Annotated in this window: 59 protein-coding genes, 1 pseudogene and 1 riboswitch (1 of these 61 running past the window's edge); of the genes and pseudogenes, 18 read left to right on the plus strand and 42 right to left on the minus strand. The window is 72.8% G+C overall.

From position 1 onward, the window contains the following. Positions 1-149 precede the first annotated feature (149 nt). Positions 150-992 (plus strand): helix-turn-helix transcriptional regulator, encoded by an 843-nt coding sequence (locus AB0L00_RS33775; protein ID WP_364441241.1) that lies wholly within the window; start codon positions 150-152, stop codon positions 990-992. A 372-nt stretch (positions 993-1,364) separates the two neighbouring features. On the opposite strand, the gene AB0L00_RS33780 is transcribed toward AB0L00_RS33775, so the two are convergent. From AB0L00_RS33780 to AB0L00_RS33790, 3 genes are all read right to left on the minus strand, one after another. After that, the gene (locus AB0L00_RS33780) at positions 1,365-1,535 is read right to left on the minus strand and encodes a DUF397 domain-containing protein (RefSeq protein WP_364441243.1); all 171 of its coding nucleotides are present in this window, start codon (positions 1,533-1,535) and stop codon (positions 1,365-1,367) included. Then, positions 1,523-2,320 (minus strand): helix-turn-helix transcriptional regulator, encoded by a 798-nt coding sequence (locus AB0L00_RS33785; protein ID WP_364441244.1) that lies wholly within the window; start codon positions 2,318-2,320, stop codon positions 1,523-1,525. The genes AB0L00_RS33780 and AB0L00_RS33785 overlap by 13 nt, the downstream gene beginning before the upstream one ends. Positions 2,321-2,586: 266 nt before the next feature. Continuing rightward, the gene (locus tag AB0L00_RS33790; RefSeq protein ID WP_364441245.1) at positions 2,587-2,967 is read right to left on the minus strand and encodes a nuclear transport factor 2 family protein; all 381 of its coding nucleotides are present in this window, start codon (positions 2,965-2,967) and stop codon (positions 2,587-2,589) included. 124 nt (positions 2,968-3,091) lie between these two features. Between AB0L00_RS33790 and AB0L00_RS33795 the strand changes: the two genes are divergently transcribed. Continuing rightward, the gene (locus AB0L00_RS33795) at positions 3,092-3,712 is read left to right on the plus strand and encodes a helix-turn-helix domain-containing protein (protein ID WP_364441247.1); all 621 of its coding nucleotides are present in this window, start codon (positions 3,092-3,094) and stop codon (positions 3,710-3,712) included. A gap of 85 nt (positions 3,713-3,797) precedes the next feature. On the opposite strand, the gene AB0L00_RS33800 is transcribed toward AB0L00_RS33795, so the two are convergent. Both AB0L00_RS33800 and AB0L00_RS33805 read right to left on the minus strand, forming a co-directional pair. Beyond that, positions 3,798-4,472, minus strand: coding sequence for an ABC transporter ATP-binding protein (locus tag AB0L00_RS33800; RefSeq protein WP_364441248.1), 675 nt, complete (start codon positions 4,470-4,472; stop codon positions 3,798-3,800). After that, positions 4,469-5,602, minus strand: a complete 1,134-nt coding sequence (locus AB0L00_RS33805; RefSeq protein WP_364441249.1) for an ABC transporter permease — start codon at positions 5,600-5,602, stop codon at positions 4,469-4,471. Before AB0L00_RS33805 ends, AB0L00_RS33800 begins: the two co-directional genes overlap by 4 nt. Positions 5,603-5,771: 169 nt before the next feature. Here AB0L00_RS33805 and AB0L00_RS33810 point away from each other — a divergent pair, with 169 nt between their 5' ends. Further along, positions 5,772-6,995, plus strand: a complete 1,224-nt coding sequence (locus AB0L00_RS33810) for a sensor histidine kinase (RefSeq protein WP_364441250.1) — start codon at positions 5,772-5,774, stop codon at positions 6,993-6,995. 46 nt (positions 6,996-7,041) lie between these two features. Next, positions 7,042-7,677 carry a response regulator transcription factor gene (locus AB0L00_RS33815; protein WP_364441252.1) on the plus strand — a complete coding sequence of 212 codons (636 nt, stop codon included), beginning with the start codon at positions 7,042-7,044 and terminating at the stop codon, positions 7,675-7,677. 351 nt (positions 7,678-8,028) lie between these two features. Here the strand turns inward: AB0L00_RS33815 and AB0L00_RS33820 are convergent, their stop codons facing one another. The 8 genes from AB0L00_RS33820 to ribD all read right to left on the minus strand — a co-directional run bounded on the left by AB0L00_RS33820 (position 8,029) and on the right by ribD (position 14,506). Further along, the gene (locus tag AB0L00_RS33820; protein ID WP_364441253.1) at positions 8,029-8,772 is read right to left on the minus strand and encodes a GNAT family N-acetyltransferase; all 744 of its coding nucleotides are present in this window, start codon (positions 8,770-8,772) and stop codon (positions 8,029-8,031) included. 182 nt (positions 8,773-8,954) lie between these two features. Next, on the minus strand, positions 8,955-9,383 hold the full coding sequence (locus AB0L00_RS33825) for a PH domain-containing protein (protein ID WP_364441254.1): 429 nt from the start codon (positions 9,381-9,383) through the stop codon (positions 8,955-8,957). A gap of 40 nt (positions 9,384-9,423) precedes the next feature. Then, positions 9,424-10,299 carry an ATP phosphoribosyltransferase gene (hisG, locus tag AB0L00_RS33830; protein ID WP_345358200.1) on the minus strand — a complete coding sequence of 292 codons (876 nt, stop codon included), beginning with the start codon at positions 10,297-10,299 and terminating at the stop codon, positions 9,424-9,426. Between the two features lie 47 nt (positions 10,300-10,346). Continuing rightward, positions 10,347-10,859: a 6,7-dimethyl-8-ribityllumazine synthase gene (ribH, locus tag AB0L00_RS33835; protein ID WP_345358197.1), complete on the minus strand. Its 513-nt coding sequence runs from the start codon at positions 10,857-10,859 to the stop codon at positions 10,347-10,349. Between the two features lie 55 nt (positions 10,860-10,914). Further along, positions 10,915-12,123 carry a bifunctional 3,4-dihydroxy-2-butanone-4-phosphate synthase/GTP cyclohydrolase II gene (locus tag AB0L00_RS33840; RefSeq protein WP_364441257.1) on the minus strand — a complete coding sequence of 403 codons (1,209 nt, stop codon included), beginning with the start codon at positions 12,121-12,123 and terminating at the stop codon, positions 10,915-10,917. Further along, the gene (gene pnuC, locus AB0L00_RS33845; protein ID WP_345358191.1) at positions 12,120-12,767 is read right to left on the minus strand and encodes a nicotinamide riboside transporter PnuC; all 648 of its coding nucleotides are present in this window, start codon (positions 12,765-12,767) and stop codon (positions 12,120-12,122) included. The genes AB0L00_RS33840 and pnuC overlap by 4 nt, the downstream gene beginning before the upstream one ends. Beyond that, a complete protein-coding gene (locus AB0L00_RS33850) occupies positions 12,764-13,363 on the minus strand; it encodes a riboflavin synthase (RefSeq protein ID WP_364441259.1) in 600 nt (199 codons plus the stop codon). The genes pnuC and AB0L00_RS33850 overlap by 4 nt, the downstream gene beginning before the upstream one ends. Further along, entirely contained in the window at positions 13,364-14,506 is a 1,143-nt protein-coding gene (gene ribD / locus AB0L00_RS33855; RefSeq protein ID WP_364441261.1) for a bifunctional diaminohydroxyphosphoribosylaminopyrimidine deaminase/5-amino-6-(5-phosphoribosylamino)uracil reductase RibD, read from the minus strand. A gap of 67 nt (positions 14,507-14,573) precedes the next feature. Beyond that, positions 14,574-14,704, minus strand: a riboswitch (FMN riboswitch). 188 nt (positions 14,705-14,892) lie between these two features. Between ribD and AB0L00_RS33860 the strand changes: the two genes are divergently transcribed. Next, the gene (locus AB0L00_RS33860; protein ID WP_345358182.1) at positions 14,893-15,918 is read left to right on the plus strand and encodes an MBL fold metallo-hydrolase; all 1,026 of its coding nucleotides are present in this window, start codon (positions 14,893-14,895) and stop codon (positions 15,916-15,918) included. 1 nt (position 15,919) lies between these two features. Here AB0L00_RS33860 and rpe read toward each other — a convergent pair whose 3' ends face one another. Beyond that, a complete protein-coding gene (rpe, locus tag AB0L00_RS33865; RefSeq protein WP_364441263.1) occupies positions 15,920-16,585 on the minus strand; it encodes a ribulose-phosphate 3-epimerase in 666 nt (221 codons plus the stop codon). Positions 16,586-16,658: 73 nt separating this feature from the next. Beyond that, positions 16,659-17,591, minus strand: a complete 933-nt coding sequence (locus tag AB0L00_RS33870; protein WP_364441264.1) for a LysR family transcriptional regulator — start codon at positions 17,589-17,591, stop codon at positions 16,659-16,661. Between the two features lie 128 nt (positions 17,592-17,719). Between AB0L00_RS33870 and AB0L00_RS33875 the strand changes: the two genes are divergently transcribed. Next, positions 17,720-19,003 carry a pyridoxal phosphate-dependent aminotransferase gene (locus AB0L00_RS33875; protein WP_364441265.1) on the plus strand — a complete coding sequence of 428 codons (1,284 nt, stop codon included), beginning with the start codon at positions 17,720-17,722 and terminating at the stop codon, positions 19,001-19,003. Between the two features lie 149 nt (positions 19,004-19,152). Here the strand turns inward: AB0L00_RS33875 and AB0L00_RS33880 are convergent, their stop codons facing one another. From AB0L00_RS33880 to AB0L00_RS33895, 4 genes are all read right to left on the minus strand, one after another. Then, entirely contained in the window at positions 19,153-20,538 is a 1,386-nt protein-coding gene (locus tag AB0L00_RS33880) for a transcription antitermination factor NusB (RefSeq protein ID WP_364441267.1), read from the minus strand. Continuing rightward, the gene (fmt, locus tag AB0L00_RS33885; RefSeq protein ID WP_345358167.1) at positions 20,538-21,464 is read right to left on the minus strand and encodes a methionyl-tRNA formyltransferase; all 927 of its coding nucleotides are present in this window, start codon (positions 21,462-21,464) and stop codon (positions 20,538-20,540) included. Before fmt ends, AB0L00_RS33880 begins: the two co-directional genes overlap by 1 nt. A 19-nt stretch (positions 21,465-21,483) precedes the next feature. After that, positions 21,484-22,029: a peptide deformylase gene (gene def, locus AB0L00_RS33890; protein WP_364441268.1), complete on the minus strand. Its 546-nt coding sequence runs from the start codon at positions 22,027-22,029 to the stop codon at positions 21,484-21,486. 67 nt (positions 22,030-22,096) lie between these two features. After that, a complete protein-coding gene (locus AB0L00_RS33895) occupies positions 22,097-24,607 on the minus strand; it encodes a primosomal protein N' (protein WP_364441401.1) in 2,511 nt (836 codons plus the stop codon). 291 nt (positions 24,608-24,898) lie between these two features. On the opposite strand from AB0L00_RS33895, the gene AB0L00_RS33900 reads away from it, so the two are divergent. After that, a complete protein-coding gene (locus AB0L00_RS33900; RefSeq protein WP_364441269.1) occupies positions 24,899-25,210 on the plus strand; it encodes a hypothetical protein in 312 nt (103 codons plus the stop codon). 9 nt (positions 25,211-25,219) lie between these two features. On the opposite strand, the gene AB0L00_RS33905 is transcribed toward AB0L00_RS33900, so the two are convergent. The 17 genes and pseudogenes from AB0L00_RS33905 to pyrR form a co-directional block, all read right to left on the minus strand. Further along, on the minus strand, positions 25,220-25,609 hold the full coding sequence (locus AB0L00_RS33905) for an MmcQ/YjbR family DNA-binding protein (RefSeq protein ID WP_364441271.1): 390 nt from the start codon (positions 25,607-25,609) through the stop codon (positions 25,220-25,222). A 12-nt stretch (positions 25,610-25,621) separates the two neighbouring features. Beyond that, positions 25,622-25,819, minus strand: a complete 198-nt coding sequence (locus AB0L00_RS33910; protein ID WP_364441272.1) for a hypothetical protein — start codon at positions 25,817-25,819, stop codon at positions 25,622-25,624. Between the two features lie 123 nt (positions 25,820-25,942). After that, positions 25,943-27,157: a cytochrome P450 gene (locus tag AB0L00_RS33915; protein ID WP_364441274.1), complete on the minus strand. Its 1,215-nt coding sequence runs from the start codon at positions 27,155-27,157 to the stop codon at positions 25,943-25,945. Positions 27,158-27,359: 202 nt separating this feature from the next. Continuing rightward, positions 27,360-28,553, minus strand: coding sequence for a methionine adenosyltransferase (gene metK, locus AB0L00_RS33920; RefSeq protein ID WP_364398071.1), 1,194 nt, complete (start codon positions 28,551-28,553; stop codon positions 27,360-27,362). 117 nt (positions 28,554-28,670) lie between these two features. Further along, the gene (gene coaBC, locus AB0L00_RS33925; RefSeq protein WP_364441403.1) at positions 28,671-29,855 is read right to left on the minus strand and encodes a bifunctional phosphopantothenoylcysteine decarboxylase/phosphopantothenate--cysteine ligase CoaBC; all 1,185 of its coding nucleotides are present in this window, start codon (positions 29,853-29,855) and stop codon (positions 28,671-28,673) included. Positions 29,856-29,990: 135 nt separating this feature from the next. Next, positions 29,991-30,257, minus strand: a complete 267-nt coding sequence (gene rpoZ / locus AB0L00_RS33930; RefSeq protein ID WP_252782944.1) for a DNA-directed RNA polymerase subunit omega — start codon at positions 30,255-30,257, stop codon at positions 29,991-29,993. A 14-nt stretch (positions 30,258-30,271) separates the two neighbouring features. Beyond that, entirely contained in the window at positions 30,272-30,856 is a 585-nt protein-coding gene (gene gmk / locus AB0L00_RS33935) for a guanylate kinase (RefSeq protein WP_364441405.1), read from the minus strand. Positions 30,857-30,911: 55 nt separating this feature from the next. Beyond that, entirely contained in the window at positions 30,912-31,238 is a 327-nt protein-coding gene (mihF, locus tag AB0L00_RS33940) for an integration host factor, actinobacterial type (RefSeq protein WP_252782942.1), read from the minus strand. Between the two features lie 908 nt (positions 31,239-32,146). Continuing rightward, on the minus strand, positions 32,147-32,845 hold the full coding sequence (gene pyrF / locus AB0L00_RS33945; RefSeq protein ID WP_345358138.1) for an orotidine-5'-phosphate decarboxylase: 699 nt from the start codon (positions 32,843-32,845) through the stop codon (positions 32,147-32,149). Beyond that, positions 32,842-33,870, minus strand: a complete 1,029-nt coding sequence (locus tag AB0L00_RS33950) for a dihydroorotate dehydrogenase (protein ID WP_364441275.1) — start codon at positions 33,868-33,870, stop codon at positions 32,842-32,844. The genes pyrF and AB0L00_RS33950 overlap by 4 nt, the downstream gene beginning before the upstream one ends. Positions 33,871-33,934: 64 nt before the next feature. Then, a complete protein-coding gene (locus tag AB0L00_RS33955) occupies positions 33,935-34,813 on the minus strand; it encodes a dihydroorotate dehydrogenase electron transfer subunit (RefSeq protein ID WP_364441277.1) in 879 nt (292 codons plus the stop codon). Next, positions 34,810-38,148, minus strand: coding sequence for a carbamoyl-phosphate synthase large subunit (gene carB / locus AB0L00_RS33960; RefSeq protein WP_364441278.1), 3,339 nt, complete (start codon positions 38,146-38,148; stop codon positions 34,810-34,812). Before carB ends, AB0L00_RS33955 begins: the two co-directional genes overlap by 4 nt. Then, entirely contained in the window at positions 38,148-38,345 is a 198-nt protein-coding gene (locus AB0L00_RS33965) for a hypothetical protein (RefSeq protein ID WP_252799881.1), read from the minus strand. The genes carB and AB0L00_RS33965 overlap by 1 nt, the downstream gene beginning before the upstream one ends. 64 nt (positions 38,346-38,409) lie before the next feature. Beyond that, positions 38,410-39,525, minus strand: a complete 1,116-nt coding sequence (gene carA / locus AB0L00_RS33970; protein WP_364441279.1) for a glutamine-hydrolyzing carbamoyl-phosphate synthase small subunit — start codon at positions 39,523-39,525, stop codon at positions 38,410-38,412. Continuing rightward, positions 39,522-40,802: a dihydroorotase gene (locus AB0L00_RS33975; protein WP_364441406.1), complete on the minus strand. Its 1,281-nt coding sequence runs from the start codon at positions 40,800-40,802 to the stop codon at positions 39,522-39,524. The genes carA and AB0L00_RS33975 overlap by 4 nt, the downstream gene beginning before the upstream one ends. A gap of 98 nt (positions 40,803-40,900) precedes the next feature. After that, positions 40,901-41,809: pseudogene (locus tag AB0L00_RS33980) on the minus strand (aspartate carbamoyltransferase catalytic subunit); the annotation flags it as partial. Then, a complete protein-coding gene (gene pyrR / locus AB0L00_RS33985) occupies positions 41,806-42,342 on the minus strand; it encodes a bifunctional pyr operon transcriptional regulator/uracil phosphoribosyltransferase PyrR (RefSeq protein ID WP_364441281.1) in 537 nt (178 codons plus the stop codon). The gene pyrR and the pseudogene AB0L00_RS33980, both read right to left, overlap by 4 nt. 555 nt (positions 42,343-42,897) lie before the next feature. Between pyrR and AB0L00_RS33990 the strand changes: the two genes are divergently transcribed. Beyond that, entirely contained in the window at positions 42,898-43,392 is a 495-nt protein-coding gene (locus tag AB0L00_RS33990; protein ID WP_252782932.1) for a transcriptional regulator, read from the plus strand. 1,143 nt (positions 43,393-44,535) lie between these two features. Here the strand turns inward: AB0L00_RS33990 and AB0L00_RS33995 are convergent. After that, complete coding sequence (locus AB0L00_RS33995; RefSeq protein ID WP_364398058.1) at positions 44,536-44,988, minus strand: SAV_6107 family HEPN domain-containing protein; 453 nt, start codon at positions 44,986-44,988, stop codon at positions 44,536-44,538. A gap of 282 nt (positions 44,989-45,270) precedes the next feature. Here AB0L00_RS33995 and AB0L00_RS34000 point away from each other — a divergent pair, with 282 nt between their 5' ends. The 4 genes from AB0L00_RS34000 to AB0L00_RS34015 all read left to right on the plus strand — a co-directional run bounded on the left by AB0L00_RS34000 (position 45,271) and on the right by AB0L00_RS34015 (position 48,062). Next, the gene (locus AB0L00_RS34000) at positions 45,271-45,735 is read left to right on the plus strand and encodes a YbaK/EbsC family protein (RefSeq protein WP_345358119.1); all 465 of its coding nucleotides are present in this window, start codon (positions 45,271-45,273) and stop codon (positions 45,733-45,735) included. 156 nt (positions 45,736-45,891) lie between these two features. Next, positions 45,892-47,022: a hypothetical protein gene (locus tag AB0L00_RS34005; RefSeq protein ID WP_364441282.1), complete on the plus strand. Its 1,131-nt coding sequence runs from the start codon at positions 45,892-45,894 to the stop codon at positions 47,020-47,022. Positions 47,023-47,145: 123 nt separating this feature from the next. Then, positions 47,146-47,469 (plus strand): hypothetical protein, encoded by a 324-nt coding sequence (locus tag AB0L00_RS34010; protein WP_364441283.1) that lies wholly within the window; start codon positions 47,146-47,148, stop codon positions 47,467-47,469. 5 nt (positions 47,470-47,474) lie between these two features. Beyond that, entirely contained in the window at positions 47,475-48,062 is a 588-nt protein-coding gene (locus tag AB0L00_RS34015; RefSeq protein WP_364441284.1) for a GNAT family N-acetyltransferase, read from the plus strand. Here the strand turns inward: AB0L00_RS34015 and metF are convergent. Further along, on the minus strand, positions 48,014-48,922 hold the full coding sequence (metF, locus tag AB0L00_RS34020) for a methylenetetrahydrofolate reductase [NAD(P)H] (RefSeq protein WP_364441285.1): 909 nt from the start codon (positions 48,920-48,922) through the stop codon (positions 48,014-48,016). The genes AB0L00_RS34015 and metF overlap by 49 nt on opposite strands. Positions 48,923-48,971: 49 nt before the next feature. Between metF and AB0L00_RS34025 the strand changes: the two genes are divergently transcribed. Both AB0L00_RS34025 and AB0L00_RS34030 read left to right on the plus strand, forming a co-directional pair. After that, positions 48,972-50,033, plus strand: a complete 1,062-nt coding sequence (locus AB0L00_RS34025) for a polyprenyl synthetase family protein (protein WP_364441286.1) — start codon at positions 48,972-48,974, stop codon at positions 50,031-50,033. A 266-nt stretch (positions 50,034-50,299) separates the two neighbouring features. Next, positions 50,300-50,470 (plus strand): hypothetical protein, encoded by a 171-nt coding sequence (locus tag AB0L00_RS34030; RefSeq protein WP_364441287.1) that lies wholly within the window; start codon positions 50,300-50,302, stop codon positions 50,468-50,470. 145 nt (positions 50,471-50,615) lie between these two features. Here AB0L00_RS34030 and AB0L00_RS34035 read toward each other — a convergent pair whose 3' ends face one another. The 4 genes from AB0L00_RS34035 to AB0L00_RS34050 are packed head-to-tail and all read right to left on the minus strand — an operon-like array spanning position 50,616 to position 53,149. Next, positions 50,616-50,780, minus strand: a complete 165-nt coding sequence (locus AB0L00_RS34035) for a hypothetical protein (RefSeq protein WP_345358450.1) — start codon at positions 50,778-50,780, stop codon at positions 50,616-50,618. A 46-nt stretch (positions 50,781-50,826) separates the two neighbouring features. Then, positions 50,827-51,510, minus strand: a complete 684-nt coding sequence (gene thiE / locus AB0L00_RS34040) for a thiamine phosphate synthase (RefSeq protein ID WP_364441288.1) — start codon at positions 51,508-51,510, stop codon at positions 50,827-50,829. A gap of 51 nt (positions 51,511-51,561) precedes the next feature. Next, a complete protein-coding gene (locus AB0L00_RS34045) occupies positions 51,562-51,939 on the minus strand; it encodes an Rv2175c family DNA-binding protein (RefSeq protein ID WP_364441289.1) in 378 nt (125 codons plus the stop codon). Between the two features lie 37 nt (positions 51,940-51,976). Continuing rightward, positions 51,977-53,149, minus strand: a complete 1,173-nt coding sequence (locus AB0L00_RS34050) for an FAD-dependent oxidoreductase (RefSeq protein ID WP_364441290.1) — start codon at positions 53,147-53,149, stop codon at positions 51,977-51,979. 163 nt (positions 53,150-53,312) lie between these two features. On the opposite strand from AB0L00_RS34050, the gene thiO reads away from it, so the two are divergent. The 4 genes from thiO to pknB form a co-directional block, all read left to right on the plus strand. Then, entirely contained in the window at positions 53,313-54,428 is a 1,116-nt protein-coding gene (gene thiO / locus AB0L00_RS34055; protein WP_364441291.1) for a glycine oxidase ThiO, read from the plus strand. Next, on the plus strand, positions 54,425-54,625 hold the full coding sequence (gene thiS / locus AB0L00_RS34060) for a sulfur carrier protein ThiS (protein ID WP_364441292.1): 201 nt from the start codon (positions 54,425-54,427) through the stop codon (positions 54,623-54,625). Before thiO ends, thiS begins: the two co-directional genes overlap by 4 nt. Positions 54,626-54,627: 2 nt before the next feature. Next, positions 54,628-55,440, plus strand: coding sequence for a thiazole synthase (locus AB0L00_RS34065; RefSeq protein ID WP_364441294.1), 813 nt, complete (start codon positions 54,628-54,630; stop codon positions 55,438-55,440). A 149-nt stretch (positions 55,441-55,589) separates the two neighbouring features. Next, positions 55,590-55,916, plus strand: the start of a protein-coding gene (gene pknB, locus AB0L00_RS34070) for a Stk1 family PASTA domain-containing Ser/Thr kinase (protein WP_364441295.1). It continues 1,692 nt past the right edge of the window; the window shows 327 of its 2,019 coding nt (coding positions 1-327); its start codon is at positions 55,590-55,592; its stop codon lies beyond the right edge, outside the window.

Below are 55,916 nucleotides of genomic sequence, written 5' to 3' on the forward strand. Positions count from 1 at the left end.
GCTACGAACGCAAAGCCGACCACTTCCTGGCGTTCGTCGGCATCGCTGCCGCCCTCATCTGCTACCGCCGACTCGCCAAATAAAACGACGTCTTATCCGGGGACGGGCCGTCCCTGGCTGCGTCCGGTGTCGCAGGGCATGGTGGAGGCGTGGACAGAAGCGAACTCGCCGACTTCCTCCGCCACTGCCGCGCCCGGCTCGCCCCGGCCGACGTGGGGCTGTCGCAGGGCGCACGGCGCCGCACCCCGGGACTGCGCCGCGAGGAGGTGGCGCAGTTGGCGGGCATGTCCACCGACCACTACACGCGGCTGGAGCAGGCCAGAGGCTCACGGCCGTCTCGTCAGATGCTCGCCGCCGTCGCCCGCGCGCTGCGGCTGACCGACGACGAACGAGACCACCTGTTCCATCTGGCCGGTGAGGAGCCTCCACGCAGCCGGCCGACCACGGAGCACATCCGCCCCGGCCTGCTCCTCGTCCTCGACCGGCTGATCGACACCCCCGCCCGAGTGGTGAGCGACCGCGGCGACGTCCTCGCGCAGAACGCGATGGCCAGGGCGCTTCACGGGGACGCGTCCGCCCGCCCCGAGGCGGAGCACAACGTCGTCTGGCGCTACTTCACGGACCCCGCCGCGCGGGAACTCTTCCCGGCCGAGGATCGTGACCGCGCCGCCCGCACGGCGGTGGCGGATCTGCGCGCCACACTCGCCCGCCGCCCGGACGACGCGCGCCTGGCAGCCCTCGTACGCCGGCTCCGCGCCCGCAGTGAGGAGTTCTCGGCGCTGTGGGACGCCCACCACGTCGCCGTACGCCGCAGCGACGTCAAGCGCTTCCTGCACCCGGTCGTCGGCCTGCTGGAACTGGACTGCGAGGTGCTGCTGAGCCCCGAGCACGACCAGCGGCTGGTCGTCTACACCGCCCGCCCGGGCAGCGAGTCCTACGAGCGGCTGGAACTCCTGCGCGTGGTCGGCCTCCAGAATCTGACCCCCGGCTGAACCGCTTCGGCGGGTGCGCCGGGCCCGGCGGCGTGACCGCGATCAGCATCGTCAGTGCCGAGGATGTTCGTCGCTGAGACGACGAACATCCTCGGCACTGACGGTTCCCCCGGGCGAGACGGCCTGGACGGGCCAGGCCGTCTCCGGGATCACGGGGTGAGCGTCATGGTGCTGTCCGCCTCGCCGTCGCCGAGGCGCGCGGTGATGGTGACGTTCGAGGGCGAGTCGACCGACACCGTCGACTCGCCAGGAAGCATTGGGACAACTGAGCGAAAAGCTCGTCGATAACGGCTCGCTACCTCGAAATGATGGGACCAGCCCATCCGCAGACGCCGTTCGGCCGAGCCCTCAGCACACCACGACGCCGGACCGTCATGGACGGTCGGACGCCCCCTCTCCGCCCCACTCGACCACGGCCACTTCGACGCAGTCGCCGCCGTTGGCCGTGCTCCGCGCGGCCTTTCGCCACATCACCGCCAGCTCCACGCAGTTGCCGCCGTTCGCACCGCTGCGAGTCGACTTCCGCCACGTCAGGTCGTCCATTGCTCCGACTTCCTCCGGATCAACTCGATCGACTGCCGCCTGGGGAGGGCGTCCGCGCGGAACACCTCGAACATTCGCCGCAGGGCCGCGACGTCGTGGGGATTCCCGATCACCTCTCCGCTGAGCTGACTGTCAACGTAGGCCAGTTCGGCCCCGTCGTCGAGCGTCGCGATGGCGAACGGACCCGTGAACCCGGCGCACGCCTCGGCGCTCGCCGGGACCATCTGGACGATGACGTTGTCCCGCTCGGCCATGGCCGCCAGGTGCATGAGCTGGTCGGCCATGACCTTGGCGCCGCCGACGTTCTGGCCGAGCACGCTTTCGGCGATGACGGCGACCAGTACGGGCGGCGAGTCCTCCCGGGAGAGGATCGCCTGGCGGTCCAGCCGTGCGCTGACCATGTCCTCCAGGTCGGCGATGTCGTGCGGAAGTGCCCGCAGCACCGCGCGGGCGTAGTCCTCGTTCTGCAGCAGACCCGGGACCACGGTCGACTGGAATGACAGCAGCGAGGTGGCCCGACGTTCGGCCACCAGCCACTTGTCGAGCCATTCGGGCGGGACCTCGCCGGCGACGAGTTCGTCGATGATGCGGGTCAGGATGTCGCTCGTGCCGAGGAGTGGGATGAGGCGTTCGAGATGCTCCGGCCTCGGCAGCATTCGAGGGACCTCCCACGCGGCGACCAGGGAGTCCGAAACGAAGAGGGCTTTTCCGACCGCTGCCCGGCTCAGCCCCTTCGCCTCGCGGGCGCGGCGAAGCTCTTTGGCGACGAATATTCGTGCCGTCATCCGGTTTCCGCTCATCGACCCGTACCCTTTCGCCCGAAATGGGAGGCGTCCCATTCGTCCGGTAACAGTGGAGCGCTCCCCAGCGTACGCACACGAGCACGCTCCGTGTCCAGATATTCGTCACCTCGGGCGCGAAAAGCTCGGTGAGCGGTGGGCCGGAGACGCGGAAAGGCGGGCATTCGCCGCTTTTAGCGGCCGATTAACCGAGCATTCGGCACGCACCGCCTTGACCTCGTTGACGGGCCCCGGCCGCGCAACCCTCAGGGTCAGCCGAGCACTTCCTCGGGACTCACCAAGGGCGGGAATCCCGTGCTGGCGCCCCACATCTCCGCGAACCGGCCGTCGTCGATACGGAAGATCTCGAACAGCATGGGCTGTACGCCGTCCGTGGTCTCGATCCCCTCGACGGTCGAGCGGACGGCGGCCTTGTCGCCGTCGACCAGGATGTCCTGGGCGACGACGCGTATGCCGGGGAAGCGGGCGGTGAGCGTGCGCCAGGCGTCCTTACCCGCCGCGAATCCGGTGGTGCCGAGCGGATGGCTGAAGAAGCCAGGCGTGTGCAGGTCGGCGGCCTGGTCGAATCGCCGGGTGTTGAAGCACTCCTGCATCCGCTGGATCAGGGCGCTGGCCTCATCGCGTGCAGTCACCGGCGATCTCCTCACGGCTGATGGGTCCGGTCGTAGTGAGCGGCGCGGCCGCATAACCGGTGCGCCGCCCCGGTTACGGTTCCGATGATAATCGGTGCGCCGCCCCGGTTATGCTGATATCGACATGTCCAGCCATCCTCATAAGGCCGTCCCGGCGGTGCCTGGGAGCGACCGTGGGCTGCGCGCCGACGCGCGCCGCAACCGCGAGCGGGTGCTTCAGATCGCGCAACGGCTGTTCGCGACGGAAGGTCTCGGCGTCTCGCTGGATGAGATCGCCCGCCGTGCGGGCGTCGGTCCCGGCACCGTCCATCGGCACTTCCCCACCAAGGAGGCGCTCTATCTCGCCGTCGCGACCGATCAGCTCGAGCGGCTGGTCGCGGAGGCGGAGGCGCTCGCCGCCACGGACGACCCCGCGGCCCTGTTCACGCTGCTGTCCCGGATGATGGCCAACGGCGCCGAGAACGCGGCGGTCAAAAGCGCGCTCACGGCCGCCGAGTTCGACCTGCGCACCGCCGCCCCGGGCGTCGCGGCAGACCTCACCCGCCATGTCGCGGACCTGCTCGGCCGCGCGCACGCCGCTGGCGCCGTGCGTGACGACGTCACCGTTGACGAGGTGATGGCACTGGTCGCCGGCGCCTTCGCCGCGATCCGCCACGCCGGCGCGGAGACCAGTCCCGAACGCTCGGCACACCTCGCCCGGCTCATCCTCGACGGGCTACGATCCCGGCCCGGTCAGCGCAGGTGAGGGTCGATGCCGCCGACCGGCCGTGACGTGGTGGTGACGACCGGCCCGAAAGGCGGCGGGATTACCGAACCAAGGCTGAGCGGCCTCATGCCGGGAAGTGGAGACGTCCGTCGTGGACGTGGACGATCCGGTCCGCGGCGGTGAGGTGGGTGCGGTCGTGGGTGACCAGAACGGTGGCGGTGGCCCGCTGGTGGGTGAGGCGGGCAAGCAGGTCGATGATCTCGGCACCGCGTTCGTGGTCGAGCGCGCTGGTGGGCTCGTCGACGAGGAGGACGGTGGGGTCGTTCATCAGGGCGCGGGCGATGTTGACCCGCTGACGCTGGCCCCCGGAGAGCTGGTGGGGACGCCGATCGGCCTGACCGGCCAGGCCGACCGCGTCGAGCAGCTCCATCGCCCTGGGCCGGGCCCTGGCCGGGGAGCGACCGTCGATCTGGGCCATGACCTGGAGTTGTTCGACGGCGGTGAGCGAGGTCAGCAGGTTCGGCTGCTGGAAGACGATGCCGATCTTGGCGCGGCGTACGGCGGTCAGCTCACCGCGCGTCATCCCGGTCGTGACGGTGCCGTCGATGGCGACGGTGCCGGCGTCGGGGGTGATGAGGGTCGCGGCGACGGCAAGCAGGCTGGACTTGCCGGAGCCGGAGGGGCCGACCACGGCGGTCAGACCGCCCTTGGGCACCTCCAGGTCCACCTGGTCCAGCGCGGTCAGGCGGCCGTCGCCGTCGGGATAGGTGAGGGTGATGTCGGTCAGGGTGAGGCTCAACGGGCGCTCCCGAGGGCGGTCAGCGGGTCGACGGAGGTGATGCGGCGGACGGACAGGGCGGCTCCGAGCGCACCGAGGAGGATCATCACGGCGGCGGGGACCAGCACGGTGGCGAGGGTGAGGACGAAGGGCACGGACGAGCCCGCGACGAGCGCGCCGAGGGCGGCGGCGATGGCGGTGCCGACGAGGGTGCCGCCGGTCAGCAGGACGACGGCCTGGCCGAGGGCGTCACGCAGCAGACCGGCGGTGGAGGCGCCCAGCGCCTTGAGGATGGCGACGTCGCCGCTGCGCTGAATGGTCCAGACGGTGAAGAACGCCCCGATGACCAGCGCGGAGATGGCGAAGAGGAAGCCGCGCATCAACTGCAGCGAACCGTTCTCGGAGGTGTAGGAACCGATCGCGGACAGCGAGGCGCCCTTGGACACCGTCCTGGTGCCCGCCGCCTTGTCGGCGGCCTTCACGTCGGCGCGCGAGGTCGTGGTCAGGGCGATGACGGTGGCGGTCGGGCCGTCAGCGGCCGGGCCTCCGGCGGTCGCACCTCCGGCGGCCGGGCCTTCGGCGGTCCCGGTGGGCGGCGCGGTCTTCCGCCAGACGTCGAGGCTGGTCCAGATGACCGGGGTGTGGCTGAAGTGGGCGTCGCCCCGGACCGCGGCGACCGTCAGTTCCCGCCCGGCGAGGGTGAGGGTGCCGCCGGGCCGTACGCCGAGGTCGTCGGCGGCGGAGGCGGACAGCACCGCCGTGTGTTCGCCGATCTCGGCACCGTCCGGCGCGAGCGCGGAGCCGGGCCGGACGCCGAAGGCCGAGACGCCGACGCTCTTGGCGCCGGCGACGGCCCGGGTGACGGTGATGCCCAGGGGTTCGGCGCTCGTCACGCCGGGGGTGCCGGCCCACCGGAGCCACTGCTTCGCGGTGACGGTGGAGTTCGCGTACGACAGGGCCGCTCCCCCGCTGGGCGCGTCGAACGCGATCCGGTCGGCGCGCAGACCGGTGATCGCGGAGACGTTCTGCCGGCCCAGCCCGGCGGTCAGCCCGGACAGCAGCCCGACGAGCACGGTGATCAGCACGATGACGGTCCCCATCAGGGCGAAGCGCCCCTTGGCGAACCGCAGATCTCTCCAGCCCACGAACACGGCTTGGACCTGTCCTCTCGACGGCGGAACGGTACGTCTCCACCATCGCCGTCGCCCCTGGCCGGCACATCCGGCCCACGACACGACCTCCCGGTTCGAACGGTGGCGGATGGGTTCTAACTTTTGATGGAGGCCTCCGCCGAGGCTCGGCTTCTAGGCTGGAAGGACCGTGAACACCACCGCCCCCACCCTGACCGTCACCGTCCGGGCCCTGACCTGGTGCCTGCACGTGCTGACCGCCGGCCTGCTGGCTCTCGCCGCCGTCCGGACCATGGCCGGAGGCGGGTCGTACGCCGTGGCCGCCGTCGCGGTGGCCGCGCTGCTGGGGCTGGTGTACGCGGCCGGCCCGCTGCTGCCCCGCGTCGGCCGGTCTCGCCGGGCCGCCGCCGTGTGGCTCGCCGCCGTGGGCGTGGTGTGGCTGGGGCTGCTGGTTCTGTCCGCCGACGGAGTGTGGCTGGCCTTTCCCCTGTACTTCCTCCAGCTTCACCTGCTGCCCCGAGCCGCGGGCCTGGTCGCGGTGGTCGCCACCGCGCTCGCGGCGATCATGACCTTCGCCGCCCATCAGGACTCCTTCACCCCCGCCACCGCGATCGGCCCGGCCCTCGGCGCGGCGGTGGCGGTCGCGGTGGTGTGGGGGTATCAGGCCCTGTACCGGGAGGGCGAACGGCGCCGGATGCTGATCGAGGAGCTCACCATCACCCGCGCCGATCTCGCCGCCGCGCAGCACACCGCGGGGGTGCTGGCCGAGCGCGAGCGCCTGGCCCGTGAGATCCACGACACCCTCGCCCAGGGCTTTTCCAGCATCCAGTTGCTGCTGCGCGCGACCGAGCGCGCGCTGCCCGGCAGACCCGATGCCGCCGCCCGCTACGTGGACCAGGCCCGTCAGGCCGCCGTGGACAACCTGGCCGAGGCCCGCCGCCTCGTCGCCGCCCTCACCCCGCCCGCCCTGGAGGGCACCACCCTGGCCGGCGCGCTGGAGCGGCTGTGCGTCACCATCTCCACCCGCCACCGGCTCGCCGTGCGCTTCCACCTCTCCGGTGACCCGGTGCCGATGCCGACCGCCCAGGAGGTCGCCCTGCTCCGCGTAGCCCAGTCCGCCCTGGCCAACACCGTCCGGCACGCCCACGCCACCACCGTCGACGTCACCCTGAGCTACCTCGACGGCGACGTCACCGTGGACGTCGTCGACGACGGGATCGGCTTCCACCCCGACCGGCCGCCGGTCCCCGACCCGGCCGGCGGCGGATTCGGACTCTCGGCCATGCGCTCCCGCGTGGCCGCCCTCGGCGGCACCCTGGCCATCGAGTCCGCCCCCGGTCACGGCACCGCTCTGGCCGCCCGGCTTCCCCTGACCCGAGTCGCCGCGGACCCCGTACCCGGAACCGGCCCGTGACCGCGCTCCTGGTCCCGGCCGCGTACCCCGCATCCGAGGCACGCCCGTGACCGATGCTCCGATCCGCCTGCTGCTGGCCGACGACCACCCCGTGGTGCGGGCCGGGTTGCGCGCCGTGCTGGAGACCGAGCCCGGCATCACCGTGGCGGCCGAGGCCGCGACCGCCGAGGAGGCCGTCGTCCGCGCCGCCGCCGGCGACGTGGACGTCGTCCTGATGGACCTGCGGTTCGGTGCGGGAATGACGGGCGCCCAGGCCACCGCCGCCATCACCGCCCGCCCCGGAGCCCCCCGCGTCGTGATCGTCACCACGTACGACACCGACGCCGACACCCTGGCCGCCATCGAGGCTGGGGCCACCGGTTACCTCCTCAAAGACGCCCCTCCCGAGGAACTGGCGGCCGCCGTGCGCACCGCCGCGGCCGGTCGCGCCGCGCTGGCCCCTTCCGTCGCCGACCGGCTGATGAACAGGATGCGCAACCCCGCGACCGCCCTGACCCGGCGTGAGACCGAGGTCCTCGCGCTCGTCGCCGACGGCCTGTCCAACCAGGCGATCGGCCGACGGCTCCACCTCACCGAAGGCACCGTCAAATCCCACCTGGCCCGTGTCTACGCCAAGCTCGGCGTCGACTCCCGCACCGCCGCCGTCGCCACCGCGACCGACCTCGGCCTCATCCGCCGCTGACCGAGCGGGCGATCCCGGATCGTCACGGGCTCGGGGCGAGCGCGCCCCGTCCCGTCACCGGCCCGACGCCGGACCCCGACGTGAAGACGGCGCTTGCGGGCGGCAGCGGCAGCCTGACGGCGTTCCCGCGCGCGGCCCGACGCTCGGCGGCCGCGGCCCGGCGGCGGCCGCGCGGGGCATCACCGGCGCCGAGCGCCAGATCCTCCCAATCAGGAGAACCGGCCCGCGCGGTGAAGGCGGGCCGGTCTTGGTACTCGCTTGGTCAGTTCATCGCGGAGGGCCAATGGCACTCATGATGATCGTTTCATGGTCTCCAGCAGCCCGCTCGCCGCGGTCCGCTGCCGGTGACCCTCAGTTCATCGACTCGGCGCTGATCGCCCAGCGCTCGAAGTCGTGCCAGACTCCATCGGGGAGCTGGATCAGACCGGAAGAGAACCCCTCCTGGCGCAGTCCCACCTTCGCGGCCAGCTTCCGAGAGGTCGTGTTCCCCGGTTCGATGTCGGCCTCCAGTCGGTGGAGGCCGAGGCTCTTGAAGCCATAACGGACCGCCAGGGCGACGCCCTCGGTCATGTACCCGCGTTCGTGCCAGGGCATGAACGCCCCGTAGCCCAGCACGCCCTTCCAGTACGGGGCGTACTCGATGCGGTTGATGTTGACGAACCCCACCAGGTCCGTGGGGTTCGTCCGGCGACAGACCACGAACCCCGCTGCCGTGTTGTGGTCGAACCTGGCCAGGTAGCGGTCGAAGCTGCCGGGCGTGGTCGGCAGGGAGATCCACGGCCTGTGCAGTTCGACGCTGGCGGCGGCCACCTCGGTGAACCTACGCCTGTCCTCGGCGGAGATCCTCCGCAGCTCGACCCGGCCGCCCGACGGAGAGACACCGTTGACCCGAGCGCGGGCGCCGACGGAGGGTAAGGGGCTTGTTTCAGGAATCTCGGACATACGAGCTTTCCTCACTTTCGAAGTTTTCTTTGTTCCGTGCTTCCAGGCCCTACAGTCCGGGAGCGAGCAGCCGCGGCAAGCCGCTTCCACCGGAGGCCACCCACCACACCCCGAGGCTGCCGGCAGGAACCGTCTGACCGCAGATGGGCTCATCTGGCCGGGATCTTCCCCTACCTGCCCAGACCGCCCGGCTACAACGAACGCCTGCGGGTGGCGCCGCCCCTGGTCGAACAGGCAATCCAGGCGCCGGCCGCCGACACCGCTTCCTGGTTCGACAACGTCTGGAGCACCGACTCCGCCCCGGCCGAGGAGCTGCCCGAGTACTGGGCGTCGCGTCAGTGGTTCTTGGCCTCGCCGCGTTCGTGGATCAGGGCGGCCAGCTCGGCGAGGGCCCGGTTGGCGCGCTCTCCGTCGGAGGCCTGGATGCCCATGACGGGGGCGGTCGAGCCGTCGGCGAGGTCGAGGGTGGGCCAGGGCGCGCCCTCGGACATCGTGATGCCGAGCAGCTCGGCCCATTCGTACTCGTGCGTGAGCAGGCCGTTGACGACCGTGAGGCCCTCGTCGTCGGCGGTCACCCGGCTGCGGGCGAGGATGTGCAGGACCCCGGCGACGGCCAGCCCGATCGCCACCAGGCCGATCCGGTCGCCGAGGCTCCAGGGCGCCGGCATGACCACGGCGAGGACGATCATGCTGAGCACGACCACCGCCGCGAGGACGTACGGGACGATCCTGGCCCGCTGGGGTCGCCACGTCGCCGTGGTCATGAGGGTGCCGCCGCCTTACGGAATCAGTCGCCTTACGGGATCAGTCGACGATCTTGCTGATCGGGATCTCGAGGATGTCGCGGGCGCCCGCCGCCTTCAGCGCCGGGATCAGGGTGTTGACGCCGTGCTTGGCGACGACGCTCTCCACCGCGTGCATCTCGCCGCCGGCCAGCGGAGTGACCGTGGGGGACGACATCGACGGGATGATGTCCAGGACGCTCTGCAGCGCGCCGTTCTCGACGTTCAGCTTGAGCAGGACGTTGCCGCGCGCCCGGATCGCGCCCTGCAGCAGCAGCGCGATGTCCTCCATGGCCGCGCGCTTCTCGGCGTCCTCGTACGCCTCGCGGTTGGCGACCAGCTCGGTGTAGCTGGTCAGGAGGGTGTCGAGGATGCGCAGGCCGTTCTTGCGCAGCGACGACCCGGTCTCGGTGAGGTCGACGATCACGTCGACGATGTCGGGGACCTTCGCCTCGGTCGCGCCGTACGACGGCACGACCCGCGCCTTCACGCCGTGCTTGGCGAGGAACCGCTCGGTGAGGGCGGGGAACTCGGTGGAGATCCGCACGCCCTCGGGCAGGTCGGAGACGGTCTGCCAGGGCGCGTCGTTCGGCACGGCCATGATGACGCGCACCGGGTTGGACGTGGCCTTGGAGTACTTCAGCTCACCGAGCGAGACGACGTCGGAGTCGGTCTCGGTGATCCAGTCGCGCCCGGTGATGCCGAGGTCGAACAGGCCCTGCTCGAGGTACGTCGGGATCTCCTGCGGGCGCAGGACCCGGACCCGGTCGATCCGGGGGTCGTCGATCGAGGCGCGGTAATCGCGCTCGGAGGCCCGGCGGACGGTCAGGTCGGCGGCATCGAACAGCTCGAACGTCGCCTTCTCCAGGGAGCCCTTGGGCAGCACGAGTGACAGCACGGTTCAGCAGGCCTTTCTTCGAGAGATGGGTTTCGCGGCGTCGACGCTCAGGAGCCCAGATGCTCCGCGTCATGCCGCGCGTGACCGTGGTGCCGAAGACCTCGCAGGGTCAGTGCCGTATCGAGTGCGGCCACGGTCGCCTCCATCCCTTTGTCCTCGCGGCTGTCGTCCAGCCCGCAGCGGTCCAATGCCTGGTCGATCGTCTCACATGTTAGTACGCCGTTACCTACGGGGGTGCCCTCATCCAGGGCAACCCTCGTCAAACCCGCGGTGACGGAGTCGCAGACATAGTCGAAATGGGGCGTATCTCCGCGAATCACCGCGCCCAGACAGACGACCGCGTCGTTGTCGCGGGCGAGCTGCTGGGCCACGACCGGGATCTCCAGCGCGCCGGCCACCCGTACGACGACCGGATCGGCGACCCGGCACTCCTTGGCCGTGGCGACGGCCCGCTCCAGCAGCCGGTCGGTGATCCGCGTGTGCCACCGGGTGCAGACGATCCCCAGCCGCAGCCCGGAGGCGTCGACGAACGTCTCCCCCGGGCGTCCGATTCCACTCATGCGCTTTCCTTGGTCCGAGGAGTTGCCAGAGGCGCGATGCTCATCAGGCGCCCGCTCATCCGAGATCACCGATCTCATGGCCCAGCCGGTCACGCTTGGCGGCGAGGTAGCGCCGGTTGTGCTCGGTGACGAGGACGGGCAGCCCGATGCGCCCGCGCACCTCGACGCCGAAGCGCTCCAGCCCCGCGACCTTGGCCGGGTTGTTGGTCAGCACCCGGACGGACCGGACGCCCAGGTCGAGCAGCATCTGCGCGGCGTTGCCGTACTCCCGGGCGTCCACCGGCAGACCGAGCTCGAGGTTGGCGTCGACGGTGTCGGAGCCGTCGTCCTGCCGCTGGTACGCCCGCAGCTTGGCGAGCAGACCGATGCCCCGGCCCTCGTGGCCGCGGAGGTACAGCACCACGCCGCGCCCCTCGGCGGCGATCGCGCCCATCGCGGCCTCGAGCTGGGTGCCGCAGTCGCAGCGCTCCGAGCCCAGCACGTCGCCGGTCAGGCACTCGGAATGGGCCCGTACGAGGACGTCCTCGCCGTCGCCCAGGTCGCCGTACACGAGGGCGACGTGCTCACCGTCGTCCAGGTGGCTGGCGTACCCGATCGCGCGCCACTCGCCGTACCGGTTCGGGATGCGGGTCTCGGCGGCCCGCTCGACCATCCGCTCGGTGCGCTTGCGGTACTCCACGAGCTGCTCGATCGAGATCAGCTTGAGGTCGTGTTCCTTGGCGAAGATCTCCAGCTGCGGCAGCCGCGCCATCGTGCCGTCGTCGTTGACGACCTCGGCCAGCACCCCGGCCGGGGTGAGCCCGGCCAGCCGGGCCAGGTCGACGGCGGCCTCGGTGTGCCCGCGCCGCCGCAGCACCCCGCCTTGGCGGTAGCGCAGCGGGAAGATGTGCCCGGGTCGGACCAGCTCGTACGGCTCGGTCGCCGAGTCGGCGAGCACGCGGATCGTGTGGGCGCGGTCGGCGGCGGAGATGCCCGTGTCGACGCCGTCGCGGGCGTCGACACTCACGGTGTACGCCGTGCGCATCCGCTCGTGGTTGTGCGCCGTCATCAGCGGTATCTGCAGCCGGTCCAGGTCCCGGCCCTCCATGGGCACGCAGATCACGCCGCTGCTGTACCGGATCGTGAAGGCGACCAGCTCCGGCGTCGCCTTGGCGGCGGCGAAGATGATGTCGCCCTCGTTCTCCCGGTCGGCGTCGTCGACGACGAGCACGGCCTTGCCGGCCGCGATGTCCGCGATCGCCTCCTCGACGCTGTCGAGACTCATGCCGCCACCACCTTGGGCTCGGTGTGCCGCCGCTGCCGGCGGTACTGCTTCAGCCAGTCACGGAAACCGGCCAGGACGAGGATGAAGAAGATTCCGTACGCCGCGCCGGAGACGTACAGCCCGGACTTGAACGCCAGGGGGACGCCCACCAGGTCGACGAGGACCCAGATGACCCAGAAGTCGACGAGTGCCCGGCTCTGCGCGTACGTCGCCACGGCGCTGCCGACGAAGATGTACGCGTTGGCCAGCGGCGACCACGAGATCTGCAGCCAGGGGATGTTCGCGAACAGGAGCGCGACCGCGACGGTGCCCACCGCGAGGGTCCCGACGAGTGCCAGGCGCTCCCGCCCGGTGGCCGGGCGCACCGGCAGCTCCCGGCTCTCCCGGAGGCCGCGCAGCCACCGGGCCCAGCCGTACGAGGCGAGCATGAGGAACATCACCTGCTTGAGCGCGTTGCCCGGCGCGTGCGCGCTGACCGAGGCGACCAGCAGGAGGACCGCGCCGGTGAGCTGCACCGGCCAGGTCCAGAGCGTGCGCCGCATCGCCAGCCACACCGTGGCCAGGGACAGGACGTTGCCCACGAGGTCGGTCCACAGGACCTTCTCGCCGAGGACGGTGATCCCCGCCTGCGTCCAGGAGCTCACTTGACCGCTCCCGCGGTGACGAGGCGCTCGACGTACTTGGCGACGACGTCGACCTCGAGGTTGACCGGGTCGCCGGGGCCCTTGCGGCCCAGAGTGGTCAGTTCGAGCGTCGTGGGGATCAGCGCGATCGTGAAGGCGTCGTCGCGCGCCTCGACGACGGTCAGGCTGACCCCGTCGACCGTGATCGAGCCCTTCTCGACGACGTAGCGGGCGAGCCGCGGCGGCAGTTCGACCGTCACGACCTCCCAGCGTTCGCCCGGCTCGCGGGAGACGATCCGCCCGACGCCGTCGACGTGGCCCTGGACGATGTGGCCGCCGAGCCGGTCGGCCGCCCGGACGGGGCGCTCGAGGTTGACCGGTGACCCCGGTTCCAGCGCGGCGAGGCTGGACCGGTCCAGTGTCTCCTTCATGACGTCGACGGTGAACGCGTCGTCCTTGAATTCGGTCACGGTGAGGCAGACCCCGTTGACCGCGATGGACGCGCCGTGCGTGGCGTCGGAGACGACGAGGGGGCCGCGCACCGTGAGCCGGGCGGAGTCCCCCGCCGGTTCGAGCGCGATCACCTCGCCCAGTTCCTCGACGATTCCGGTGAACATTCAGGTCTCCCTTCGGGCCGCTACCGGCCGGGTGGGGGTTTCGACGGCCGGCCTGACCGCGGTGATCCGCAGGTCCGTGCCGATCCGGGTGACGTCGTCGATCTCCAGGTGGTGGGCCGCGGCGAGCGTGGCGACGCCGGCGTCGCCGAGGGCCGCCGGGCCCGCGCCGAGCAGCCGGGGGGCGAGGTAGGCGACGACCCGGTCGACCAGGCCGGCGCCCACGAACGAGCCGGCGAGAGTGGGGCCGCCTTCGAGGAGGACGGAGACGATCTGCCGCTCGCGCAGCTCGGCGAGCAGGGCGGTCAGGTCGAGGCCGCCGTCGTCACGCGGCAGGCGTACGACGGCGACGCGGCCCTCCAGCGTGGTGGCGTCGGCGTCCTCGGCCACGGCGATCAGGGTCGGGGCCTCGTCGTCCAGGACCCGGCTGGTCAACGGCGTGCGCGCCAGGGTGTCGGCGACGACGCGCAGCGGCCGGCGCGGGGTGAGCCGGTGGTCGTGCCGGTGGACCCCGCGCACGGTGAGCCGGGGATCGTCGGCGAGCACGGTGCCGGAGCCGGCGACGATCGCGTCGCAGCGCGCGCGGAGCTCGTGGACGTCGTGCCGGGCCTCGGGACCGGTGATCCACTGGCTGCTGCCGTCGGCGGCGGCCGAGCGGCCGTCGAGCGTCGCGGCGAACTTCCAGGTCACGTGCGGCCGGCCCAGCCGGGTGCAGGTGAGCCATTCGGCGTTGACCCGTTCGGCCTCGGCGGCGAGCAGCCCCTCCTCCACCTCGACGCCCGCCTCGGCGAGCCGGCGGGCGCCGCCGCCCGCGACGGGGTGGGGGTCGGCGACCGCGTACACGACGCGCCGGACGCCGGCCTCGATGACGGCCTCGGTGCACGGGCCGGTACGGCCCTGGTGGTCGCAGGGTTCGAGGGTGACGAGGAGGGTGCCGCCCTCGGCGCGGCCGGCGGCCTCCCGGAGCGCGACGACCTCGGCGTGCGGGCCGCCGGCATAGGCGTGGTACCCCTCACCCGCGACGTGTCCGGCGGCGTCGAGGACGACGCAGCCGACGACGGGATTCGGGCTGGTCTCACCACGGGCGCGGGCGGCGAGCGCCAGCGCCCGGCGCATCGCGCGCTCCTGCGCGGGATCAACGGTCACCCGGGCCTCCCTGATCAGGCTCCGGGTGCGCGGCAAGGCCGCAGGGGCCATGCCCCGAAGGACACGGCCGCGTGCTGCCTCCCATCCGGACTTTAACCGTCGGTCCCGGAGTTCCACCGGGTCAACCGGCCGATGGTTTCGGCCGGGTCGCGGACTGTCACCGCCGGTTCGGACTTTCACCGACCCCGGAGCACGCTTTCACTGACTCACAACCAGTGTGCCATGCCGGGCATTCCGTGCCACATGTGAGGATGCACACGCGTCCACATCTGGACAAGCAAGCGCTCGCTTGGTAGCGCGACCAGGGTCGGCGCGCGAACGCTTCTCGCGCCTCTGGTTCCATATAGGTCGAATGTCGTTCTGGTTGGAGAGATGAGGGCGGGCCGATGACGCAGCGAACGGAGTGGATCGAGCCTGGAGCGTTCCAGGTCGCGCCGGGTGTGCACCGCATCCCGCTACCGCTCCCGAGCGACGGCCTGCGCGCCGTCAACGTCTACGCCATCACCGGCGAGGACGGCCTGGTGCTGATCGACGGCGGCTGGGCGCTGGAGGAGTCCCGGCGGCAGCTGGAGGCGGCGCTGAAGGAGCTCGGCCACGGCCTCGGGGACATCACCCGGTTCCTCGTCACGCACGTCCACCGCGACCACTACACGCAGGCGGTCGCGGTCCGCCGGGAGTTCGGCACGCGGGTCAGCCTCGGCATCGGCGAGCGGCCCACGCTCGAACTCCTCACCCGGCCGGTGCGCCGGGAGGACTCCCCGCAGCTCGCGCGGCTCCTCGCCTGCGGCGCGGGCCCGCTCGTGGAGCGGCTGAAGGCCGCCTGGAAGGAGGGCGGTCAGGACCGGCTCGACTGGGAGATGCCCGACGACTGGATCGACGGCCGCACCGCGGTGCCGCTCGGCGAACGCGAGCTCCTCGCCGTCCCCACGCCGGGCCACACGCGGGGGCACCTCGTCTTCGCCGACCTCGACGCCGGGCTGATGTTCGCCGGGGACCACGTCCTGCCGCACATCACGCCGTCCATCGGCTTCGAGAGCGCGCCGGACACGTCCCCGCTCGGGGCGTACCTCGACTCTCTCCGGATCGTCCGGGAGATGCCCGACCTGCGGCTCCTGCCCGCCCACGGGCCGGTCACCGACAGCGTGCACGCCCGCGTCGACGCCCTGCTGGAGCACCACGCCGAGCGCCTCGACGCGAGCGAGGCGGCGGTCACCGCCGGCTCCGGTACGGCGTACGAGACGGCGCGCGCGCTCACCTGGACCCGGCGCGGCCGCGCCTTCGACGACCTGGACCTGTTCAACCAGATGCTGGCCACGACCGAGACCCAGGCGCACCTGGAGGTGCTCGTCACCCAGGGCCGGCTGCGCGGCCGCGCGGACGGCGACGGTGTGACGATCTACGAGACGCCGTGAGTCAGGAGGCGTACGCGCCGCTCGCCCGCTCGCGCAGGGAGCGGACGGCCTCGGCGGGGTCGTCGGCGGAGTAGACCGCCGACCCCGCCACGAAGACGTCCGCGCCCGCCTCGGCGCAGCGCTCGATCGTCTCGGCGCCCACGCCGCCGTCGACCTGCAGCCAGACGTCGAGGTCCCGGCCCTTGATCAGGTCACGGGCGCGGCGCACCTTCGGCAGCACCATGTCGAGGAACGACTGCCCGCCGAAGCCCGGCTCGACCGTCATCACGAGCATCATGTCGATCTCGGGGAGCAGGTCGGCGTACGACTCGACGGCGGTGCCCGGGTTCAGGGCGAGGCCCGCGCGGGCGCCCGCCGAACGGATCGCCCGCAGCGTGCGGATCGGGGCGCTCGCGGCCTCCGCGTGGATGGTCACGCTGCCCGCGCCGGCCTCGGCGTAGCCCGGCGCCCACCGGTCCGGGTCCTCGATCATGAGGTGGCAGTCCAGCGGCAGGGGCGTGACCTTGAGCAGCGACTCGACGACCGGCAGCCCGAGCGTCAGGTTGGGAACGAAGTGGTTGTCCATCACGTCGACGTGGATCCAGTCGGCGTTGGACACCGCCGTGACCTCGTCGGCGAGGCGGGCGAAGTCGGCGGACAGGATGCTGGGAGCGATTTGCACGGCCATGATGCCGTCAAGTTTAAAGACGGCGGTCCGCGCCCCGACGGCGGGCGGCTCGGTTCACGCCGACGGCCGTCGCTCACCCGTCCTCGGGGGTGCGGGCGCCGGGGCGGCGGGCGTCGAGGTCGGCGGCGGCGGACTTCAGGGCCTCGACGGTGACCGCGACGGACGGGCGGCGCACGCTCGCGGTCCGCACGACGGCGTACACGTAGCGGGTCATCGCCCGGGGCAGGCTGCGCACCGCGATGCCCGGCACCCCCAAGGTGAGGGCGAGGCTGGGGATGGCGGCGACGCCGACACCCCGGGCGACGAGGCCGAGGATCGTGCCGAGGCCCTCGAACTCCCACGGCATCGACGGGGCGCCGCCGACGTCGGTGAGGAGCCGGTCGAACGCCTCGCGCGACGGTTCGCCGGGCGGCGCCGCCATCCACGGCTCCTCCCGGAGACGCCGCAGGTCGAGCCGGACGTCCGGGTCGGCCGCCCAGTGATCGGACGGCACGACCAGGACGACCGGGTCGTGCATGAGGAGCGTGAACCGCAGGCTGCCGCCCCCGCGCGTCGGCAGGCGGCCCGTCCAGTCGTCGATCAGCGCGACGTCGACCTCACCGGAGCGCACCTGCGGCAGGCCGTCGCCGGCGCTCTGGCGGAGCTGGAACGTCAGGCCCGAATGCCGGCGCAGACCGTGCGCCAGCGCCGGCGCGAACGCCACGGCCGCGGTCGGGAACGCGGTGAGGACCACGTGCCCGGAAGGCTCGGGCTCGGCCATGTCGGCCTCGGCGAACTCGATCATCCGGAGGATGCGCTCGGCGTGCCGGACGAGCCGTCGGCCGGCATCGGTCAGCTCGGCGCTGCGCGCGGTGCGGTCGAGGAGCGTCGCGCCGACCTCCCGCTCGAGCACGGCGAGTTGCTGGGACACGGCCGACGCGGTGTAGCCCAGCGCCTTCGCGGTGGCCGCGATGCTGCCGCGCTCGGCGAATTCGCGTAGCAGGCGGAGCCGCCGGACGTCCAGCATAAGCGCATCTTATGCAGACCAGCGGAAAGCCTCGCTTGTGGTGATGCACTGGAAAGCTGAACGATTGAGGGGCACGGCGCCGCGCACGACCACTTTTCCGTCCAAATGCTCCCTTGGAGTCGTTCGATATGTCAGTCGCAATCTCCGCGACTCTCGCCGCCAACGAAGCGCTCGACCATCGCCGACGGGCCGGTCTGCCGGTTCTTCCCCTGGCCTTCGGGGAGGCCGGGCTGAACGTCCACCCCGGGCTCGAACGCCGGCTCGGCGCGGCGGCCGGGCGCGGCGCCTACGGCCCCGTCGCGGGCAGCGCCACCCTGCGGGACGCCGCCGCGGGGTACTGGCGCCGCCGGGGGCTGCCCGCCGATCCGGACCTGGTCGTGGCCGGACCCGGCAGCAAGCCCCTCCTGTACGCCCTCCTGCTGGCGATCGGCGGAAGCGTCGTGGTCCCCCAGCCGAGCTGGGTCAGCTATGCCGCCCAGACCCGCCTGATGGGCGCCGAGCCGATCTTCGTCCCCACCCGCCCCGGCGAGGGCGGCGTTCCCGACCCCGAGCTCCTGACCGGTGCGGTGTCCCGGGCGAGGGCCGCCGGTCACGCCGTCCGCAGCGTCGTTCTCACGCTCCCCGACAACCCGACGGGCACGCTCGCCCCGGAGGACACCGTCCGCGGGCTCTGCGAGGCCGCCCGCGAGCTGGACCTCGTGATCATCGCCGACGAGATCTACCGCGACCTGGTGTTCGACCAGCGCGCCGACTTCCCGTCGCCGGCGCGGTTCGCGCCGGAGCGCACGGTGACGACCACGGCGCTGAGCAAGAGCCTCGCGCTCGGGGGCTGGCGGATCGGCGTGGCCCGGCTGCCCGAGGACCTGTGCGGCCTGCGCGACCGGCTCGCCGGGGTGGCCAGCGAGATCTGGTCGAGCGCGTCCGGCCCCGTCCAGGAGGCGGCGGCCTACGCCTTCGGCGAGCCGGCCGAGATCGCCGACCGGGTCGCGGCGAGCCGCCGCCTGCACGCGGCCGTGGCGACCGCGATGGCGGAGCGGTTCGCCGGGGCCGGAGCGCGCGTGGTGACCCCGCAGGGCGGGTTCTACTGCTATCCGGAGTTCGCCGGGCCGGTCGGCGACCACCTGCGCGAGCGGTTCGGGATCGAGACCTCCGCCGACCTGGCGGACCTCCTCCTCGAGGAGCACGGCGTCGGGGTGCTGCCCGGCAGCGCGTTCGGCGACCCGCCCGAGGCGTTGCGGCTCCGGGTGGCGAGCAGTCTGCTGTACGGCGACACTCCCGAACAGCGCGACGTCGCTCTCGGCGCGCCCGACCCGCTCACCCTGCCCTGGATCGCGGCCGCCCTGGACCGTGCCACCGAAGTGCTGACGGAGCTGACCGCCCGCGTCCGCGAGGCGGTCCCCGCCTCCGTCTGAGCCCCGAGCCGGGCCACGCGCCCGGCGACCCCCCACGCGCGGCAACGGATCAAGGAGACCGCCGACGGCGACTGAGGGCGGTCGACCGCCGCCCTGGAGGCCACCGGCGACTCAGGACGGTCGGGCAGGACACCGCGCCCGGCGAGGGGTCAGGAGCGGCGGCGCAGGAGGGCGAGGAACATCGCGTCGGTGCCGTGCCGGTGCGGCCAGAACTGGGCGTACGGGCCGTCGCCCAGGCCCGGCACCTCCTTCAGGTGCGCGGGCGCGTCCAGCCGCTCCACGTCGTCCCGGCCGCGCAGGACGTCGTCGACGACGACCCTGGTCTCGGCCAGGTGCGGCGAGCAGGTGACGTACGCGACCACGCCGCCGGGCCGTACGGACTCCAGCGCCGACGCGAGGAGCCGCCGCTGCAGCGGGCCGAGCTCGGCCACCGCCTCCGGGCTACGCCGCCAGCGGGCCTCCGGGCGGCGGCGCAGCGCGCCCAGGCCGGTGCACGGCGCGTCGACCAGCGCCCGGTCGAACGAACCGGGCCGCCAGGCGGGCCGGGTACCGTCCACGACCGCCACCTCGCCCGCCGCGTCGACGCTCTTCGCGACGAGCCGGGCGCGATGCGGCTGAACGTCGCAGGCGAGCAGGTGCGCGCCGCGCTCCCCCGCCAGCCCCGACAGCAGACCGGCCTTGCCGCCCGGCCCTGCGCACAGGTCGAGCCAGCGGCGGTCCGGGCCCTCGATCGCGACGCGGGCGAGGGCCAGGGCGACGAGCTGGCTGGCCTCGTCCTGGACCGCGGCGCGGCCCTCGGCGACCGCGGGGATGGAGCCGGGATCCCCTTCGGGGAGGTAGGCGGCGTACGGGGAGTACGCGGCGGGCTCGCCGCCGAGCTCGGCGACGGCCGCGCGGCCCGGGCGGGCCACGAGGGTGACGCGGGGACGCTCGTTGTCGGCGGCCAGCAGCGCCTCGACCTCCGCCGGTCCGGCCGCGTCGCGCAGCGCGTTGACGATCCAGCGCGGATGGCTGTGCACGACCGCGAGCCGCCCGGTCTCGTCCTCGGGCGCCACGATGCCCAGCCACGTGTCGAGGTCGCGGGCGGAGACCTTGCGCAGCACCGCGTTGGCGAACTTGGCCTGGCCGGGACCGGCCACCGAACGGGCCAGGTCGACGGTCGTTCCGACGGCGGCGTGCGCGGGGATGCGGGTGCGCAGCAACTGGTGGACGCCGAGCCGCAGGACGTTCAGCAGCGGCCGGTCGACCTTGGCCACCGGCCGGTCGCTGCACGCGTCGAGCACCGCGTCGTACGTGCCGCGCCCGCGCAGCGTGCCGTAGGTCAGCTCGGTCGCCAGCGCGGCGTCCCGGCCGGTCAGGCCGCGCTCGCGCAGCAGGGACGGCAGCAGCAGGTTGGCGTAGGCGTCGCGCTCGTCCACGGCCTGCAGCACGTCGAACGCGGTGCGGCGCACGGGGTCGCGCGGGCGGCGCCGCTGCGGAGGACGGTTGGGCCGGCCGCCCTGGCCGGGCGTGCGACGGGGTTGCCGGGGAGGCATCAGGTCAGCTCGTCCTCGTCGGTCGGGTGGACGCCGCGCGCCCAGGCGGCCGCGTCCATGCGCTGCTTGCCCTGCGGCTGGACCTGCCCGAGCAGCACCGGGTGGGTGCCGGTCCCGGCGAGGACCTCACGCTTGGTGACCCGCAGCCGGCCGGGCGCGAGCGGCTCCGCGTCCGGGGCGGGCCGGACCGGGCCCAGCTTGAGCCGCTCGCCGCGGAAGGTCGTCCAGCCCCCCGGCGCGGGCGTGCAGGCGCGCAGCAGCCGGTCGACGTGCAGGGCGGGCTTGGACCAGTCGACACGGGCGTCGTCCGGGGTCAGCTTGGCGGCGTACGAGACGCCGTCGACGGGCTGCGGGCGGGGCTCCAGCGCGCCGTCCTCGATGCCGTCCATCGTCGCGACGAGCAGGTGCGCGCCGGTCCCCGCCAGCCGGCCCAGCAGGTCGCCGCTGGTGTCCTCGGGCAGGATCGGCTCGGTGACGACGCCGAACACCGGCCCGGTGTCGAGGTCCGCCTCGATCTGGAACGTCGCCGCGCCGGTGATGTCGTCGCCGTGCAGCACGGCGTGCTGCACGGGCGCCGCGCCCCGCCAGGCGGGCAGCAGCGAGAAGTGCAGGTTGACCCAGCCGTGCCGCGGGATGTCCAGCGCCGAGCGCGGGATCAGCGCGCCGTACGCCACGACCGGGCAGCAGTCCGGCGCGATGTCCCGCAGCCGGTCGAGGAACTCCGGGTCCTTCACCTTCGCGGGCTTCAGCACCTCGACGCCCGCCTCGGCCGCCCGCTGCGCGACCGGGCTCGGCGTGAGCCGGCGCCCGCGCCCGGCGGGCGCGTCCGGGCGGGTGACGACCGCGACGACCTCGTGGCGGGACTCCAGCAGTGCCTCGAGGGCAGGCACCGCGGTCTCCGGTGTTCCGGCGAATACCAGGCGCACTAGCGGTCTCCGTCCGCGCTCACAGGGCCTTGCCGAACGTACGATGCGGGGAGTCCTTCACGATCGGCTTCGGCTCGCCGAACCACTCGGCCTCCCGGATCGCCTTCATCGCGGCCTTGCGCTGCTCGGGGTCGAGCCGGTCGATGAAGATGATGCCGTCCAGGTGGTCGGTCTCGTGCTGCACGCAGCGGGCCAGCAGGTCGGTGCCCTCCAGCACGATCGGCTCGCCGTACATGTTGAAGCCCTTGGCCACGACGCCGAAGGCGCGCTTGGTCGGGAAGGCGAGGCCGGGCAGCGACAGGCAGCCCTCGTCGCCGTCCTGCTGCTCCTCGGACAGGTCGAGGGTGGGGTTGACGACGTGACCGAGCTGCTCGTCGACGTAGTAGGTGAAGACCCGCAGGCCGACGCCGAGCTGCGGCGCGGCCAGCCCGGCGCCCGGCGCGTCGAGCATCGTGTCGGACAGGTCCTTGACCAACGTCCGGAGCTCCTTGTCGAAGTCCTTGACCGGATCCGCCGGGGTCCGCAGGACCGGGTCACCGAAGAGGCGGATGGGCTTGACTGCCACGTACGGCTCCGTTCGACGTGCTGGGGCTGAAGCCTCCAGTCTACGGAGGTCGCGGTACCGGATTCGCTCAGATGAGCTCCAGCGGGTCGATCCGCACGCGGACCACCTCGGTGGTCTTGCGGGCGCTCCGGGCGGCCTGGGCGGTCTTGAGGCACCGGGCCAGCACGGCGCCGCGGGCGCGGTCCACCCGGATCAGGGCGCGCTCCTGACCGTCGCCGACCTCCACCGGCCCCAGCACCTCGGCGTCCGGCGGCAGGTCGGCCGCCTCCACCAGCTCGCGGACGGCCTGCGGCGTGCCGGTCAGGGACGCCATGCGCACGGCGGGCGGGAAGCCGAGCTCCCGGCGCTCGGCCAGCTCCCGTTCGGCGAACGTCACGGGGTCCCAGCGGAGCAGCGCCTGCACCGGGGCCAGCGCGCCGTCCGCGAGCACGACGACCGGCCCGCCGGGGCGGACGAGGCCGGCGGCGTTCGTCCACCGGCGCAGCGTCTCCTCACCGGCCCGCAGGTCGGCGCGGCCGAGCAGCACCCAGCCGTCGAGCAGCAGCGCGGCCGCGTACCCCTCCGCGGGCGCCGGCTCCGCGCCGGGGGTGGCGACGACCAGCGCGGGCTCGGCGCCCACGGTCGCGAGCACGCCGTCCCGTCCCGAGGTGCGGATCGGCACGCCGGGGAAGGCGCGGCCCAGCTCCTCCGCGGTGCGCCGGGCGCCCACCACGACCGCCCGTACGTGCCCGCTCCCGCACTCCGGGCAGCGCCACGCCCCGGCGATGCGACCGCACCACCGGCAGTACGGCGCGGCGTGCCCCGAGGTCAGCGCCAGCGGCCCCTCGCACTCCTGGCAGCGCGCCGGCCCCCGGCAGCGGGCGCAGGCGAGGGCCGGGACGTAGCCGCGGCGCGGCACCTGGACGAGCACCGGCCCCTTCTCCAGTCCCTGCCGGGCCACCCGGAACGCCAGGTGCGGCAGCCGCGCGGTGCGGGCGGCCTCGTCGCGGGCGAGTTCGGCGTCGTCACCGGCGGGCCGGACGTGCGGCATCGACCGCCGCAGCCGGTCCCGGTCCGGGACGAGCGGGTGCGCCCAGCCCGTCTCCACGAGCTGGGTGGCGTCGGTCGTGCGCGTGAACCCGCCGATCAGCGCGCCGGCTCCGGCCCGGTGGGCGCGCAGCGCGAGCACCTCGCGGGCGTGCGGGTACGGGGCGTGCGGCTCGGCGTGGACGTCGTCGCCGTCGTCCCAGAGCACGACGAGGCCGAGGTCGCGCACCGGGGCGAACATCGCGGCGCGCGTCCCGACGACGGCGGTCACCTCGCCGCGCAGCACGGCGAGCCAGCGGCGGTAGCGCTCGGCCGGGCCGAGTTCGGCGGTGAGCGCGACATGGCGGTCCGAGCCCAGCGCGGCCTCGAGGGCCGTGTCGACCCGCGCCACCTCCCGGCCGTCCGCGACCACGATGAGGACCCCGCGTCCACCGTCCAGGGCGGCTCGCGCGGCGCGGGCGACCGCGTCCGTCCAGTCGGTCCCCGGCAGGGCGGTCCACACCGCCCGGGGCGCGCGCCCCTCCCGCAGCGCGGCGAGGAACGATCGCCCCGCCCGGTAGGCGTCCCACGGCCCGGGACCGCCATCGGCCACCCCAGCCCCCTGGCCGCCTTCGGCGCCCGGTCCAACAGGCTCAGCGCCCCGCCCGGCGGCCTCGACGCTCGGCCCGGCAGGCTCAGCGCCCGGCCCGCGGACCTCGACGCTCGGCCCGGCAGCCTCGGCGTCCGGCCGGACAGGCTCAGCGCCCGGCCCGGCAGGCTCAGCGCCCCGCCCGGCAGGCTCAGCGCCCCGCCCGGCAGGCTCAGCGCCCTGCTCGGCGGTCTCGACGCTCGGGGCGGCGGCCTCAGCGGCGGAGCCGGTGTCATCAGTGACCGGACCGGGGGCCTCGGCGTCCGGCCCGGCGGTCCGGGCGTGCGCCTCCGCCTCGGCGGGCTCGGTGTCCCCTTGCCGGCCGGCCTCGCCGATCGACGCCTCGGCGAGGGCCCGGTCCAGGTCGGCGCCGGGTTCGGCGCCACCGGCGTCCGTGGCCGTGGTCGCCTTCTCCTCGTCCTCGTCCTCGTCCAAGCTGACGGTCACGGCCGCATCGGGTCTCCGCTCCGCTTCGACGCGGGCGTGCCGGGGCGGGACGGCGAGGCGCAGGACGTCGGCGAAGGTGCCGGCGTAGCGGTCGGCCACCTCGCGGACGAGCGCGGCGATCTCAGGCGTCAACACGGGCTCGGGGGAGATCACGCGGTCGATGAAGGACAGCCGCCCACCGTGGTCGCTCTCCTCGACGCGGTCGAGCAGGAAGCCGTCGACCAGCTGACCGGCGAACCGCACCCGTACCCGGCAGCCCGGCACCGCCTTCTCGTCGAGCTTGGCGGGGACCAGATAGTCGAACGGCCGGTCCAGGTGGGGCAGGGAGACGTCGACGGCGACCCTGGCGACCTTCAACGTCTCCGCGGGCCGCCGTACGCCCTTCGCCGGCGCCTTTCCGGGCGTCGTGCGGCCGGCGCGCGCGCCCGGACCGGCGGCCGCACCCGCGCCAGGGGTGGCGGCCGTCAAGCCGTCCATCCCGGGGATCTGGGGAGTGGTCCCGAGCCCCCCGCCGTCGTTCGCCATTCCCCCGTCCTACCAGATCGCACGGACGCCGACGCCGCCGCGAACCGGCGGGAACCCCTGATCCACGTCGACGCCCTGGAACGCGTCTATCTGAAGCCCGACGGCAGGGCCGGCATCAATCGCCTGACCCGCGACGCCGGCGACGCGGCGTACGGCGGCTCTCCCGGGCTGACGGAGAAGGCGAGCGTCCTGGCCGCCCACCGGCTGGCCCAGGGCGCCCCTGAGGAGGAGCGGCTGCCGCTGTTGCTCACCGTCGGCTTCGCCGTGCAGAACGCGACGTGGAAGGCGATCCCCCCGGAGACGGCCGAGCTCTACCACCGGGCGCTCGAGTCGGTGGATCAGGCCCCGCTCGCCGCGCCGTGCCCGCATCCCGACGGACACCCCGGAGTCGACGTGGCGGCCGGGGACCGGGCGCGACTCGCGAGGGCGCTGCACGACCCGGGCGCGGAGAGGGGGGTGGCGGTGGACGAGGCCGCCGTGCGATGCCCGAGATTCGCCGCCGAGCGGGCCGTCGCGCTGCTCCGCCTCACCGGTGAACACCTCACCCACGGCTGAGCGCTCCGGTCACCGGCGCGGGACGCCGGTGACCGGGCTCGGTCCGAGATGTGCGGCGGCGACGCGCTTGGGCACGACCATGCGCCAGGCGTCCTGGACGAGTTCGCGCATCTCGTCCTCGTCGAGCGCGGCCAGGCGCACGTCGACCCAGTTGAAGCGCTGGTCGGAGAGGCGAGGCAGGCGGAACCTGTCCGGCTCTCCGGCGACGAGCGCGGCGCGCTCCTCCTTCGGGAAGGCGAAGCCCATCCACTCCTCGTCGGCGGAGAGCGCGACGTAGACGATCCGCCCGACGCGGAACTTCACGCGGTCCCTGATCAGATGCTCTTCCGTACGCGGCAGCGCCGACGCGACGCGCCGTACGTCCTCGACCGTGACCATTCCCGCCCGCCTCTCCCGCACGGTCCCTATGGTCTAGCGGTCCGGCGCGGCACAGGCGAGTCCGGCGTCCTCAGTGGCGTCGTCCACGCGGGTCCGGCCTGGCGGTCCCTCCGGGACGTGATGCCGTTCGAGCCGGGCGGCGACGGCCAGGGCTCGCAACGAGTGCGACCTGACCAGATGTTGCCGGGGACCGGCGGACCGGTTCCGGCGTTCGGGGATGCTGCTGTTCACTGATGACCTCCAGAGGTGGGGAACGTCACAGTGACCGCTAAAGGGTCACATGCGTCTCTACTACCCCAGAGCGCAAGATCATTCGTGAATATTCCGATAAGTGAATGAATTACCGGTCGGGTATCAGACCGCCGTGAACGTCACCGGCAGGTGCCGCAGGCCGCGCAGGCCGCCGATGTGCCGGGGCAGCTCCTCGTACGGCACCGCGAGGGCGAGGTCGCCGAGCCGGCGCAGCACCGTCCCGATGGCGATCCGCCCCTCCAGCCGGGCCAGCGGCGCGCCGAGGCAGTAGTGGACGCCGTGCCCGAACCCCAGGTGGGCGCCGGCCGGACGCGCGACGTCGAGGCGGTCCGCGTCGTCGAACTCGGCGGGGTCGCGGTCGGCGATCGCGGTCGCGATGATGACGGTCGCCCCCCGGGGAACGCGCACTCCGCCGATCTCGAGGTCCTCCGCCGCGATGCGCAGGATGCCCGGGTCGACCGGCCCGTCCCAGCGCAGGAACTCCTCGACGGCGTCCGGGAGCAGACCGGGATCGTCCCGAAGGAGCTTGAGCTGACCGGGGTGGGCGAGCAGCGCCGCGATCCCGTTTCCGATCAGGTTGACCGTGGTGACATAGCCCGCGACCAGCAGCAGGAAGGCCATCGCGACCAGCTCGCCCTGGTCGAGGCGCTCGTCCCGGTCGGTGGCGATGATCAACGCGCCGAGCAGGTCGTCGGCGGGATCGCTCCGCTTCGCCGCCAGCAGCCCTTCCAGATAGGACCACATCTGCCGCCACGCCCGGTCCACGGCCGCGACGTCGGGCCGGTCGGGATGCTGGGTGAGCATGACGTTCGTCCACTCCTGGAAGCGGTCCCGGTCCGTCAGCGGCACGCCGAGCAGTTCGCTGATCACCGTGACCGGCAGGGGCAGGGCGAACTCCTCGATCAGGTCCGCCCGCCCGGCCGGCGTGATCGCGTCCAGCAGCCGATCCGCGATCTCCTGCACCCGTGGTTCGAGCTGCGCCACCCGGCGGACCGTGAACGCCTGCGACACCAGACGGCGCAGCCGCGTATGGTCGGGCGGATCGAGGCGGATCATGCTCCGCATCGCGCCGTCCCGCTCCGCGGCGGGCAGCATTTCCAGGAGCCGGTGGTCCGTGGCGCGGCGAAGGTCGCTGCTCAGACGAGGGTCCGTGAGCGCCTCCCGGGCATCCTCGTACCGCGTGACCAGCCAGGCCTCCAGCCCGCGGACGGTGACGACCCGGCGGACCGGGCCGCCTTCGCGGAGCCGGCGGTAGAAGGGGTACGGATCGGCGAGGAAGTGCGGATTCTCGTACGGAAAGACGATCGGCTCACTCATCCGGCCCCCCGACCCCGGTCACGACGGCGGCGCGCCCAGCCGTCCGTACGTCCTGGTCTCCCCGCCCGGACCGGCTCTCAAGCTTCGGACTCGTCACGGACGGTGACCGGCGGCTTCAGCGCCTCGCCGCGTCGCCCGGCCGGGAAACGGCGAGGCCGCCTCGGACGGGTGTCCGGGGCGGCCTCGTACGGAGCGGATCGGGTCAGAGACCCGCGGCCGACTTCAGGGCGTCGGCGCGGTCCGTGCGCTCCCAGGAGAAGTCCGGCTCCTCGCGGCCGAAGTGGCCGTACGCCGCGGTCTGGGAGTAGATCGGGCGCAGCAGGTCGAGGTCGCGGATGATCGCGGCCGGGCGGAGGTCGAAGACCTGGAGGACGGCCTCCTGGATCTTCTCGATCGGGAGCTTCTCGGTGCCGAAGGTCTCGATGAACAGGCCGACCGGGTGGGCCTTGCCGATCGCGTAGGCGACCTGGGCCTCGCAGCGGTCGGCGAGACCGGCGGCGACGACGTTCTTGGCGACCCAGCGCATGGCGTACGCGGCGGAGCGGTCGACCTTGGAGGGGTCCTTGCCGGAGAACGCGCCACCGCCGTGGCGTGCCATGCCGCCGTAGGTGTCGATGATGATCTTCCGGCCGGTGAGGCCCGCGTCGCCCATCGGGCCGCCGATCTCGAAGCGGCCGGTCGGGTTGACCAGCAGGCGGTAGCCCTCGGTGTCGATGTCCAGGTCGGCGAGGACCGGGTCGACCACGTGCTCCTTGACGTCGGGGCTCAGCAGGTCGCTGAGGCTGATGTCGGGAGCGTGCTGGGAGGACACGACGACCGTGTCGAGCCGGACCGGGCGGTCGCCGTCGTACTCGATCGTGACCTGGGTCTTGCCGTCCGGGCGGAGGTAGGGCACCACGCCGCTGTTGCGGACGGCGGACAGGCGCCGGGCCAGCCGGTGCGCGAGGGTGATCGGCAGCGGCATCAGCTCGGGCGTCTCGCGGCAGGCGTAGCCGAACATCAGGCCCTGGTCGCCGGCGCCCTGCCGGTCGAGCTCGTCGGAACCCTCGCCCTCGCGGGTCTCGTACGCGTCGTCGACGCCCTGCGCGATGTCGGGCGACTGAGCGCCGATGGAGACGGACACGCCGCAGGAGTGGCCGTCGAAGCCCTTGCTGGAGGAGTCGTAGCCGATCTCGAGGATCTTCTCCCGGATGACGCCGGGGATGTCCACGTACGTCTCGGTGGTCACCTCACCCGCGACGTGAACCTGACCGGTGGTGATCAGCGTTTCGACGGCGACGCGGCTGCGCGCGTCGTCCTTCAGCATCGCGTCGAGGACGGCGTCGCTGATCTGGTCGGCGATCTTGTCGGGGTGACCTTCCGTCACGGATTCAGAGGTGAACAGGCGACGAGACACGTAGGTGTACTCCTTGCAGCGGCTGCTGACTGACGTAGCAGAGTGGTCATTTCCGGTGGCCGAAGTCTAGCCGGGGCCGGTCGAGCGACGCTTGAGGCGTACGGAGGACCGGCGGCTTCACTCTAGCCGTCCGGCCACCTGATCCCATACGACGTCGGCGAGCGCCTCCTTCGAGCCGCGCGGCACGTCGACGGAGCCGCCGTCGGCCGAGAGGATCACCGCGGCGTTGTCCGGGGCGCCGAACGTCAGCCGCTCCCCCACCTCGTTGACCACCAGCAGGTCACAGCCCTTGCGGGCGAGCTTCTCCCGGCCGTGGCGCAACACGTCGTTCGTCTCGGCGGCGAATCCGACGATCACCTGTCCGGGGCGGCGCGCGGTGACGAGCTCGACGAGGACGTCGGGGTTCTTGACCAGGCGGATCGGGTCCGGTTCGACCTCGTCCGTTTTCTTGATCTTAACGTCGCGGTAGCCGGCCGGCCGGAAGTCGGCCACCGCGGCGGCCATCACCACGGCGTCGGCCTCGCCGGCCGCCTTGAGCACGGCGTCGCGCAGTTCGAGCGCCGAGCCGACGCGAAGGACGTCGGCGCCCGCCGGGTCCGGCAGCGCGACGTTCGCGGCGACGAGCGTGACCCGGGCGCCGCGCGCGAGCGCGGTCCGCGCCAGGGCGTACCCCTGCAGGCCGGACGAGCGATTTCCGATGAACCGCACCGGGTCGATGGGCTCCCGGGTGCCGCCCGCCGACACGACGATGTGGCGGCCGGTGAGGTCGGCCGGCAGGTCCTGCCGCGCCAGGACGAGGCGCGCTGCGTCGAACAGGGCGTCCGGATCGGGCAGCCGCCCCTTGCCGGAGTCGGCGCCGGTCAGCCGCCCGACGGCCGGCTCGATCACGACGCAGCCCCGCGAGCGCAGCGTCGCGACGTTGGCCTGGGTCGCGGGGTGCTCCCACATCTCGGTGTGCATCGCGGGCGCGAACACGACCGGGCACCGGGCCGTCAGCAGGGCGTTGGTCAGCAGGTCGTCGGCGAGGCCGTGCGCCGCACGGGCCAGCAGGTCGGCGGTGGCCGGGGCGACGAAGACGAGGTCGGCGCCCTGCCCGAGGCGGACGTGCGGCACCTCGGCGACGCCCGACCAGACCTCGGTCGTCACCGGCTCGCCGGACAGCGCCGCCCACGTCGGCTCGCCGACGAAGCGCAGCGCGTCACGCGTCGGGATCACCCGGACGTCGTGCCCGGACTCGGTCAGCCGCCGCAGCAGCTCGCAGACCTTGTACGCGGCGATGCCGCCGCCCACCCCGAGGAGCACGCGGGGCCGCCCGGACCGCGCCGCGACCTCACTCACCGGCAGGCCCTTTCACCGGGCACGGCGCGGCGCCGATGGGACGCCGCGGACGCGCGCGGGTCGGGGGCGGGACACGCCCCGGGGCCGCCGGAGGACAACTCAGGCGCCTTCGATGGCCTCGGAGTGAAGCAGGCCCTCGCGGACCTCGCGCAGCGCGATCGACAGCGGCTTCTCCTGAACCTGGGTCTCCACCAGGGGACCGACGTACTCCAGGAGGCCCTCGCCGAGCTGGGCGTAGTAGGCGTTGATCTGACGGGCGCGCTTGGCCCCCATGATCACAAGGCTGTACTTGCTGTCGACGATCTTCAGCAGGTCGTCGATCGGCGGGTTGGTGATGCCTTCGGCACCAGGGGCATTCGATGCCACTCCTGCGCCTTCCGCTAGTCGGAGTTCGGTGGTTGTGCAGCCAGCAAGGCTACCAGCTCGGCGCAGACGTCCTGGACGGACGTGTTGACGAGCGTGACGTCGAACTCCTTCTCGGCCGCCAGTTCGATGCGGGCGGCCTCGAGGCGGCGTTCGATCACCTCGGCGGGCTCCGTGCCACGGCCGACCAGGCGGCGGACCAGCTCGTCCCAGGACGGCGGCGCGAGGAACACGAACAGCGCCTCCGGCATGGCCACGTGCACCTGACGGGCGCCCTGCAGGTCGATCTCGAGCAGGACCGGCACGCCGGCTTCGAGGTGCTCAAGCACCGCGCGGCGCGGCGTGCCGTACCGATTTCCCGCGAACTCGGCCCACTCGAGCAGTTCCCCCTCGCCGACGAGCCGATCGAACTCGGCTCCGTCGACGAAGAAGTAGTGCACACCGTGGACCTCGCCAGGACGAGGGGCACGAGTTGTCACCGAGACCGACAGCCACACCTCCGGGTGGGCCCGCCGGATCTCGGCGACGACCGTGCTCTTGCCGACGCCGGACGGTCCGGAGAGGACCGTCAGGCGCCTGGACGGGATGGAGCCGCCCGCCATGGGGATGGCGGAGCCGGCCGCGGCGGTCTGCCCGCCGCGCCCGTCCGCGGCTCGGTCAGCGATTTCCACCGCCGCCGAACTCACGCTCGAGAGCGGCGCGCTGGTTGGCACCGAGACCCCGCACGCGGCGGGACTCGGCGATACCGAGCCGCTCCATGATCTGCTTGGCACGGACCTTGCCGACGCCAGGCAGGGACTCCAGCAGAGCCGACACCTTCATCTTGCCGATGACATCGTCGGCCTGCCCATCCTTGAGAACCTCAGCGAGGGAGGTACCCCCGTGCTTGAGCCGGTCTTTGACCTCGGCACGCTCTTTGCGAGCCTTTGCAGCCTTTTCCAGGGCTGCGGCGCGCTGTTCAGGGGTTAGGGGCGGAAGCGCCACGCCGGGTCACCTCGTGTTTCCACTCGATTGAGTCGGACGGCTTGGGAACCTAGCGAGTTCGGGGCCCATAAAGCAACGTGAAAGGCCATATAGCCCGGTTTTAAGTTACCGATGTCACTCTATGCGGTGTCCTCATCACTCACTGTATTGAAAGTAGGGGGTTCTTACACCCCGAACCGTACGACGGCCTGGCGTTTCTTGCGAGCGGAAAACGGGCCAGTCAAGCGCCCCCGGACCGCCCGGTGCCCCCGGATCGCCCACACCGTTCGGGACGGCGCGATCCCGCGCCTCCGACCCGCCGGACCCCGCCCACGGCACCAAACGGCGGACGGCCCACGCCGGCCCCTGGAGGCGCGTACGGCGGGCGGCCCAACGCGGCCCCCAACACTCCCCCCGGAGACGCGTTGCCCGTGGCGGCCGGGGCCCTGGGTGGCCCATACCGGCCCCCAGCGCCTCTCTGGGGACGCGTGGGGCCCGAACAGCGCGACACCGCTCCCGGGCCTCACAGGGGCTCACGCCGACTCCTACGGGCCGTGTACGGGGGCCGGGCGTTCTGAGCGCCCCTCGGAACGCCGGGGCCGTACGCCGGCCCTGTGCGGCCCGCGTGCGGCCGGGCGATCCCCGCCCGATGGCGGTTGGCCGGCGCGGACCGCATACAACCCGCGAAGGGCCGGCTCGAACCCCCTACGGCCCACGAAGGACCGGCGCGAGCCCCTACGGCCCACGAAACGCCAGCACGGACCACGAGCGGGTCGCGGAGGGTCGGCGCGGGCCGCGTACGGCCCGCGAAGGGCCGGCACGGACCATGTGCGGCCCGCGAAAGGCCGGATGGCGGACGACCGGCGGACACACGTAAGGCCCGTGGAGCGCCGGCGCGGGACGCGTGCGGCCCGGCAAAGTCGGAGCGGTCAGGCGGCGCCGGTGCGGCGGAGCGCCGCCGCGATGCCCGCCGCCGCGGCGCCCGGGTCCGGGGCGCCGGTGATGGGCCGCCCGATGACGAGAAGGTCGGCTCCGGCCGCGAGGGCCTCCTCCGGGGTGGCGACCCGCGCCTGGTCCTGCGTCGCGCTGCCCGCGGGCCGTACGCCCGGCGTGATGAGCGTGATGTCGGGCCCGACCTCCGCCCGGACGTCCGCGACCTCGCGGGGGGAGCACACCAGCGCCTGGGCGCCGGCTCCGACCGCCAGAGCGGCCATGCGGCGCACGACGTCGGAGGCCGAGCCGCCCAGTCCCAGCGCGTCCAGATCGGCCTCTGACAGCGACGTGAGGACCGTGACGGCCGCGATCTTGGTCTGCGGGGCCGCCTCGACGGCCGCGCGGATCATGGCGGCGCCGCCGCCGGCATGCACGGTGAGGTACGCCGGCTTGAGGCGGGACACCGCGTGCGCGGCGCCCGCGACGGTCGCCGGGATGTCGTGCAGCTTCAGGTCGAGGAAGACCTGGACGCCGCTGGCGCCGCGGACGCTGGCGACGACGTCGGGGCCGTAGCGCAGGTAGAGCTCCAGGCCGACCTTGACCGTGCTGACGTGCGGGGTGACCAGCGCGGCCCAGCGCGCGGCGGTCTCGAGGTCCGCCGCGTCGAGCGCGACGGCGATGGGAGCGGTGTTCACTGGGTGGTCTCCTGTTCGATCGGCTCGGTAGAGCCCGCGCCGGCGGTGTCCCCGGCGACCGCCAGGCCGACGTTCGGGTCGATGCGGCGGTGGAGGCTCCCCGCCGGTTTGTGGGCGAGCCCCACGAGGTCGGCGAGCCGGTCGATGCCGCGCTCCTTCAACGCCCCCTCGAGCTCGCGCAGGATGCGTACGCACGCCGACGGGTCGTGCAGGGTGGCCGTGCCCACGGCGACGGCCGAGGCGCCCGCCAGGACGAACTCCAGGACGTCCAGGCCGGTCCGGATCCCGCCGATCCCGACGATGGGCACCTCCGGCAGGGCGGCGTGCACCTGGTAGACGCAGCGGACCGCCACGGGGCGGATCGCCGGTCCGGACAGTTCGCCGGTGATGCCGGCGAGCCGGGGGCGGAGGGTGGTCGTGTCGATGGCCATGCCGTGCAGCGTGTTGATCATCGACAGGCCGTCCGCTCCGGCGTCGGCGCACGCCATGGCGACGCCGACGATGTCGGTGACGTCGGCCGACAGCTTGGCGACCACGGGGAGGCGGCGCGGCGTGCTCACGCGCACCGCGCGGACGAGGCGGCCGGCGGCCGACGGGTGGGCCGCGAACATCGACCCGCGGTCCTCGACGTTGGGGCAGGAGAGGTTGATCTCCACGGCCGCGACGCCGGGCGCGTCGCCGAGCCGGCGGGCCACCTCGGCGTACTCCCCCACGCTGCCGCCGGCGATCGACACGACGACGCGGGCCTCCCGCTCGGCGAGCCAGGGCAGGTCGTGCCGCAGGAACGTCTCGATCCCCGGGCCCTGCAGCCCGGCGGCGTTCAGGACGCCGGAGGGGGTCTCGGTGAGCCGGGGGGCGGGGCGGCCGGCGCGCGGCTGCGGGGTGATGGACGGCGTCACGAGCGCGCCGAGCCGGCCGACGTCGAAGAAACGGCCCAATTCGCGGCCGGTCCCGCCGCAGCCGGCCGCGGTCAGCACCGGGTTCGGCAGCGTGAGGCCGCCGAGGCTGGTCTCCAGATCGATCATGAGACCTCCTTCGTCGGTCTCATGATCAAGATGCTGTGCTCACCGATTCCCTCGCTTCGCTCGGTCATGTGGGGCTTCCGGGGAGCACCGAGCGGGGGGCGCCGTAGGCGTCGAACGGAATCGTGCCGAGGTCGTCCCAGCGCACCCGCTCACCGCGGAACACCGGGCCCTCCACGCACGAGCGCGCCATGTGCGTGACGCCCTCGTCGTCGATGACCGGGAGCACGCAGGCCTGGCAGACGCCGACGCCGCAGGACATGGGCTCCTCGACCGCGACCTGCACGGGCAGGTCGTAGCGCACGGCGATCCGGGACACCGCGCGCAGCGTCTCGGTCGGGCCACAGGCGTACAGCACCTCGGCGCCGACCTCCTCGACCACGGCCGCCAAAAGGTCCTCGGGACGGCCCCGGTGACCGAGCGAGCCGTCCTCGGTGACGACGGACGTCGACTCGCCGACGCGGCGCGCCGCGCGCGTGCCGTAGACGTGGTCGGACTCGGCGCCGCCCAGCACGAAGTGGACGGCGCAGTCGCGCTGGCGGAGCACGGCGGCGAGGGGGAAGAGCACCGCCCCCGATTGCCCCTCGCCGATGAGGACGCAGCGCACGGGGTGGCGCGGCAGCGGGAAGGGGCGGCCGAGCGGGCCGGCGACGTCGAGGATGTCACGCGGCCGGAGCGCGGCCAGCCACTCGGTGCCGGCGCCCCGTACCGCGAAGACGATCTCGACGGTGCCGCCGTAGTCGGGCTTGACCTCGCGGACGAAGAAACACCGCCGCGTCAGCATGCTCGACCGATCGCCGCCGACGGCCAGGGCGACGAACTGCCCAGGCCGGAAGCGTTCGGCGATGCCCGGGGCCACCAGCGTCATCGCGTGGTAGGCCCCGGTCCGCCGGACCGTCAGGACCGTTCCGGGCACCTGTACCGGTGCGACCGGTGAGTCGGTCAACTGTCCTCCTCGCCACCCCAGAGGTGCTGGGCGTGCTCCTGCAGCGACCGGACCCCGATGACGCCCGCGGCGGTCGCCTCGATGCCCTGGACGGCCGCGCCGAGCGCCTGCACCGTGGTGAGGCAGGGGACGCCGCGCAGGACCGCGGCGGTGCGGATCTCGTACCCGTCGAGACGCGGCCCGGACTGCCCCGGGCTGCCGAACGGGGTGTTCACGATGAGGTCGACCTCACCGTCGAGGATGCGCCGCACGATCGTCGGCTCGCCGTCCGGCCCGGGGCCGGCGCTGTGCTTACGCACGATCTTGGCACGCACGCCGTTGCGCCGCAGGACTTCCGCCGTCCCCTCGGTGGCCAGGATCTCGAATCCGAGGTCCGCGAGCCGCTTCACCGGGAAGATCATGGCTCGCTTGTCGCGGTTCGCGACGGAGACGAACGCCCGGCCCTTGGTGGGCAGCGAGCCGTACACCGAGATCTGCGACTTGGCGTACGCCGTGCCGAAGACCGTGTCGATGCCCATGACCTCGCCGGTGGAGCGCATCTCCGGGCCGAGGATGGTGTCGACGCCGACGCCCTCGGGGGTGCGGAAGCGGTCGAACGGCAGCACCGCCTCCTTGACCGAGATCGGCGCGTCGAGCGGGAGCCGCCCGCCGTCGCCGGTGGCGGGCAGCACGCCCTCGGCGCGGAGCCGCGCGATGCTCTCGCCCATCATCACGCGGGCCGCCGCCTTGGCCAGCGGCACGGCGGTGGCCTTGGAGACGAACGGCACCGTACGTGAGGCGCGCGGGTTGGCCTCCAGGACGTACAGGACGCCCGCGGAGAGGGCGTACTGGACGTTCATCAGGCCGCGCACGCCGATCTCGCGGGCGAGGGCCTCGGTGGAGGTGCGGATGCGGTCGATGTCCTCGCGGCCGAGCGTGATCGGCGGCAGCGCGCACGCGGAGTCGCCGGAGTGGATGCCGGCCTCCTCGATGTGCTCCATGACGCCTCCGAGGTAGAGCTCCTCGCCGTCGTACAGCGCGTCGACGTCGATCTCGATGGCCTCGTCGAGGAACCGGTCGACGAGCACGGGGTGCTCGGGGTTCCACTGCCCGCCGCCGGCGCGCTCGATGTAGTCCTTCAGCGTGTCCTCGTCGTAGACGATCTCCATGCCGCGCCCGCCGAGGACGTACGACGGCCGTACCAGCACCGGGTACCCGATCTCGGCGGCGATCGCCGCCGCCTCCTCGTACGTGGTGGCGGTGCCGTGCTTGGGCGCGGGCAGGTCCGCGCGGGCGAGGACCTGCCCGAACGCGCCGCGCTCCTCGGCGAGGTGGATGCTCTCCGGCGAGGTGCCGACGACCGGCACCCCGGCGTCCTTCAGCTTCTGCGCCAGCCCCAGCGGCGTCTGCCCGCCGAGCTGCACGATCACGCCGGCGACCTCGCCGGTCTCCTGCTCGGCGTGCACGACCTCCAGGACGTCCTCCAGGGTGAGCGGCTCGAAGTACAGCCGGCCGGAGGTGTCGTAGTCGGTCGAGACGGTCTCGGGGTTGCAGTTGACCATGACGGTCTCGTAGCCGGCCTCGGCCAGCGTGAACGAGGCGTGCACGCAGCTGTAGTCGAACTCGATGCCCTGCCCGATGCGGTTCGGCCCGCTGCCGAGGATGATCACCTTGGGCTTGTCGCCCACGGGCACCTCGGTCTCCTCGTCGTAGGTCGAGTAGAGGTACGGCGTGCGGGCCTCGAACTCGGCGGCGCAGGTGTCGACGGTCAGGTAGACGGGCCGGATGCCCAGGGCCTGCCGCAGCTCGCGGACGACCTCGGCGGAGGTGCCGCGGATCTCGGCGATCTGCTCGTCGGAGAAGCCGTGCCGCTTCGCCTCACGCAGCGCCTCCGGGTCGAGCTGGTCCTCGGCGAGAGGGGCGGCGACCTCGTCGAGCGCCGCGATCTGATCGAGGAACCACGGGTCGATCCGGGTCGCCTCGTACAGCTCCTCGACGGTCGCTCCGACGCGCATCGCCTGCTGGACGGCGCGCAGCCGCCCGTCGTGCGGCCGGCGGGCGCTCTCGATCAGCTCGGCCTTCCGCGCGGCCCGCTCGTCCTCGGAGAGCGCCTCGGGGCTCGGGGCCCAGGAGAAGGAGCTGCCGGACTTCTCCAGCGACCTGAGGGCCTTCTGCAGCGCCTCGGGGAAGGACCGGCCGATCGCCATGGCCTCGCCGACCGACTTCATGTGGGTCGTGAGCGTCTTGTCGGCCGCGGGGAACTTCTCGAACGCGAACCGCGGCGCCTTCACCACGACGTAGTCGAGGCTCGGCTCGAAGCTGGCGGGCGTCTCGCGGGTGATGTCGTTGCGGATCTCGTCGAGGGTGTACCCGACGGCGAGCTTCGCCGCGATCTTCGCGATCGGGAAGCCGGTCGCCTTCGACGCCAGCGCGCTGGACCGCGACACGCGCGGGTTCATCTCGATCACGATCATGCGGCCCGTCTGCGGGTCGATCGCGAACTGGATGTTGCACCCGCCGGTGTCGACGCCCACGGCGCGGATGACGTCGATGGCGACGTCGCGCATCCGCTGGTACTCCCGGTCGGTGAGCGTCAGGGCCGGCGCGACGGTGATCGAGTCACCGGTGTGCACTCCCATCGGGTCGACGTTCTCGATGGAGCAGACGACCACGACGTTGTCGTGCCGGTCGCGCATCAGCTCCAGCTCGAACTCCTTCCAGCCGAGGATCGACTCCTCCAGGAGCACCTCGCTGGTCGGGCTGGCGGCCAGGCCCGCGCCGGCGATGCGGCGCAGGTCCTTCTCGTCGTAGGCCATGCCGGACCCGGCGCCGCCCATCGTGAAGGACGGGCGCACGACCATCGGGTAGCCGAGCGTGCCGGCCGCGGCGAGGCAGTCGTCCATCGAGTGGCAGATCACGCTCGCCGCGGACTCGGCGCCGATGTCGGCGACGATCTTCTTGAACCGCTCGCGGTTCTCCCCCGCCTGGATGGCGTCGACGTTGGCGCCGATCAGCTCGACGCCGTACCGCTCGAGGACGCCGGACTCGTGCAGCGCCACGGCGGTGTTGAGGGCGGTCTGGCCGCCCAGCGTGGGCAGCAGCGCGTCGGGGCGCTCCTTGGCGATGACCTTCTCGACGGTGTCCGGGGTGATCGGCTCGACGTACGTCGCGTCGGCGATCTCCGGGTCGGTCATGATCGTCGCGGGGTTGCTGTTGACGAGGGCCACGCGCAGGCCCTCGGACTTGAGGATTCGGCACGCCTGCGTGCCGGAGTAGTCGAACTCGGCGGCCTGGCCGATGACGATCGGGCCCGAGCCGATGACGAGGACGGATTTCAGGTCGGTACGGCGGGGCATCAGGTTCCCTGTCCGGACGCGACCGCGACGGCCACGAGGGCCAGCACGGTCAGGGCGGCGGCGACGGTGGTGAGGATGAGGGCCAGCGGTGTCGGGGGCCGGGCCCGTACGACGGCGTCGTTCGGGTCGACGGGCACGTGGCCGTGGGACGCGGTGTCGGAGGCGTGGTCCGCCTCGTGGCCGGAGACATCGGTCATGGGCCCTCCTTCGTCGGAGGAGAGACCCAAGGTGCTGTGTTCATGATTCGCTCGCTGCGCTCGCTCATGGGCGTTCCATGAGGTCGCAGAACCGGTCGAACAGGCCGGTGGCGTCGTGCGGGCCCGGAGCCGCCTCCGGGTGGTACTGCACGCTGAACGCGGGACGGTCGAGCAGCCGCAGCCCCTCGACGACGCCGTCGTTGAGGTCCACGTGGCTGACCTCGGCGCGGCCGTACGGCGTGTCGAACGGGCCGTCGAGGGGCGCCTCCACCGCGAAGCCGTGGTTGTGGCTGGTGATGTGCACCCGGCCGTTCGCGCGGTCCTGCACCGGCTGGTTCACGCCGCGGTGGCCGAAGCGCAGCTTGTACGTGCCCAGGCCGAGCGCGCGGCCCAGCATCTGGTTGCCGAGGCAGATCCCGAACACCGGCGTGCCGGTGTCGAGCACCCCGCGCATCGACTCGACCGCGTAGTCGCAGGCGGCGGGGTCGCCCGGCCCGTTGCTGTAGAAGACCCCGTCCGGCTCGAGGGCGAGGATCTCCTCGGCGGTCACGGTCGCGGGCAGGACGTGCACCTCGCAGCCGCGCTCGGCCATACGCCGGGGCGTCATCGCCTTGATGCCCAGGTCGATCGCCGCGACCCGGTGCCGCACCTCGCCCTCGGGCCGCACGACGTACGGCTCGGGCGTGGACACGACGCGGGCCAGGTCGGCGCCGATCATGTCGGGGCTGTCCAGCACGCGCTCCAGGAGCGCCTGCGGGTCGGTCTCGACGGTGCTCACCCCGGCCCGCATGGCGCCCTTGTCCCGCAGATGGCGGGTGAGCGCCCGGGTGCCGTTGATCGCGATGCCGACGACGCCGTACGCGCGCAGCTCGTCGTCGAGCGAGCGGCGTGCCCGCCAGTTCGAGACGACCCGGGAGGGCTCGCGGACGACGTACCCGGCGACCTGGACGCGGCCGGACTCGGGGTCCTCGTCGTTGACGCCGGTGTTGCCGATGTGCGGCGCGGTCATCGTGACGATCTGCCGGTGGTACGACGGGTCGGTCAGCGTCTCCTGGTAGCCCGTCATGCCGGTGTTGAAGACGATCTCCCCGAACGCCTCGCCCTCGGCGCCGTACGCGGTGCCGTGGAAGGTCCGGCCGTCCTCCAGGACGAGCAGCGCCGGTTTGGTCGCGCGATTCAATTCGGTTTCCCTTCCAGAACGGTGGGGCGGCCGCGCAGGAACGTCGCCCGCACCCGGCCCGGCAGCTCGAGCCCGGCGAACGGCGTGTTCCGGCTCTTGGAGACGAATCCGGTCGGGTCGACGGCCGTGCGCACGGCCGGGTCGTACAGCGTCAGGTTCGCCGGGGCGCCGACCTCGATCGGGCGGCCCTGGCCGCTGAGGCGGCCGATGCTCGCGGGACGGACCGACATGCGGTCCGCGACGCCGGCCCAGTCGAGCAGGCCGGTCTCGACCATGGCCTCCTGCACCACAGACAGGGCCGTCTCCAGCCCGATCATGCCCATCGCGGCCGGGGCCCACTCGGTCTCCTTGGCCTCGGCCGGGTGCGGGGCGTGGTCGGTGGCGACGCAGTCGATCGTGCCGTCGGCGAGCGCCTCGCGCAGCGCCTCGACGTCGGCCTTGGTGCGCAGCGGCGGGTTCACCTTGTAGACGGGGTCGTACGTCTCGGCGAGCTCGTCGGTCAGCAGCAGGTGGTGCGGGGTGACCTCGGCAGTGACCCGCCAGCCCTTGCTCTTCGCCCACCGGATGATCTCCACGGAGCCCGCGGTCGAGACGTGGCAGACGTGCAACCGGGACCCGACGTGCGCGGCGAGCAGGCAGTCGCGGGAGATGATCGCCTCTTCGGCGACGGCGGGCCAGCCTGCCAGGCCGAGCCGCCCGGAGACCTCGCCCTCGTTCATCTGCGCCTGCTCGGTGAGCCGCGGCTCCTGGGCGTGCTGGGCGACCACGCCGTCGAACGCCTTGACGTACTCCAGCGCGCGGCGCATCAGCACCGCGTCGGACACGCAGTGCCCGTCGTCGGAGAACACCCGGACCCGCGCGGCCGAGTCGGCCATCGCGCCCAGCTCGGCGAGACGCTCGCCCTCCAGGCCGCGGGTGACGGCGCCGACCGGGTGGACGTCGCAGTGGCCGGCCTCCCGGCCCAGCCGCCAGACCTGCTCGACGACGCCGGCCGTGTCGGCCACCGGCTCGGTGTTGGCCATGGCGTGCACGGCGGTGTAGCCGCCGGCCGCCGCGGCCCGAGTGCCGCTCTCGACCGTCTCGGCGTCCTCCCGGCCGGGCTCGCGGAGGTGGGTGTGCAGGTCGACCAGGCCCGGCAGCGCGATGAGGCCGTCGGCGTCGACCACCGTGGCGTCCGGCGCCGTCAGGCCGGAGCCGACCTCGGCGACGACGCCGTCGCGGACCAGGATGTCGGCGGGCGCTCCGCCGAGGATCCGCGCGCCCTTGATGAGGTACATCACGCGTCTTCCCTTCTCGATGCGTCGCCGCCGCGTTTCGCGTCCCCGTTGGGCGAGACGGCGCCGGAACGCGCCGCGTCGCCGCCGATCGCCGGCTCCGAACCGCCGAGGAGGAGGTACAGCACGGCCATCCGGACGGTCACGCCGTTGGCGACCTGCTCCACGATGGTCGAGCGCGGCGAGTCGGCCACCTCCGCGGCGATCTCGACGCCGCGGTTCATCGGACCGGGGTGCATGACGATCGCGTGGTCCGGAAGGGCGGCCAGGCGGCGGGCGTCCAGGCCGTACCGCCGGCTGTACTCGCGGACGGTCGGGAAGTACGCGGCGCTCATCCGCTCCTGCTGGACCCGCAGCATCATCACGACGTCGCTCTTGGGCAGCACGGCGTCGAAGTCGTACGCGACCTCGCACGGCCAGGTGTCCACCGAGACGGGGAACAGCGTGGGCGGCGCGACCAGCGTGACCTGCGCGCCGAGCGTGTTGAGCAGCAGCACGTTGGAACGCGCCACCCGGCTGTGCAGGATGTCGCCGACGATCGTGATCCGGCGCCCGTCGAGGTCGCCGAGCCGCCGCCGCATCGTGTAGGCGTCCAGCAGCGCCTGGGTCGGGTGCTCGTGCGTGCCGTCACCGGCGTTCACGACGCTGCCGCGCACCCAGCCGGCGAGCCGGTGCGGCGCGCCGGAGGCGTTGTGGCGGATGACGACACCGTCGGCGCCCATCGCCTCCAGGGTGAGCGCGGTGTCCTTGAGGCTCTCCCCCTTGGACACGCTGGAGCCCTTGGCGGAGAAGTTGATGACGTCCGCCGACAGCCGCTTGGCGGCCGCCTCGAACGAGATCCGCGTCCGCGTGGAGTCCTCGAAGAAGAGGTTGACGACGGTGCGCCCGCGCAGCGTGGGCAGCTTCTTGATCGGGCGGTCGGCGATCCGCGAGAGCTCCTCGGCGGTGTCGAGGATGAGCAGCGCGTCGTCCCGGGTGAGATCGGCCGCCGAGATCAGGTGGCGCTTCACTTGGGGACCTCCAGCACGACGGCGTCCCGGCCGTCGGTCTCGGCGAGCAGCACCTTGACCTTCTCGAGGGTGCTGGTCGGAAGGTTCTTGCCGACGTAGTCGGCGCGGATGGGCAGCTCCCGGTGGCCGCGGTCGACCAGCGTGGCGAGTTGCACGGCGCGCGGGCGGCCGAGGTCGTTCAGCGCGTCGAGGGCCGCCCGTACGGTGCGGCCGGAGAAGAGGACGTCGTCGACCAGGACGACGACGCGGTCGTCGACGCCTTCGGGCGGGAGCTCGGTGCGGCCGAGGGCGCGGGCGGGGCGCATGCGCAGATCGTCGCGGTACATCGTCACGTCGAGGGAGCCCTGCGGAACGGGCTCGCCCTCGACCTCGGCGATCCGCCCGGCCAGGCGGGCGGCCAGCGTGACCCCGCGTGTCGGGATCCCGAGCAGGACGATGTCGCGGCCGCCCTTGGTGCGTTCGAGGATCTCGTGGGCGATCCGGGTGAGCGCCCGCCGGATGTCGGGGGCCTCGAGAACGGTCTTGTGACTCACATCACTATCGGGTGACGGTCCGTGCGCGGGCACGGAGGCAGCACTCACCTCGATAACCTCCTTTCCCGCCTCTCTGGACGGGTCTTAAAGGACGTCGGGCGCTCTCACGTTAGCAGCCCCGGTACTCTGCCCCTGACACCGGGACCAGCACGTTTACGCTGGTGACGACGCTGCGCAAGCGAGCCGCCGGACGCCGGGCCGTGGGTATGGCAAGCTTTTACCCGGCGGTCGGCGACCCGCGCGACGCGTGGTCACCAGGCCCCGCGAGCCCCGGTGCGCAAGGGTTTTCGCGCTCTCCGAGCCCCTCTTCGGAGCCCCCGCGGACGCCGACTGTTTCGCCGCTTTTTTCCAATCAGCTTGACCTGGAGCGCTACCCGTTTTACCGTCACTGTCCGTAACCATCCCAGGAGATGGACCCCTCGGGCAGTCGGCCCCCCGGCCGGCTGAGAGTGCGCCCCACCGGCACACCCGTCTCGGGGCAGGCGGGAACCACCCGTCCGGGTCCCCCTCCCGGGGCCATATCGACGACGAGAAAGTGAGCCTGGGGGCCGCACGATGCCGTCTGAATACGCAAAGGCTCTCGGCGCGAGGCTTCGCGCCATCCGCACCCAGCAGGGCCTGTCCCTGCATGGCGTGGAGGAGAAATCCCGTGGCCGCTGGAAGGCCGTCGTCGTGGGTTCGTACGAGCGGGGCGACCGCGCCGTCACCGTTCAGAAGCTGGCCGAGCTCGCCGAGTTCTATGGCGTGCCGGTGTCCGAGTTGCTCCCGGGCGGAGCCGCGCCGAGCCCTCTGGGCCCGACGCCCAAGCTCGTGATCGACCTCGAGCGACTCCAGCAGCTTCCGAAGGACAAGGCCGGTCCCCTCGCCCGTTACGCCGCGACGATCCAGAGCCAGCGGGGCGACTACAACGGAAAGGTCCTGTCCATCCGGCAGGAGGACCTGCGTTCGCTGGCGGTGATCTACGACAAGTCACCGACGGAGCTCACAGAGGAACTCATCGGCTGGGGCGTCCTCGACCCTGAGGCACGCCGCGCGGTCGAAGCGTTCTGATCCACCTCCCGGATCATGCGGCCCCTCCGGGCTGCCGCATGAGCCATGCGTCGTGACGGAGCCCGTCCGGTACCCCACCGGGCGGGTTTCTTCATACGACAACCCACCCGAAGGCCCCGCCAAGCGTCCGCCACGGCCCACCCTTGATCACCCGCATCGGCCACTCGTAGGCATCAGCCGCCGGTAGGCATTGGCCGCTCGTAGCAGCAGCATCCACAAGTGACCAAGGCACCGACGGTCGGCGCACCCGTCGCCGCCCGTCAGGCCAGAGCCGACCACGCCCGTCACCGCCCCACCCGCGGTCGGCCACTGGCCCCCATGCCCCCACCGAAGTCGCGGCCGACCCGGCGCGGCCCAGCCGCCATCGACGCGAGTCGCCCGTCCATGATCACCGACATTGCCCGCGCCCTAGCAGCAGCACCCGCCAGTGATCGGCACGTATTGAGGCGACGTCACCGCACCGCAGTACCACGGTCGCCGAGCATTCGGCGCACATCGCACGAGGCATCGAGGCGCCTTGATCACTGGCATTGACTGCGCCCTAGGAGAAGCACCCGCCAGTGATCTGTGCGCGCTCAAGTGCTCAGGTGATGCCACCGCCGCGCCGCCGTACGGCCGCTCCCCTATCGGCCGGACGAACGCCCCCAGTTCCGCGCAGCCACGCCGACAGGTGGAACGCTCGGCAAAGGCCGCCGCATCACATGCGGGATGCGGAGTTCAAGTCGATCCGGTCCCCCCGACCCCGAGCATTCGGCTCGTCATCCGAGGCGCGCCGCACCCAGGTACCCGCCAGCACGGACGAGCGGAGAGCTCGGTGAAGGCGCCTCCACCACAGTCGGGATACGACGTTCAACCTGGTTCGTCCCTGTGATCACCGAGCATTCGGTCCGCCATCCGGCCGGCCGTGTACGGACACCGTCGCCGCCCGTCGGCCCGCCGGAGTCGCGGATGAGCGTCGCCGGACACGGTGGCTCACCGGGACGACGGAGCGGCGGTGCAGGACGGGGGTGGCGCTGCACGACGGCGGTGTCGGGGGCGCGAGGTGGGGACGCCGCGGGGCCCGCCGCTTCGGGGGGAGGTCAGCGGCGGGACCCGCGGGCGTCGACCGGGGCTCCGCGTGCGGAGCCCCTCTCTGGAACGGTCTCAGCCGGCGGCGGGCAGCATGGGCTGGCCCGGGACGCCGAGGGTGGTCTCGACGAGCGACACGAAGATCTCCGCGTCGTGCAGCAGTTCGTCGGCCTCGTCCGCGGTGACCGCCCGTGGCAGGCCGGCCTCCGCGGCGGCGCGCTTGTCGGCGCCGGCGGCGAAGAACGCCGCCCACTCGCGCAGCGCGGGCTCGGCCTCGGGCAGCAGTACCCAGACGCTGCGCGGCCTGCCGCGCGTCCGGGATCCGGGGTCGGCTCGCTCGGCGAGCACGGCGGCGGCGGCGCGGAGCGCCGCGAGGTGCGCCGCGACGTAGCGCAGCGCCGGGGCGGCCGACTCGGCGGCCTCGATCAGCCCGCGGCGCGCTGTCTGGAGGAGTGACATCGCCGATGCGGCGGGCCTGCGCCGGGGTGTCGGATGCAGTGGGACGGCAGTGGACGACCTTGCGGACATGACATGCCTCCTTCCGCTCGGCGGGCCCGAGGGCCCAGGGGGAGCCGGGCGAAGCGCTTCCCCTCGCCCCGCCCGGCCGTCGCATCCCGCCCGGCATCGCGCTGCCCGCGAGACGATCCCCTCGGCGCGGGCCGCGAGTCCCACGCCGCACTCGAACACAGGTTCGAGCATGCATCTCAGTAAAGCGGCCACGACTCCATTCGTCAACGTGTTCGAATAGGTGTGTCTCCGCAGTTCGAAACCCCTTACCCCCCTCGTCACCCCGGGCCGTAAGGTGCTGCCATGCATCCCAACGTCGAACACGTCGCCGCCCGCCTGCGTGAACTGGGCGCCACCGGAGAGGTCCGCGAACTGCCCGAGGCCGCGCCCACCGCGGTCGCGGCCGCGGCTCAGCTCGGCTGCGACGTCGGCGCCATCGCCAACAGCCTCATCTTCGCCGCCGACGGCGAGCCCCTCCTCGTCCTCACCAGCGGCGCGCATCGCGTTGACACGACCGCGCTGGCCCAGCGGATCGGCGCGGCGAAGATCAAGCGGGCGGACCCGGAGTTCGTCCGGGCGGCGACGGGACAGCCCATCGGCGGGGTGGCGCCCCTCGGGCACCCGGAGCCGGTCCGGACCCTGGTCGACACGTGGCTGGCCAAGCACGACGTCGTCTGGGCGGCGGCCGGGCATCCGCACACCATCTTCCCCACCTCGTACGAGGAGTTGCTCCGCCTCACCGGCGGCACGCCCACCGACGTCGACTGATCGCCGCCGTCCCGAAGCCCTCGTCCATCGCTCCGCCGTGACCGGACCTGGACGGTCCGTGACCCGATCGTGCACGCGTCACCGGGGACAACCGCCGAAAGGCGGTGATACAACGGTCACCTGAGGCTCAAGCGCACTCTCCGGAGCGGGTGCCCCATGGCTGGACAGGACGGTCTGCGCGCCAGTGCGGCACGCGACAAGAATTTCGTCGGCATCGACACCGCCGCGATGGCTCGGCTCATCCAGCAGATGACGAGTGCGTCGAACGCCATCACCGCCTGGCTGCGCACGAACGCCGCGCTGCCCCCGAGCGTCCCGCGTACCGGTCTGCATCAGGCGGCGGCGGTGGAGAGCTGGGCCCGCGCCCAACCGGGGATGCTCAGCCGGCGGCGAAGCTACGCGATCGCCCACCTGAGCAAGGGCGCCGCCGACATGCCGCGGGTCGGCACCGGCCACCTCGGCGACCGCTCGGGCGGTACCACGACGGCCGGGGCGGGACACTCCGTCGGCCATTTCCCCGACGCGCACGCCGCGACCAGAGCGGGGTCCGCCGACGCCGCCGCGATCCACGCGGCGTTGGCGGCCGGCCGCCCGATCCCGGTCGCCGTCTGGAAGCGGCTGACCGCCGACGCCGACGACCCGGACTACGCCAAGGGCCTCTACGCACGCCTCGGCCCGGCCGGCGCCGCCGATCTGATCGGTGCCGCGCTCGGTCGCCAGGCGCGTCTGGCGGCGGTCCGGGAGTCGCTGGGCCTCGCCAGCCATCACCTGCGAATGTCCGAGAAGTGGCTGCGCGAGCTCCTCGAGGAGGCGACCCGAAAGGGCGTGCACGACGACGCGGTCCGCCTGCTGGAGCACGCCGGGCTCGACCGGCGCGCGAAGGTCGCCCTCGGGCACATCGGGTTGGCGCACCTGGTCGCGGCGCCACCGGGGCACCGGATCCCAACACCGGACCCTCCGCACGAGGCGATGATCCGTCCCGCGGCGGCGGACCCGGAGGCGGCGGCCGAGCTGCACGCGCGCCACTCCGAGGCCGTACACCGGGCGCTCGCGGCCCACCCCGGATCCATGGTGCTGCAGGCGCTCGCCGCCCATATGACGCCCGCCCATACGACGCCCGCCGATCCGACGGCCCCGCACGCGGCGGCCGGTCACACCGCCGCCGGCCACGACCTCGCCCATCACGCGGCGGCGGGCGGCCACGGCGCGGTGACCGACGGCGCGCCGGGCCGGGCCGCGGGCGCCGCTCATCCGGCGCCCGAGGCCGACGCCGGGAGGGACACATGAGCGAGCGCAGCGAGCGAATCATGAGCACAGCGCCTCCGGTCGCCCCTCCGATGAAGGAGGACGCATGAGCGAGCGCAGCATGGGCACAGCGCCTCTGGTCATCTCTCCGACTGAGGAGGGTCCATGAGTGCTTATCCGCCCGCGCCGGCCACCGTACGACCGCCGACGGCGACGGCCGCGTCGCCGGGCGATCCGGCGCAGCAGCCGAATCCGGCGTACGTCGAGTTGTTCGCCGCGTACGAGCGCGCGTACGCGAGTGCCCACTCGCTCGAGGCGGCGCTGGACCCGCCGATCCGCACGGTCGGCGACGCCTGGGTGGGGCCCGCCGCGCGCACCTGGCAGCGTGAACTGGAGACGGAGCGCGGTCGTCTCAAACAGGCGGCCGCCCAGATTCTGTGGGACATTTACGACGCACTGTCAAAAGTCCCGCCTTATCTACCAAAGTGAGCTACGTGAAATCAGCTTTCGGAGCCCGGCGGGAGACCACCCCGCAGATACGGGAGATCGACCGGCGCGGCTTCTTCCGGAGGCTCGACGCGATGCTGGCGACGTACGCCGCGGCGATGGAGCCGCCCGTCGACCAGATGCCGGGCCGGCGCACCATCATGGAGCGCCACGCCGCGTACCCCGGCTTCCGGGCGTTCGTGGCCGGGCGCCGGCGCGACGTGGCCGGTTTCGCGTACGGCTTTCACGGCGAGCCCGGCCAGTGGTGGCACGACGTCGTCCACGCCGCGCTCGCCGAGGTGGGCGGCCCGGAGCACGCCCGCGCGTGGATGAGTGACACGTTCGAGGTCGCCGAGCTCCACGTCCATCCCGACAGCCAGGGCCAGGGGCTCGGCCGTCGCCTGATCACCACGCTGTGCGCGGACCGCCCGGAGCGCACCGTCGTGCTCTCCACGCTGGACGCCGAGACGCCCGCCCGGAACCTGTACCGCTCGCTCGGCCTGACGGACCTGCTCACCGCTTTCCGGTTTCCGGGCGGCGGCCCGCTCTACGCGGTCATGGGCGCGCGGCTCCCGCTGAGCTCCAGGCGGTCATAGACCTCGCGCGTCGCGGTCGACTTGTTGAACGTGATGAAGTGGATGCCCGGCGCGCCCTCGGCCAGCAGACGCCGGCACAGCTCCGCCGCCTGCTCGATCCCGAGCCGGCGCACCGCCTCCGGATCGTCGCCGACGGCCTCGAACCGCTCGGCCAGCTCCCGCGGGAACGGAGCACCGGACAGCTGCTCGGACCGCTCGATCGTGCTCAGCTGGGTCACCGGCATGATGCCCGGGATGATCGGCACGTCACAGCCGCGCGCGGCGACGCGGTCGCGCAGCCGCAAATAGTCCTCGGCCTGGAAGAACATCTGCGTGATCGCGTAGTCGGCGCCGGCCTGGCACTTCCGCACGAAGTACTGGGTGTCGCTCTCGATGTCCCGCGACCGCGGGTGCTTGTACGGGAACGCGGCGACCCCGACGCTGAAGTCGCCCGACGACTTGATCAGCCGGACGACGTCCTCGGCGTACTCCACGCCCTCGGGGTGCTTGACCCACTCCCCCATCGGGTCGCCGGGCGGGTCGCCGCGCAGCGCCAGCAGGTCCCGGACGCCGACGGCGGCGAACCGGCCGACCAGCTGCCGCAGCTCACGGATCGAGTGGTTCACGGCCGTGAAGTGCGCGACCGGGGTGAGGGTCGTGTCCATCGCGATCCGCTCGACGATCTCGACGGTCCGGTCGCGGGTGCCGCCACCGGCGCCGTACGTCACCGAGACGAACGTGGGACGCAGCACCTCGAGGCGGCGGATCGCCTGCCACAGATTGCGGGCGCCCTGCTCAGTCTTGGGGGGAAAGAACTCGAACGAGAAGGTCGGCTCGCCCGCGGCGAGCACTTCCCGGATCGTGGGGCGAGCGAAGGTCATGCAGACCAGCGTAACGGGGCGAGCCTCGAGGACCACTAGTCTCGACTTCATGGCCCCCAGTCGCGTACGCAAGGAGGTCGACGCGGCGCTGCATGCCTTCGTCGACCGGCAGCGCCCCATGCTGAGCACTCTCGGTGACGACCTGGCGCCCATGGTGACGGCGCTCGACGCGCTGCTCGCGGGTGGCAAGCGGCTGCGTCCCGCGTTCTGCTACTGGGGCTGGCGCGGCTCCGGCGGCGGGGACTGCCCGGAGATCTTCGCCGCGGCGGCCTCGCTCGAGCTCCTGCAGGCCAGCGCGCTGATCCACGACGACGTCATGGACGGCAGCGACACGAGGCGCGGTCAGCCCTCCGCGCACCGCCGGTTCGAGGCGCTGCACGCCGCGTCGGGGTGGCGTGGTTCGGCCGAGGCGTTCGGCGCGGGCGCGGCGATCCTCCTCGGCGACGTGTGCCTGACCTGGAGCGACGAGATGTTCCAGGGCAGCGGCCTTCCGGAGGACGCGCTGCGGCGTGGGCGGCCCGTCTTCGACGTCATGCGCACCGAGGTCATGTGCGGGCAGTACCTCGACCTGGTCGGGCAGGCCCGAGGGTGCGGCGTCGATCCGCGGGCCATGGTCGAGGCGGCCCTCCAGGTGGTCCGGTTCAAGGCCGCCAAGTACACCATCGAACGGCCGCTGCAGCTCGGGGCGGCGCTGGCCGGATCCGGGGAGACGGCCGCCCTGTCGGCGTACGGCATGCCGCTGGGCATCGCCTTCCAGCTACGCGACGACGTCCTGGGCGTCTTCGGGGATCCGGCCGAGACCGGCAAGCCCGCGGGTGACGACCTGCGCGAGGGCAAGCGCACCGTCCTGATCGCGCTGACCCTCGAACGCTCCGCTCCGGCGCAGGCCGAGACGGTGGAGCGGCTGCTGGGCGACCCCGGGCTCGACGCCGACGGGGTCGAACGGCTCCGGGCGATCATCGTGGAGACCGGTGCGCTGGACGCCTGCGAGCGGATGATCGACCGGTACGCCGACGAGGCGTCCGGCGCGCTCACGAGCGCGCCGCTCACCGCCGAGGCGCGTGCGGCGCTGTCGGACCTGACGATCGCCGCCACCGCCCGCCGCGTCTGACCGGCCCGCACCCCACCGCCCGCCGCGTCCGATCACCGCGTCCGACCGGACCACGCCCCACCGCCCGTCGCGTCCGATCACTGCGTCCGACCGGACCACGCGCCACGGCCCATCACGTCCGAACACCGCATCGGACCGGCCGGCGCGCCACGGCCCGTCGCGTCCGATCATCGCGTCTGACCTGCGGAACGACCGGGGATCAACATTCGCCGGACAAATGCGGTTTCGGTGGTTAACAATGGGGGCATGACCAACCGATTGACCGCATGAAGCTCGACACGCCGTACCCGCCGCGTATCGCCGAACCCGTGGCCCGAATGCGCGTCTCCGCGCCGGCGCCGCGACGTACCCCGCGCAGCCGCCGACTCATGCTCGCGCTGACGCTGGTGGCCGTCGCCGGGTTCCTGCTTGGCCTGGGCCTGCCGGTCCATCCCTGAGCCCGCACCCGACGCGACGGGGGCGCCCCCGAGCAACCGCCGGCCGAGAGCCGGCCCCGCCCCCACATGAAAAAGAGCCCTTGGCCCGCGTCGCGGGCCAAGGGCTCCTGTCGTCTCGGCGGACCCGCCGCCCCGGCGGAGTCCGTCACCAGTGCGGCGGCCGGTCCTCCAGGAGGCGGGCGTCGTCGTCATCTGAGGGGTAATCGCCCCAGCCGAGCTCGGATTCGTCGCGCGTCTGGTCGGGCAACACCACCAGATCGTCGTCGTCGGCCAGCTCCACCAGGCGCTCGTCGTCAGGGTTGCTGATCACGCCTCCCATTCTCGCGCATCGATCCGGCGGTCGGGTGCCGGGTCGGTCAGAACGTCTGGTCCATGGCGCGGAGCGGGCGGGCGAGCTCGGCGGCGGCGCCGCGCGGATCACCGGCCTCGGTGATCGCGCGGACGACGACGACGCGACGGGCGCCGGTGGCCAGCACCTGGTCGAGGTTGCCCGCGTCGATGCCGCCGATCGCGAACCACGGCCGGGGGAACCCGCGCCCGGCGACGTACTCCAGCAGCCCGAGTCCGGGGGCCGGCCGGCCGGGCTTGGTCGGCGTCGGCCAGGTCGGGCCCACGCAGAAGTAGTCGACGCCGGGTTCAATGGCCGCGGCGGCCGCCTGCGCCTCCGAGTGCGTCGACCGGCCGATGAGAATGTCCTGGCCCACGATGGCGCGCGCCGCCTGGACCGGGAGGTCGTCCTGGCCCAGGTGCAGGACGTCCGCGCGTACGGTGTGGGCGATGTCGGCGCGGTCGTTCACCGCCAGCAGGGCGCCGTGCTTGTCGCAGGCGGCACGGAAGGCCGAGAGGTACTCGATCTCCTGCCGCGCCTCGAGGCCCTTCTGCCGGAGCTGCACGATGTCGACGCCACCGGCCAGCGCCGTGTCGAGGAACTCCTCGAGGTCGCCCTGTGCCTCGCGCGCGTCCGTGCAGAGGTAGAGGCGGGCCCGGTCGAGTCGGGCCCGCAGGGTCACGGCGCGTTCAGAGGGCAGGTGCCTGGCCACGGCGGGCCCTTTCGCCGATGGTGCGGGGACCTGCGGCGTGCCCTCCGCGGATCAAAGGGCCAGCGCCTGGGCGCGCCGGTTGATCTCCTTGACGCGGTGCTGGATGAGCGCCTGGACGGGAGAGCCCGGAAGGGAGTCGTCCGGGGTGAACAGCCAGCGCAGCGCCTCGGCGTTGTCGAAGCCGGAGTCGGCGAGGACCGTCAGGGTGCTCTGGAGTCCCTTGAGGGGCTGATCGCCGGAGATGAACGCCGCCGGGACGCAGAGCCCTTCGGCGCGCTGCACTCCCAGGAGCTTGTGGTCGCGGAGAAGCTGCTTGACTCGCTTGAGATCGAGGCCGAGCTTGTCGGCCGCTTCGCGAAGGGTGAGCCATTCGCCCACCAGTGCGTCGGTCTGTCGGTCGATCTCGATTTCGGCAACGGTGTGCGTCACGGAACCCTGCCTACCACCTTCGGCATCTTCTGAAACCTCACTCACGGACGGTCTCCTTGACCGGAATGGCGGGATCCGCCAGCGCTGACCGGTCAACTCGCTTCTGACCTGCGATGATACGCCTGCCCTGCGCAAGATCGCGTGGTCGGTCGACAGTGAGGATCGCCACAAGCCGATCGTCGGCCAGCCAGCAGGCCGACCACCCGCCGGCGGCCGCCGGGTCGCCGCGCCAGAGCATGATGTCGGCCATCGGGTGATGCCCGGCGTACTGCACCATGTGCCCGAACTGCTCCGACCAGAAGTACGGCACCGGGTCGTAGAGCCGGTCGCCGCCCAGCAGGCCCGCGGCCGCGACCTCCGGGGCGTTCAGGGCGGTGTCCCAGTGCTCGACGCGCAGGCGGCGCCGGAACCTCGACGACCACCACGCGGCGCAGTCCCCGACCGCGTAGACCCCCGGCCGGCCGGTGCGCAGTCGTTCGTCGACGGCGATGCCGTTGTCGAGGGTCAGGCCCGATCCTTCGAGCCAGGCGGTCTCGGGACGGACTCCCACGCCCGTCAGGACGACGTCCGCCTCGACCGAGCCGCCGCCCGCCAGGTCGAGACCGCCCCGCTCCACGGACGCGACCTTGACGCCGGTACGGAGCTCGATCCCCGCCTCGGCGTACCAGCCCGTCGTCTTCGTGCCGACCTCGGCGGCGACGGCCCCGGAGAGGGGGGCGTCGGCGGCCTCGACCACCGTGACACGGCAGCCGGCCGCGGCCGCCGCCGTCGCGACCTCCGCGCCGATCCAGCCGGCGCCCACGATCGCGACCCGGGCTCCGGGACGCAGCTCGGCGCGGAGCGCCCTGGCGTCGTCGATGGTGCGCAGCACGTGCTGCGGGCCCTCGCCGGGCAGCCGGATCGGCGACGCGCCGGTCGCGATCACCAGGCCGTCGAAGGCGAGGGGGCCCGCCGTCGTCTCCAGGACGTCGGTGAGACCGGTCACACGGTGACCGAGCAGCAGTTCGCAGTCCAGCGCCGTCCAGTCGGCCTCGACGGTCGTGTCGTCGGCCTCCCCGCGCAGCACGCCCTTGGACAGCGGCGGCCGGTCGTACGGGCGGTGCGGCTCGGCTCCGACGAGGGTCAGCCGGCCGGTGTGGCCCTGGGCCCGCAGCGCCTCGATGGTCCGGACGCCCGCCAGTCCACCGCCTGCGACGATCACCCGCTCCATGTTCGCGACCTTATAGTCTGTTGACGTAAGCGCGGGAGTCCGGCGCACCGGGCTGAGAGGGCGGCACAGCGGCCGCCGACCGCATGAGCCCGCCTCGACGACCACCCCGGTCGGCGCGGGCTCTGGACCTGATCCGGATCATGCCGGCGAAGGGAGCGCACACGTGCACGTGGTCATTGTGGGCGGCGGAGTGATCGGCCTCGGGATCGCGTGGCGATCCCTCAGCCGTGGCATCGAGGTCACGGTCGTCGACCCGGAGCCGGCGAGCAAGGCGTCGCGGGTCGCCGCGGGCATGCTGACCCCCGTCACCGAGGCGAGCTACGGCGAGGACGCCCTGCTGCGGCTCGGTATCGAGTCCCGCGACCGGTACCCCTCCTTCGTCGCCGAGCTGGAGGAGGTCTCCGGCCGGGACACCGCGTACCGGCGCGACGGGGTGCTGCAGGTCGCCCTCGACTCCGACGACCTGGCCGTACTGGACGAGCTGCGCCGGTTCCAGGAGTCGCTCGGCCTCGCCGCCGAGGCGCTCACCGGCCGGGAGTGCCGCCGCCGGGAGCCCATGCTGGCGCCGTCGGCGCGCGGCGGACTGTTCGCGCCCGACGACGGCTCGGTCGACCCGCGTCGCCTGTCCGCGGCGCTGCTGGCCGCCGTCGACCGGCTGGGCGGCACTCTGGTCCGGGACCGTGCGGCCGAGGTCCTCACCGACCGCGACCGCGCCGTCGGCGTGCGTCTCGCCGGCGGCGACACCGTTCACGCCGACCAGGTGGTGCTGGCCGCCGGTCCCTGGAGCCACGAGCTGAAGGGGCTGCCGCCGGACGCCGTCCCCCCGGTCCGCCCGGTCAAGGGCCAGGTCGTACGCCTGCGCGGCCCGTTCCCCCTCCTGGGGAGCACCGTTCGCGGCCTCGTCCGCGGTTCCTCGGTCTATCTGGTGCCCCGCGCCGACGGCGAGCTCGTCATCGGCGCGACCCAGGAGGAGATGGGCTACGACACGACGGTGACCGCCGGCGGGGTGTGGGAGCTGCTGCGCGACGCCCACGAGCTGGTCCCCGGCGTCACCGAGCTCGCCTTCGCCGAGGTGACCGCCGGGCTGCGGCCCGGCTCGCCGGACAACGCCCCCGTCCTCGGGCCGTCGGCGCTGCCCGGCCTGCTGCTCGCCACCGGCCACTACCGCAACGGCATCCTCCTCACCCCGGTCACCGCCGACGCCATGGCGGATGTCATCGCGACCGGAGAGCCGCCCGAGGTCATCCGGCCGTTCGCACCCGGAAGGTTCCGAGATTGAAGATCACTGTCAACGGCTCCGTACGGGACGCCCCCGCGGGTTCGTCCGTGGCCGGCGTGGTCGCGTCGCTGATCGAACACCCCACCGGCGTCGCCGTCGCGCTGAACGACGAGGTCGTGCCGCGCGCCGACTGGAAGACCACGATTCTGCGCGAGTCGGACCGCATCGAGGTCCTGACCGCCGTCCAGGGAGGCTGACCATGCAGCGACACGCCGAAGACACCCCCGAGGGTGGTACCGGCCCGGAGCCGCTCGTCATCGCGGGCGAGAGCTTCGAGTCCAGGCTGATCATGGGCACGGGCGGGGCGCCGAGCATGCGGATCCTCGAAGAGGCGCTGACCGCGTCCGGTACCGAGCTGACCACGGTCGCGATGCGCCGTGTCGGCGCGGACACCCCCGGGTCCGTCCTCGACGTGCTCCGCCGGTGCGGCATCCGGGTGCTGCCGAACACCGCGGGGTGCTTCACGGCGGGCGAGGCCGTCCTCACCGCCAAGCTCGCCCGCGAGGCCCTCGGCACCGAGTGGATCAAGCTCGAGGTCATCGCCGACGAGCGGACCCTGCTGCCCGACCCGATCGAGCTCGTCGACGCCGCGGAGCGACTCGTCGACGACGGGTTCGTCGTGCTGCCGTACACCAACGACGACCCGGTCCTGGCGCGGCGCCTCGAGCAGGCCGGCTGCGCCGCGGTGATGCCCCTCGGCTCCCCCATCGGCTCCGGTCTGGGCATCCGCAACCCGCACAACATCGAGCTGATCGTCGAGCGGGCCGGGGTGCCCGTGATCCTGGACGCGGGCCTGGGGACCGCCAGCGACGCCGCCCTCGCCATGGAGCTCGGCTGCGACGCCGTCCTGCTCGCCACGGCCGTCACCCGCGCCCAGTCGCCCACCATGATGGCCGCGGCGATGCGGCACGCGGTGGAGGCCGGCCGGCTGGCCCGCCTCGCGGGCCGGATCCCCAAACGCCGGTACGCGTACGCGTCCTCGCCGTGGGAGGGGCTGAGCTCCGCCGGCTGACCGTCCGGCGGGCGGGGAATCCTCGGCCGCGCCGGATACGCCCATGAGCAGGCCGTTCGCCTCGCGGTCGGTCTCGATCCCGCAAGGATTGATGCTTTGATCCTGAGTCAGGACGAGTATGCCCCCGAATCCCTAATACACTCCCCCTGATGGATACGACGGTTGCGGACCCCCTCGTCGGGCAGGTGCTCGACGGGCGCTACCTCGTACGGTCACGTGTCGCCCGGGGTGGCATGGCCACCGTTTACGCCGGTCACGACACCAAGCTGGACCGTACGGTGGCGCTGAAGGTCATGCATGCGAACCTCGCCATGGACGAGGAGTTCGTCCGGCGTTTCATCGGTGAGGCCAAGAGCGCGGCCGCCCTGTCCCACCCCAACGTGGTGGCGGTCTACGACCAGGGCACCGACAAGGGCTATGTCTTCCTCGCGATGGAGTACGTCCCCGGGCGCACGCTGCGCGACCTGCTGACCGAG

This window comes from Actinoallomurus sp. NPDC052308, assembly GCF_040679195.1.
Taxonomy (GTDB): Bacteria; Actinomycetota; Actinomycetes; order Streptosporangiales; family Streptosporangiaceae; genus Actinoallomurus; species Actinoallomurus liliacearum.

Excerpts from the sequence above, each read along its gene's own strand:
- gmk (WP_364441405.1), bottom strand. The coding sequence starts at position 30,856 with ATGGCGGGCGGCTCCATCCCGTCCAGGCGCCTGACGGTCCTCTCCGGA.
- AB0L00_RS33850 (WP_364441259.1), bottom strand. The coding sequence starts at position 13,363 with ATGTTCACCGGAATCGTCGAGGAACTGGGCGAGGTGATCGCGCTCGAA.
- AB0L00_RS33895 (WP_364441401.1), bottom strand. The coding sequence starts at position 24,607 with ATGGACGGCTTGACGGCCGCCACCCCTGGCGCGGGTGCGGCCGCCGGT.
- AB0L00_RS33950 (WP_364441275.1), bottom strand. The coding sequence starts at position 33,870 with ATGATCGATCTGGAGACCAGCCTCGGCGGCCTCACGCTGCCGAACCCG.
- AB0L00_RS34065 (WP_364441294.1), top strand. The coding sequence starts at position 54,628 with ATGCAGCGACACGCCGAAGACACCCCCGAGGGTGGTACCGGCCCGGAG.
- AB0L00_RS33840 (WP_364441257.1), bottom strand. The coding sequence starts at position 12,123 with ATGAGTCTCGACAGCGTCGAGGAGGCGATCGCGGACATCGCGGCCGGC.
- AB0L00_RS33880 (WP_364441267.1), bottom strand. The coding sequence starts at position 20,538 with ATGCCTCCCCGGCAACCCCGTCGCACGCCCGGCCAGGGCGGCCGGCCC.
- AB0L00_RS33785 (WP_364441244.1), bottom strand. The coding sequence starts at position 2,320 with ATGACGGCACGAATATTCGTCGCCAAAGAGCTTCGCCGCGCCCGCGAG.
- AB0L00_RS34030 (WP_364441287.1), top strand. The coding sequence starts at position 50,300 with ATGAAGCTCGACACGCCGTACCCGCCGCGTATCGCCGAACCCGTGGCC.
- AB0L00_RS33820 (WP_364441253.1), bottom strand. The coding sequence starts at position 8,772 with ATGAGCCCATCTGCGGTCAGACGGTTCCTGCCGGCAGCCTCGGGGTGT.
- rpe (WP_364441263.1), bottom strand. The coding sequence starts at position 16,585 with ATGGCCGTGCAAATCGCTCCCAGCATCCTGTCCGCCGACTTCGCCCGC.
- AB0L00_RS33995 (WP_364398058.1), bottom strand. The coding sequence starts at position 44,988 with ATGTCCGCAAGGTCGTCCACTGCCGTCCCACTGCATCCGACACCCCGG.
- AB0L00_RS33990 (WP_252782932.1), top strand. The coding sequence starts at position 42,898 with ATGCCGTCTGAATACGCAAAGGCTCTCGGCGCGAGGCTTCGCGCCATC.
- AB0L00_RS33870 (WP_364441264.1), bottom strand. The coding sequence starts at position 17,591 with ATGCTGGACGTCCGGCGGCTCCGCCTGCTACGCGAATTCGCCGAGCGC.
- AB0L00_RS34050 (WP_364441290.1), bottom strand. The coding sequence starts at position 53,149 with ATGGAGCGGGTGATCGTCGCAGGCGGTGGACTGGCGGGCGTCCGGACC.
- AB0L00_RS33825 (WP_364441254.1), bottom strand. The coding sequence starts at position 9,383 with ATGACCACGGCGACGTGGCGACCCCAGCGGGCCAGGATCGTCCCGTAC.
- AB0L00_RS33915 (WP_364441274.1), bottom strand. The coding sequence starts at position 27,157 with ATGAGTGAGCCGATCGTCTTTCCGTACGAGAATCCGCACTTCCTCGCC.
- AB0L00_RS33860 (WP_345358182.1), top strand. The coding sequence starts at position 14,893 with ATGACGCAGCGAACGGAGTGGATCGAGCCTGGAGCGTTCCAGGTCGCG.
- AB0L00_RS34025 (WP_364441286.1), top strand. The coding sequence starts at position 48,972 with ATGGCCCCCAGTCGCGTACGCAAGGAGGTCGACGCGGCGCTGCATGCC.
- AB0L00_RS34010 (WP_364441283.1), top strand. The coding sequence starts at position 47,146 with ATGAGTGCTTATCCGCCCGCGCCGGCCACCGTACGACCGCCGACGGCG.
- AB0L00_RS34000 (WP_345358119.1), top strand. The coding sequence starts at position 45,271 with ATGCATCCCAACGTCGAACACGTCGCCGCCCGCCTGCGTGAACTGGGC.
- AB0L00_RS33875 (WP_364441265.1), top strand. The coding sequence starts at position 17,720 with ATGTCAGTCGCAATCTCCGCGACTCTCGCCGCCAACGAAGCGCTCGAC.
- ribH (WP_345358197.1), bottom strand. The coding sequence starts at position 10,859 with ATGAGTGGAATCGGACGCCCGGGGGAGACGTTCGTCGACGCCTCCGGG.
- AB0L00_RS33965 (WP_252799881.1), bottom strand. The coding sequence starts at position 38,345 with ATGACCGATGTCTCCGGCCACGAGGCGGACCACGCCTCCGACACCGCG.
- AB0L00_RS33975 (WP_364441406.1), bottom strand. The coding sequence starts at position 40,802 with ATGTACCTCATCAAGGGCGCGCGGATCCTCGGCGGAGCGCCCGCCGAC.
- AB0L00_RS33780 (WP_364441243.1), bottom strand. The coding sequence starts at position 1,535 with ATGGACGACCTGACGTGGCGGAAGTCGACTCGCAGCGGTGCGAACGGC.
- carB (WP_364441278.1), bottom strand. The coding sequence starts at position 38,148 with ATGCCCCGCCGTACCGACCTGAAATCCGTCCTCGTCATCGGCTCGGGC.
- AB0L00_RS33795 (WP_364441247.1), top strand. The coding sequence starts at position 3,092 with ATGTCCAGCCATCCTCATAAGGCCGTCCCGGCGGTGCCTGGGAGCGAC.
- AB0L00_RS34005 (WP_364441282.1), top strand. The coding sequence starts at position 45,892 with ATGGCTGGACAGGACGGTCTGCGCGCCAGTGCGGCACGCGACAAGAAT.
- metF (WP_364441285.1), bottom strand. The coding sequence starts at position 48,922 with ATGACCTTCGCTCGCCCCACGATCCGGGAAGTGCTCGCCGCGGGCGAG.